55 protein-coding genes, 1 tRNA gene and 1 pseudogene (1 of these 57 cut by a window edge) are annotated in these 56,791 nt (G+C 64.3%); 20 read left to right on the top strand and 37 right to left on the bottom strand.

The window, feature by feature from the left end:
* The 4 genes from HGO92_RS20270 to HGO92_RS20255 all read right to left on the bottom strand — a co-directional run.
* Positions 1–72, bottom strand: partial view of a biotin/lipoyl-containing protein gene (locus HGO92_RS20270; RefSeq protein ID WP_074701752.1) — the start only. Its footprint begins 258 nt before the window's first position; only the first 72 of its 330 coding nucleotides appear in the window; its start codon is at positions 70–72; its stop codon lies beyond the left edge, outside the window.
* A complete protein-coding gene (locus HGO92_RS20265; protein WP_240974817.1) occupies positions 65–1,045 on the bottom strand; it encodes an alpha-ketoacid dehydrogenase subunit beta in 981 nt (326 codons plus the stop codon). Before HGO92_RS20265 ends, HGO92_RS20270 begins: the two co-directional genes overlap by 8 nt.
* 115 nt (positions 1,046–1,160) lie before the next feature.
* Complete coding sequence (locus HGO92_RS20260) at positions 1,161–2,207, bottom strand: thiamine pyrophosphate-dependent enzyme (RefSeq protein ID WP_169998070.1); 1,047 nt, start codon at positions 2,205–2,207, stop codon at positions 1,161–1,163.
* A 207-nt stretch (positions 2,208–2,414) separates the two neighbouring features.
* Positions 2,415–3,740, bottom strand: a complete 1,326-nt coding sequence (locus tag HGO92_RS20255) for an amino acid permease (protein ID WP_277351935.1) — start codon at positions 3,738–3,740, stop codon at positions 2,415–2,417.
* 244 nt (positions 3,741–3,984) lie between these two features.
* On the opposite strand from HGO92_RS20255, the gene HGO92_RS20250 reads away from it, so the two are divergent.
* From HGO92_RS20250 to HGO92_RS20215, 8 genes are all read left to right on the top strand, one after another.
* Positions 3,985–4,476, top strand: coding sequence for an Lrp/AsnC ligand binding domain-containing protein (locus HGO92_RS20250; protein ID WP_169998066.1), 492 nt, complete (start codon positions 3,985–3,987; stop codon positions 4,474–4,476).
* Between the two features lie 136 nt (positions 4,477–4,612).
* Positions 4,613–5,314 carry an NrtR DNA-binding winged helix domain-containing protein gene (locus HGO92_RS20245; RefSeq protein WP_169998064.1) on the top strand — a complete coding sequence of 234 codons (702 nt, stop codon included), beginning with the start codon at positions 4,613–4,615 and terminating at the stop codon, positions 5,312–5,314.
* Between the two features lie 42 nt (positions 5,315–5,356).
* The gene (gene nadA, locus HGO92_RS20240; RefSeq protein ID WP_169998062.1) at positions 5,357–6,649 is read left to right on the top strand and encodes a quinolinate synthase NadA; all 1,293 of its coding nucleotides are present in this window, start codon (positions 5,357–5,359) and stop codon (positions 6,647–6,649) included.
* Positions 6,646–8,274, top strand: a complete 1,629-nt coding sequence (gene nadB, locus HGO92_RS20235; RefSeq protein WP_346769037.1) for an L-aspartate oxidase — start codon at positions 6,646–6,648, stop codon at positions 8,272–8,274. Before nadA ends, nadB begins: the two co-directional genes overlap by 4 nt.
* Positions 8,271–9,143, top strand: coding sequence for a carboxylating nicotinate-nucleotide diphosphorylase (nadC, locus tag HGO92_RS20230; protein ID WP_169998060.1), 873 nt, complete (start codon positions 8,271–8,273; stop codon positions 9,141–9,143). Before nadB ends, nadC begins: the two co-directional genes overlap by 4 nt.
* A 32-nt stretch (positions 9,144–9,175) precedes the next feature.
* On the top strand, positions 9,176–10,318 hold the full coding sequence (locus tag HGO92_RS20225) for a cysteine desulfurase family protein (RefSeq protein WP_169998058.1): 1,143 nt from the start codon (positions 9,176–9,178) through the stop codon (positions 10,316–10,318).
* A gap of 107 nt (positions 10,319–10,425) precedes the next feature.
* A complete protein-coding gene (locus HGO92_RS20220) occupies positions 10,426–11,232 on the top strand; it encodes a hypothetical protein (RefSeq protein ID WP_169998056.1) in 807 nt (268 codons plus the stop codon).
* A complete protein-coding gene (locus HGO92_RS20215; RefSeq protein ID WP_169998054.1) occupies positions 11,229–12,035 on the top strand; it encodes a transglutaminase-like domain-containing protein in 807 nt (268 codons plus the stop codon). Before HGO92_RS20220 ends, HGO92_RS20215 begins: the two co-directional genes overlap by 4 nt.
* A 23-nt stretch (positions 12,036–12,058) precedes the next feature.
* Here the strand turns inward: HGO92_RS20215 and HGO92_RS20210 are convergent, their stop codons facing one another.
* From HGO92_RS20210 to HGO92_RS20190, 5 genes are all read right to left on the bottom strand, one after another.
* Positions 12,059–12,520 (bottom strand): MarR family winged helix-turn-helix transcriptional regulator, encoded by a 462-nt coding sequence (locus tag HGO92_RS20210; RefSeq protein ID WP_169998052.1) that lies wholly within the window; start codon positions 12,518–12,520, stop codon positions 12,059–12,061.
* Positions 12,513–13,619 carry an LLM class flavin-dependent oxidoreductase gene (locus HGO92_RS20205; protein ID WP_169998050.1) on the bottom strand — a complete coding sequence of 369 codons (1,107 nt, stop codon included), beginning with the start codon at positions 13,617–13,619 and terminating at the stop codon, positions 12,513–12,515. Before HGO92_RS20205 ends, HGO92_RS20210 begins: the two co-directional genes overlap by 8 nt.
* Positions 13,620–13,754: 135 nt before the next feature.
* Positions 13,755–17,066 carry an efflux RND transporter permease subunit gene (locus HGO92_RS20200; RefSeq protein ID WP_240974807.1) on the bottom strand — a complete coding sequence of 1,104 codons (3,312 nt, stop codon included), beginning with the start codon at positions 17,064–17,066 and terminating at the stop codon, positions 13,755–13,757.
* Between the two features lie 9 nt (positions 17,067–17,075).
* Positions 17,076–18,569 (bottom strand): malate:quinone oxidoreductase, encoded by a 1,494-nt coding sequence (locus HGO92_RS20195; RefSeq protein ID WP_169998048.1) that lies wholly within the window; start codon positions 18,567–18,569, stop codon positions 17,076–17,078.
* 149 nt (positions 18,570–18,718) lie between these two features.
* Positions 18,719–20,398, bottom strand: a complete 1,680-nt coding sequence (locus HGO92_RS20190) for an ABC transporter substrate-binding protein (protein WP_169998046.1) — start codon at positions 20,396–20,398, stop codon at positions 18,719–18,721.
* Positions 20,399–20,523: 125 nt separating this feature from the next.
* Between HGO92_RS20190 and HGO92_RS20185 the strand changes: the two genes are divergently transcribed.
* Positions 20,524–22,245: an ABC transporter ATP-binding protein gene (locus tag HGO92_RS20185; protein WP_169998044.1), complete on the top strand. Its 1,722-nt coding sequence runs from the start codon at positions 20,524–20,526 to the stop codon at positions 22,243–22,245.
* On the top strand, positions 22,220–22,492 hold the full coding sequence (locus HGO92_RS20180; protein ID WP_169998043.1) for a hypothetical protein: 273 nt from the start codon (positions 22,220–22,222) through the stop codon (positions 22,490–22,492). The genes HGO92_RS20185 and HGO92_RS20180 overlap by 26 nt, the downstream gene beginning before the upstream one ends.
* Before the next feature lie 8 nt (positions 22,493–22,500).
* Here the strand turns inward: HGO92_RS20180 and HGO92_RS20175 are convergent, their stop codons facing one another.
* The 5 genes from HGO92_RS20175 to bcp form a co-directional block, all read right to left on the bottom strand.
* Positions 22,501–23,445: an ABC transporter permease gene (locus HGO92_RS20175; RefSeq protein ID WP_169998041.1), complete on the bottom strand. Its 945-nt coding sequence runs from the start codon at positions 23,443–23,445 to the stop codon at positions 22,501–22,503.
* Entirely contained in the window at positions 23,442–24,446 is a 1,005-nt protein-coding gene (locus HGO92_RS20170; RefSeq protein WP_169998039.1) for an ABC transporter permease, read from the bottom strand. The genes HGO92_RS20175 and HGO92_RS20170 overlap by 4 nt, the downstream gene beginning before the upstream one ends.
* A 124-nt stretch (positions 24,447–24,570) precedes the next feature.
* Positions 24,571–26,268 carry an ABC transporter substrate-binding protein gene (locus tag HGO92_RS20165; RefSeq protein WP_169998037.1) on the bottom strand — a complete coding sequence of 566 codons (1,698 nt, stop codon included), beginning with the start codon at positions 26,266–26,268 and terminating at the stop codon, positions 24,571–24,573.
* 282 nt (positions 26,269–26,550) lie between these two features.
* Positions 26,551–26,635: transfer RNA gene (locus HGO92_RS20160), tRNA-Leu, on the bottom strand.
* A 114-nt stretch (positions 26,636–26,749) separates the two neighbouring features.
* Positions 26,750–27,220 carry a thioredoxin-dependent thiol peroxidase gene (gene bcp, locus HGO92_RS20155; protein ID WP_169998035.1) on the bottom strand — a complete coding sequence of 157 codons (471 nt, stop codon included), beginning with the start codon at positions 27,218–27,220 and terminating at the stop codon, positions 26,750–26,752.
* Positions 27,221–27,316: 96 nt separating this feature from the next.
* On the opposite strand from bcp, the gene HGO92_RS20150 reads away from it, so the two are divergent.
* Entirely contained in the window at positions 27,317–27,799 is a 483-nt protein-coding gene (locus HGO92_RS20150; protein WP_169998033.1) for a MarR family winged helix-turn-helix transcriptional regulator, read from the top strand.
* A gap of 156 nt (positions 27,800–27,955) precedes the next feature.
* On the opposite strand, the gene HGO92_RS20145 is transcribed toward HGO92_RS20150, so the two are convergent.
* The 3 genes from HGO92_RS20145 to HGO92_RS20135 form a co-directional block, all read right to left on the bottom strand.
* Positions 27,956–28,687 (bottom strand): DUF72 domain-containing protein, encoded by a 732-nt coding sequence (locus HGO92_RS20145; RefSeq protein ID WP_169998031.1) that lies wholly within the window; start codon positions 28,685–28,687, stop codon positions 27,956–27,958.
* 171 nt (positions 28,688–28,858) lie between these two features.
* Entirely contained in the window at positions 28,859–29,569 is a 711-nt protein-coding gene (locus tag HGO92_RS20140) for an RES domain-containing protein (RefSeq protein WP_169998029.1), read from the bottom strand.
* Entirely contained in the window at positions 29,566–30,120 is a 555-nt protein-coding gene (locus HGO92_RS20135; RefSeq protein ID WP_169998027.1) for a hypothetical protein, read from the bottom strand. Before HGO92_RS20135 ends, HGO92_RS20140 begins: the two co-directional genes overlap by 4 nt.
* Positions 30,121–30,795: 675 nt before the next feature.
* Here HGO92_RS20135 and HGO92_RS20130 point away from each other — a divergent pair.
* Positions 30,796–31,719, top strand: coding sequence for an EcsC family protein (locus tag HGO92_RS20130; protein ID WP_346769036.1), 924 nt, complete (start codon positions 30,796–30,798; stop codon positions 31,717–31,719).
* A 52-nt stretch (positions 31,720–31,771) separates the two neighbouring features.
* Here the strand turns inward: HGO92_RS20130 and HGO92_RS20125 are convergent, their stop codons facing one another.
* On the bottom strand, positions 31,772–32,494 hold the full coding sequence (locus HGO92_RS20125; protein ID WP_169998025.1) for a hypothetical protein: 723 nt from the start codon (positions 32,492–32,494) through the stop codon (positions 31,772–31,774).
* A 1,022-nt stretch (positions 32,495–33,516) separates the two neighbouring features.
* Between HGO92_RS20125 and HGO92_RS20120 the strand changes: the two genes are divergently transcribed.
* Positions 33,517–34,155, top strand: a complete 639-nt coding sequence (locus HGO92_RS20120; protein ID WP_169998086.1) for a TM0106 family RecB-like putative nuclease — start codon at positions 33,517–33,519, stop codon at positions 34,153–34,155.
* A 194-nt stretch (positions 34,156–34,349) separates the two neighbouring features.
* Positions 34,350–34,523 (top strand): hypothetical protein, encoded by a 174-nt coding sequence (locus tag HGO92_RS20115; protein WP_169998023.1) that lies wholly within the window; start codon positions 34,350–34,352, stop codon positions 34,521–34,523.
* A gap of 128 nt (positions 34,524–34,651) precedes the next feature.
* Here HGO92_RS20115 and HGO92_RS20110 read toward each other — a convergent pair whose 3' ends face one another.
* Positions 34,652–35,518, bottom strand: coding sequence for a hypothetical protein (locus HGO92_RS20110; protein WP_169998021.1), 867 nt, complete (start codon positions 35,516–35,518; stop codon positions 34,652–34,654).
* Positions 35,515–36,264: a lipase family protein gene (locus tag HGO92_RS20105; RefSeq protein ID WP_169998019.1), complete on the bottom strand. Its 750-nt coding sequence runs from the start codon at positions 36,262–36,264 to the stop codon at positions 35,515–35,517. The genes HGO92_RS20110 and HGO92_RS20105 overlap by 4 nt, the downstream gene beginning before the upstream one ends.
* A 164-nt stretch (positions 36,265–36,428) precedes the next feature.
* Here HGO92_RS20105 and HGO92_RS20100 point away from each other — a divergent pair, with 164 nt between their 5' ends.
* The 3 genes from HGO92_RS20100 to HGO92_RS20095 all read left to right on the top strand — a co-directional run bounded on the left by HGO92_RS20100 (position 36,429) and on the right by HGO92_RS20095 (position 37,694).
* On the top strand, positions 36,429–36,692 hold the full coding sequence (locus tag HGO92_RS20100; RefSeq protein WP_169998017.1) for a hypothetical protein: 264 nt from the start codon (positions 36,429–36,431) through the stop codon (positions 36,690–36,692).
* Positions 36,693–36,773: 81 nt separating this feature from the next.
* Positions 36,774–36,905 carry a hypothetical protein gene (locus HGO92_RS24355; protein WP_277351933.1) on the top strand — a complete coding sequence of 44 codons (132 nt, stop codon included), beginning with the start codon at positions 36,774–36,776 and terminating at the stop codon, positions 36,903–36,905.
* Positions 36,906–37,016: 111 nt separating this feature from the next.
* Positions 37,017–37,694: a CPBP family intramembrane glutamic endopeptidase gene (locus HGO92_RS20095; protein ID WP_169998015.1), complete on the top strand. Its 678-nt coding sequence runs from the start codon at positions 37,017–37,019 to the stop codon at positions 37,692–37,694.
* Positions 37,695–37,745: 51 nt separating this feature from the next.
* Here the strand turns inward: HGO92_RS20095 and HGO92_RS20090 are convergent, their stop codons facing one another.
* The 10 genes from HGO92_RS20090 to HGO92_RS20045 all read right to left on the bottom strand — a co-directional run bounded on the left by HGO92_RS20090 (position 37,746) and on the right by HGO92_RS20045 (position 48,037).
* Positions 37,746–43,694 carry an FtsK/SpoIIIE domain-containing protein gene (locus HGO92_RS20090; protein WP_169998013.1) on the bottom strand — a complete coding sequence of 1,983 codons (5,949 nt, stop codon included), beginning with the start codon at positions 43,692–43,694 and terminating at the stop codon, positions 37,746–37,748.
* A gap of 42 nt (positions 43,695–43,736) precedes the next feature.
* A complete protein-coding gene (locus tag HGO92_RS20085) occupies positions 43,737–44,489 on the bottom strand; it encodes a nuclease-related domain-containing protein (protein ID WP_169998011.1) in 753 nt (250 codons plus the stop codon).
* 10 nt (positions 44,490–44,499) lie between these two features.
* Positions 44,500–44,649, bottom strand: a complete 150-nt coding sequence (locus HGO92_RS20080) for a hypothetical protein (protein ID WP_169998009.1) — start codon at positions 44,647–44,649, stop codon at positions 44,500–44,502.
* 39 nt (positions 44,650–44,688) lie between these two features.
* Positions 44,689–44,865 carry a hypothetical protein gene (locus tag HGO92_RS20075; RefSeq protein ID WP_169998007.1) on the bottom strand — a complete coding sequence of 59 codons (177 nt, stop codon included), beginning with the start codon at positions 44,863–44,865 and terminating at the stop codon, positions 44,689–44,691.
* A 40-nt stretch (positions 44,866–44,905) separates the two neighbouring features.
* Positions 44,906–45,076: a hypothetical protein gene (locus HGO92_RS20070; protein ID WP_169998005.1), complete on the bottom strand. Its 171-nt coding sequence runs from the start codon at positions 45,074–45,076 to the stop codon at positions 44,906–44,908.
* A 54-nt stretch (positions 45,077–45,130) separates the two neighbouring features.
* Complete coding sequence (locus tag HGO92_RS20065; protein ID WP_169998003.1) at positions 45,131–45,301, bottom strand: hypothetical protein; 171 nt, start codon at positions 45,299–45,301, stop codon at positions 45,131–45,133.
* Between the two features lie 271 nt (positions 45,302–45,572).
* A complete protein-coding gene (locus tag HGO92_RS20060) occupies positions 45,573–45,869 on the bottom strand; it encodes a hypothetical protein (RefSeq protein ID WP_169998001.1) in 297 nt (98 codons plus the stop codon).
* Positions 45,870–45,998: 129 nt separating this feature from the next.
* Positions 45,999–46,286, bottom strand: coding sequence for a hypothetical protein (locus HGO92_RS20055; RefSeq protein WP_169997999.1), 288 nt, complete (start codon positions 46,284–46,286; stop codon positions 45,999–46,001).
* 68 nt (positions 46,287–46,354) lie between these two features.
* On the bottom strand, positions 46,355–47,341 hold the full coding sequence (locus tag HGO92_RS20050) for a GIY-YIG nuclease family protein (protein ID WP_169997997.1): 987 nt from the start codon (positions 47,339–47,341) through the stop codon (positions 46,355–46,357).
* Positions 47,342–47,410: 69 nt separating this feature from the next.
* A complete protein-coding gene (locus HGO92_RS20045) occupies positions 47,411–48,037 on the bottom strand; it encodes a hypothetical protein (RefSeq protein WP_205834810.1) in 627 nt (208 codons plus the stop codon).
* Positions 48,038–48,496: 459 nt separating this feature from the next.
* On the opposite strand from HGO92_RS20045, the gene HGO92_RS20040 reads away from it, so the two are divergent.
* Both HGO92_RS20040 and HGO92_RS20035 read left to right on the top strand, forming a co-directional pair.
* Complete coding sequence (locus HGO92_RS20040; RefSeq protein WP_169997995.1) at positions 48,497–48,823, top strand: response regulator transcription factor; 327 nt, start codon at positions 48,497–48,499, stop codon at positions 48,821–48,823.
* Positions 48,824–48,939: 116 nt separating this feature from the next.
* A complete protein-coding gene (locus tag HGO92_RS20035) occupies positions 48,940–49,131 on the top strand; it encodes a LuxR C-terminal-related transcriptional regulator (RefSeq protein ID WP_169997993.1) in 192 nt (63 codons plus the stop codon).
* Positions 49,132–49,170: 39 nt separating this feature from the next.
* Here HGO92_RS20035 and HGO92_RS20030 read toward each other — a convergent pair whose 3' ends face one another.
* From HGO92_RS20030 to HGO92_RS20010, 6 genes and pseudogenes are all read right to left on the bottom strand, one after another.
* Positions 49,171–49,587: a hypothetical protein gene (locus tag HGO92_RS20030; RefSeq protein ID WP_169997991.1), complete on the bottom strand. Its 417-nt coding sequence runs from the start codon at positions 49,585–49,587 to the stop codon at positions 49,171–49,173.
* A gap of 339 nt (positions 49,588–49,926) precedes the next feature.
* Positions 49,927–50,961, bottom strand: coding sequence for a hypothetical protein (locus tag HGO92_RS20025; RefSeq protein ID WP_346769035.1), 1,035 nt, complete (start codon positions 50,959–50,961; stop codon positions 49,927–49,929).
* A 62-nt stretch (positions 50,962–51,023) separates the two neighbouring features.
* Entirely contained in the window at positions 51,024–51,149 is a 126-nt protein-coding gene (locus HGO92_RS24350; RefSeq protein ID WP_277351936.1) for a hypothetical protein, read from the bottom strand.
* A gap of 52 nt (positions 51,150–51,201) precedes the next feature.
* A pseudogene (locus tag HGO92_RS24580) lies at positions 51,202–51,369 on the bottom strand (P-type ATPase actuator domain-containing protein); the annotation flags it as partial.
* Between the two features lie 181 nt (positions 51,370–51,550).
* Positions 51,551–52,129, bottom strand: coding sequence for a class I SAM-dependent methyltransferase (locus tag HGO92_RS20015; protein WP_169997989.1), 579 nt, complete (start codon positions 52,127–52,129; stop codon positions 51,551–51,553).
* A 555-nt stretch (positions 52,130–52,684) separates the two neighbouring features.
* Positions 52,685–53,152: a universal stress protein gene (locus HGO92_RS20010; RefSeq protein ID WP_169997987.1), complete on the bottom strand. Its 468-nt coding sequence runs from the start codon at positions 53,150–53,152 to the stop codon at positions 52,685–52,687.
* A gap of 473 nt (positions 53,153–53,625) precedes the next feature.
* Between HGO92_RS20010 and HGO92_RS20005 the strand changes: the two genes are divergently transcribed.
* Entirely contained in the window at positions 53,626–55,284 is a 1,659-nt protein-coding gene (locus HGO92_RS20005) for an AarF/UbiB family protein (protein ID WP_169997985.1), read from the top strand.
* A 264-nt stretch (positions 55,285–55,548) separates the two neighbouring features.
* Here HGO92_RS20005 and HGO92_RS20000 read toward each other — a convergent pair whose 3' ends face one another.
* Positions 55,549–56,604: a zinc-binding dehydrogenase gene (locus HGO92_RS20000; RefSeq protein WP_169997982.1), complete on the bottom strand. Its 1,056-nt coding sequence runs from the start codon at positions 56,602–56,604 to the stop codon at positions 55,549–55,551.
* Positions 56,605–56,791: the final 187 nt, after the last annotated feature.

Genomic DNA, 56,791 nt, shown 5'->3' with positions numbered 1-56,791 from the left:
CAGCCATTCAAGCACGGTGGCCTCGATCAGGCCCTCGCCCAGATCCGGGAGGGGGAAGGAAATTTCAGCCACGGCGATACTCCAATACTCGCTGGATCCCGTACAGGATGCGGTCAATGTTGGGGATGTACTCGTCCTCGAGGTCTCCTGAGGGATACGGTACGTCGAAACCGGTCACCCGCTCAACGGGTGCCTTCAGCGTGCCGAAGCAGCGCTCGGTGATGATCGAGGCGACTTCGGCGCCCAGCCCGGAGGTCCGGGGCGCTTCATGAACGACGACGGCGCGGCGCGTCTTGGCCACGGAAGCCGCCAGGCCTTCGGCGTCGATGGGCTTGAGCCAGCGCAGGTCCAGGACCTCGATCTCGATGCCGTCCTCGGCCGCCAGCTCGGCAACCTGCAGGCAGCGGGCCACCATAGCACCCCAGGCCACGAGGGTCAGGTGCTTGCCTTCGCGGACCACCCGGGAACCGTTCGGGTTGTAGCCGGCTGCGTCGGCGCCGGTGTTGACCGGCCCCTTCTGCCAGTACCGGGACTTCGGCTCCATGAAGATGACCGGATCCTGGCGCGTGGCCGCGTACTTGAGCAGATGGTATGCCTCGTTCGGCCCCGACGGGGAAACGACCTTGAGGCCGGGCACATGGGCGAACATGGCTTCCAGGGATTCGCCGTGGTGCTCCGGCGCCCGGATGCCGCCGAAGCTGGGCACGCGCAGCGTGATCGGCATCGGCAGCGTCCCGCGGCTGCGGTAGTTCATCCGGCCAACCTGGCAGATGATCTGGTTGACCGCAGGGTAGGCAAAACCGTCGAACTGCACTTCCGGGATGGGGTGGTAGCCAGCCATGGCCAGCCCCACGGACATGCCCAGGATGCCGGATTCGGCCAAAGGGGTGTCGAATACCCGTGCCTCGCCGAACTTCTTCTGCAGGCCGTCGGTGATGCGGAAGACGCCGCCCAGCTGGCCAACGTCCTCGCCCAGGATGAGCGCGCGCGGATTCTCCGTCATGACTTCAGCCAGGGCGCGGTTCAGTGCCTGCTGCATGGACATGGTTTCGGTGGCCCCGACGTCTGCGGGCTCCGGAAAGTTCTGCACGGATTCCTGCTGTACGTCGGCAGCAGTTGTGTTGTCCTGGGCGGCTTCGAGGTCGCTCAGGGTGGTGTGCTCAGACATGTTCCGATTCCTCCCGCCAGGCGCTGGCCTGTGCCTTTAGTGCTTGTGTGGGTTCCTGGTAGACAAAGTCGAACATTTCCGTGCCGGGCCGCGGGCCCAGTGCATTGATGCCTGCACGGATCTGTTCTTCCTCGGCCTTGGCCGCTGCCAGGGCTTCTTCGAAGAAGGCTTCATCAGCGATCCCGTCGGCCAGCAGCCGGGCGCGCATCCGCGCCAAGGGGTCCTCGCCGCCGTCGGCACGTTCTTCTTCGAGGGTGCGGTAGCGACCCGGATCGTCGCTGGTGGAGTGCGGTCCGCGCCGGTAGGTCATGGCCTCGACTACCGCCGGTCCCTTGCCTGCACGGGCGTGGGCCAAAGCGGCTGCAGTCGCCTGGGCGACGGCAACGACGTCGTTCCCGTCCACCTGGATGGAAGGCATGCCGTATCCCGCCGCCCGGGCGGCCACCGAGCCGCCGGCTACCTGGCGCTCGGTCGGGACCGAGATGGCCCAGCCGTTGTTCTGGATGAAGAACACAACCGGCGCCTTCATGACGGCGGCGAAGTTCATAGCCTCATGGACGTCGCCCTGCGAGCTGGCGCCGTCACCAAAGTAGGTGATCGCCACTCCCAGTTCTCCTGCCGGCGTCCCGTCAAGCGTCTGGCCGTGCGCCCAGCCGACCGCGTGCAGCACGGAGCCGCCCACAACGGCCTGGATCGGGGCGAAACGCGAGGCTTTTGGGTCGTAGAGACCCCCGTGCCAGGTGGCCTTGTGGGTGGACATGTATTCCACCATGTCCACGCCGACCGCGCGGGCAACGCCCATTTCACGGTAGGTGGGAAAGACAAAGTCGCGGCTCATGTCCAGTGCGTAGCCGCTGCCGACCTGCGCCGCTTCCTGGCCGAGCTGCGGAGCGTACCCGGGGATCAGACCCTGGCGCTGCCAGCGGATCGCCGATTCGTCCAGGTAACGGACCGCGACCATCAGCCGGTAGAGCTCCCTGAGCTCCTCACCGGCCAGCTCGGCCCGGCCTGTCCCATCCAGAGCAAGAACATCAGCCATGCTGTTTCCTCCATATCGTCTGCGTGGCCGCGGTGCCATGCCTGCGGCCGAGAACCGCAGGCGGCCCGGCGGCCGTCCTCTAAGTGACCATAGTCACGGGCAGGTGGAGTGTGCAATATGGAGGAAAAGCACCGTGCAGCGTGCACAGTTTATGCCGCGAAGCCGGACTGTGGGGTGGCAATTTGCTAGGTGGCTGCTGGGCGGTGGTTAGCGGACTGTCGACCGCCGGCGGGCAAAGAGCTTGTTCAGAACGGCGATGCCAGCGATGAGCACAGCCGTTGAAGCCAGTTGCGCGCTGGTGCCGGGCGACAAGAACCCGACGGCCAGGATCGCAGCCAGCAGGCCCAGACCCAGGTAGGTGATGGCCGGAAAGCCCCGCATTCTCATCGGCAGGTCCTGGCCCTCGCGGTCCGCACGGCGGCGGAGGATCAGCTGCGATGTCAGGACCATGCCCCAGACAACCAGGCAGGTCGATCCGACAAAGCTCAGCAGCACGGGCAGGACCTTCTCCGGGAACAGGAGCTCCATGACCGTCGCCACGAAGCCGAAGGCCACCGAGGACAGGACCGCCGCGATGGGAACGCGGCGCAGGCCTATCCGCTGGAGCAGGGCCGGTGCCTCGCCGCGCTGGGAAAGCGAGAAGATCATCCGGGAAGCGCCGTACAGGTTGGCATTCAGGGCCGAGAGCAGGGCAAAGGCTGCGATGATCGTGATGGCTACGTCCGCGCCCGGAATGGCTGCTACGGACAGCACCGCGGCGAAAGGGGAGGCGAGGGCTTCCGAATCCCACGGGACCACGGTGGCGATGACCAGTACCGAGCCGAAGTAGAAGACCAGAATCCGCCACACCACCGTCTTGATGGCCCGGGAAACGCTGTGCTGCGGATCCTTTGTTTCCGCCGCGGCCACGGCGACGATCTCGGTGCCGCCAAAGGCAAAAATCACTACCAGCAGGCCTGCGGCAATGCCCGCCAGGCCGGCGGGAGCGAAACCGTCGCCGCCAAACAGGTTGGACAGTCCGGGCGAGGGGGCATGGGGGAGCCAGCCGAAGATCAGGGCCGCGCCGAGGGCCAGGAACGCCACGATGGCGGCGACCTTGATGATGGCAAACCAGAACTCGAACTCACCGTAGTTCTTGACGCCCATCAGGTTGATGGCGGTGAAAACGACCATGAAAACCAGGGCCAGCAGCCATGACGGCAGTATGGGCCAGACCGAGGCGAGCAGGGCCGCGGCGCCGACCGCCTCGGCCGCAATGACGGTCACTAGCTGGAGCCACCACAGCCAGCCGATCGTTGCCCCGGCCGTGCGGCCCATGGCTTTTTCGGCGTAGGTGGAGAATGCGCCGCTGCTGGGATGTGCGGCGGCCATTTCGCCCAGCGCCCACATCACGATGATGACCAGCGTCCCGGCGAGCAGGTAGGAGATCAGTACTGCCGGTCCCGCCGCCTGGATGCCTGCGCCGGAGCCGAGGAAGAGTCCGGCACCGATGGCGCTGCCCAGCCCCATCATGGTGAGCTGGCGCGATGTCATGGACTGGCCAAGGCCCGGCTGGGGTGTGCCGGCTTCATCGGTGCTGGATTGCACCTGTCCGCCGTCGGAGGTGGAGGGGTGGGGGCTCGTTCGAGTCATGCGGATTCCTGTCATCGGCTGTGGCCTTATAACTGTAGATCTGAGGGCCAGCGGCGGAAGCATTTGGTGAATGCGCCGCCCCGGCTGACAATTTGTATACTCCTGCAGCCGTGGGTGCCTCAGATTGGAAGGGTTAAGCAGCACCGTGAACATTGACTCACTGGATTCCCGGATCGTCACGCTCTTCACGGAGGACCCCCGGATGTCCGTGCTGGAAGCATCGCGGGTACTAAAAGTGGCCCGTGCCACAATACAGGCGCGGCTGGATAAAATGCAACGCCACGGGGTTATCGCTGGCTGGGGCCCGCGGCTTTCACCGGCCGAGCTGGGCTACGTGGTCAAGGCATATTGTTCGCTGGTCATCCGCCAGGAATCCGGGCACGACGCCGTGGCAGAAGCGTTGTCCAGGATTCCCGAAGTGCTGGAACTGCACACCGTGTCCGGAGAGAGCGACCTGCTCGCGTGCGTAGTAGCGAGGTCCAACGCCGACCTGCAACGCGTGCTTGACGAAATGACGGGCACCAATACTGTGCTGCGGTCGTCGTCGGTCATTGTCCTGAACAGTCATTTCGAAGGCCGCACTTTACCGTTGGTGCAGGCAGCAGGTGCTGCCGCGGAGCCGCCTGTTTCCGAGTAGTCCGCCACTGCCGGCCTGCGGGCCAGCTTCATAAAACCCCAGACCACCAAAAGTGATTGTGTCACTTCGACTTTAACAGGCTAGAATGTGTTCTGGTCATGATGACTATTACTGATGAGGGCAAGGAGGTGCGGAAGTGGTCTACTCGGCGAACGTTTCGGAGCGCAGGCAGCAGCCGCCCGAGCTTGCCATTTCCACCGTCATCTTCGCGCTGCGTCCGGATGCGGATTCGGCGCGCCCCACCCTCTGGCTCCCGCTGGTCCGGCGGACGCGGCAGCCCTACCGCGATCTCTGGGCTCTGCCCGGCGGACCGCTCAGTCCGGAGGAGTCGTTGCCGGACGCTGCCCGGAGGAATCTGCAGGACACCACGTCGCTGCAGCCGAGCTACCTGGAACAGCTGTACGCCTTCGGCGGCCTGGACAGGTCGCCGGTCCAGCGCGTCGTCTCCATTGTCTACTGGGCGCTGGTGAAGCCCGACGTCGCGGCCCTTGCCCGCGAAACAGAAAACGTGAGGTGGTTCCGTGCCGATCACCTTGGCCAGCTCGCCTTCGACCACAACCAGATAGTCGACTACGCCCTGTGGCGGCTGCGGAACAAGGTTGAGTACAGCTCCATCGCCTACGCCTTCCTGGGCGAAAAGTTCACGCTTGCCCAGGTCCGCGAGGTTTACGAGGCCGTCCTGGGCAAGGAGCTGGACCCGGCCAACTTCCGCCGCCAGCTGCGCGCCGCCACGGACATCGCGGCCACCGAAGAATACCTGCAGGGCGGCCGGCACCGGCCGCCCCGGCTTTACCGCTATACCGGGAGCACCAGCCCCGGGAACGGACCTCTCGGCTAAGCAGCCGGAACTTTTGCCAACCGCCAGAAATCGGAGAAGACCATGGCATCAATCAACAGCACCATCGAGCTCATCACCCGCGAGGAAGCCGAGGCGCGCCCGGCGGCCGCCGGCAGCTGCAGCCCGGACCTGGTCAAGGCGCCGTGGAATTTCGACGGCGGCGCTACGCCTGCCTACGGCCCAGGTGCCTCCATGGCCGATATCGCCCCGGCTGCAACCCCGCGGCAGGGCCAAATCCCCGAGGAATACCGGCTAAGCAGCGATGACGAGCTGCACGCCAGGATCATGGCGGCCAAGGAAAAGCTGGGCGAGAAGCTGGTGGTGCTGGGCCACTTCTACCAGCGGGACGAAGTCGTCAGGTATGCGGATTTCGTAGGGGATTCGTTCCAGCTGGCCCGGGCCGCCAAAGAAAAGCCGGAAGCGGAAATCATCGTCTTCTGCGGCGTGCACTTCATGGCCGAAACCGCGGACCTGCTTTCGGGTGCGGACCAGTCCGTCATCCTGCCTAACCTGGCCGCCGGCTGCTCCATGGCCGACATGGCTGACATCGACTCCGTGCAGGCGTGCTGGGAGCAGCTCACGGACGTGCTCGGCTCGGAGCCGGATGAAGACGGCAGGCTGCCGGTCATCCCGGTGACCTACATGAACTCCTCCGCCGCGCTGAAGGGCTTCTGCGGTGAGAACGGCGGCATCGTCTGCACGTCGTCGAACGCGGCCACCGTACTGGCGTGGGCGTTTGAACGGGGCCAGCGGGTGCTGTTCTTCCCGGACCAGCACCTGGGCCGCAACACCGCCAAGGCCATGGGCGTTCCGCTGGAGCAGATGCCCATGTGGAACCCGCGCAAGCCGCTGGGCGGCAACGACGAGCAGAGCCTGCAGGATTCCCGCGTCATCCTCTGGCACGGCTTCTGCTCGGTGCACAAGCGCTTCACCGTGGACCAGATCGCGAAGGCACGCTCGGACTACCCCGGCGTGCGGGTTATTGTGCACCCCGAATGCCCGATGCCCGTGGTGGACGCAGCGGACGAGGCCGGATCGACCGACTACATCCGCAAGGCGATCGCCGCCGCTACCGAGCCCACGGTTTTCGCCATCGGCACCGAGATCAACATGGTGAACCGGCTGGCCGCGGAGTATCCGCAGCACACCATTTTCTGCCTCGACCCAGTGGTCTGCCCGTGCTCCACCATGTACCGGATCCACCCCGGCTACCTGGCCTGGGTCCTGGAGGCCTACGCCGAGCGCGGCGAAGTCCTCAACCAGATCACCGTTGAGGACAATGTGGCGGTGCCGGCGCGCGTGGCCCTCGAGCGGATGCTGGCAGCCAAGCCGTGAACACGCGGCGTCGGACGGGGAACCGGCGGATCGTCGTCGTCGGTTCCGGCATAGCCGGACTGTATGCGGCGGCGCTCGCCGCCGAGGAACCGTACGGGCACCACGTGACGTTGGTGACCAAGGGGACGCTCGCGCAGAGCAACACCTGGTTCGCGCAAGGCGGGATCACCGCCGTGACCCGGCAGGGCGAGGCCGCGGGCGATTCCGTCGCTGCGCACGTGGCGGATACGCTCGGCGCGGGAGCTGGAATGAACGACGACGCCGCGGTGCGGCTTCTGTGTGAAGCCGCCGGCGCCGAGATCGACACCTTGCTTCGATGGGGAGTCCCGTTCGACCGAAAGGGAACACAGCTGGCACTGGGACTCGAGGGCGCCCATTCTGCAGCGCGGATCCTGCATGCCGGCGGCGACCGCACCGGTGCCGCCATTGCGGAGGTGCTGATCAGCCGGGTTATGTCCCTGGCCGGCGCCGGACGGTTGGAGCTCCGCGAGCACGGCTTCGTGACCCGCCTGCTGGATACCGCCGGCCGGGTCACCGGCGTCGAACTCTTCGGCGCGCCCGAAGGCGAGGTGCGCACGCAACTGCCGGCCGACGTCGTTGTTCTCGCCACGGGCGGGGCCGGGCAGCTGTATGAAGCAACCACTAATCCGGACACCGCCACCGGTGACGGTGTCGCGCTCGCCTGGGCGGCCGGGGCGGTCCTGACGGACCTGGAATTCATCCAGTTTCATCCCACGTTGCTGGATCCGGCCGCCGCGAACGGAACGGCCTTCATGATTTCGGAGGCGGTCCGCGGGGAGGGCGCCCTGCTGGTGGATTCCACCGGGCACCGCTTTATGCCGGATTACCACCCGGATGCCGAGCTCGCGCCCCGGGACGTTGTCTCGCGCGCGATCTGCCGGCAACGGCTGCTGCTGGAGTCCCGCGGCGACGCGCCCCAGGTCTATCTGGACGCCACCGGCATCAGCCAGGCCAAGGGGCCGGACTTTTTGGCGCGGCGTTTCCCCACCATCCACAACACGGTGACCGCGCTGGGCCTGGACTGGAACACCCAGCCGCTGCCGGTGGTGCCCGCCTCGCATTACTGGATGGGCGGGATCCGTACGGACCTCGACGGGCGGACCTCGGTGCCGGGCCTGTTTACCGTGGGGGAGGCCGCCTGCACCGGAGTGCACGGAGCCAACCGGCTGGCGTCGAACTCGCTGCTGGAAGGGCTGGTCTTCGCCCGCCGGGCTGTCCGGGCCCTCGCCGCCGGGGAGTCGACCCCGGTGTTCGAGGCGCTCCCGCTGGAGCTGTCGGAAGGCACCGGGCCCTGCACCCGGGCCGACCTCCAGCGCCTGATGTCCTCGGCAGCGGGTGTGGCACGGGACGGCGCTACCTTGGAACTCGCCGCCAAGCAGCTCGGAGAGTGGGCCGTGGAGCCGGCGGACCAGGCGGGGGCCGAAGACGCGAACCTGCTCGCCACCGCCCGTCTGGTGGTTGCCGCGGCCCGCGCGCGCGAGAACTCTGTCGGAGCCCATTACCGCACAGATTTCGAAGACCGCCCGGCGGGCAGCGGGCGCCTCAGTTTTGTCAATTCCCGTGCCGGTGTCCCCGGCAGCAGTGCCAGCCAGGAGCAGCCATGAACCAGATTCTTCCGCCCGACCAGCCGACGCTTGAGCGCATTGTCGCCGCCGCGCTAGCCGAAGACGCGCCGTGGGGCGACATCACCTCTAACGCCCTGATCCCGGCGGACGCGACGGCGACAGCGGAACTGGCCGCGCGCGAGCCAGGCGTGTTCGCCGGCGTCCCCGTACTGGAAACCGTCTTGCGCCAGGCCGACGCGTCCATCTCCGTACAGTTCAAGGTCAAGGACGGGGACACGTTCGACGCCGGCCAGGTACTCGCGGTGATCAGCGGCAATGCCCGCTCCATCCTGCTGGCCGAACGCGTGGGACTGAACCTGCTGCAGCGTCTGAGCGGCATTGCCACCCAGACGGCTGCCTTCGTCGCAGCGGTGGCCGGAACGGCGGCCCGGGTGGTCGATACCCGCAAGACGACTCCCGGGCTGCGCGCGCTGGAGCGCTACGCCGTGAGGTGCGGCGGCGGGCACAACCACCGCTATTCGCTCTCCGATGCCGTGATGGCCAAAGACAACCATCTCGCCGTGATTACCGACGGCGGCCGCAAGGACCTGTCCGAGGCCCTGCGGGCGGCGAAGTCCCGGCTGCCGCACACGGTCCATTTTGAAGTCGAAGTGGACCGGGCAGAGCAGATCGAACCCGTACTGGCGGCCGGGGTGGACACGATCATGCTGGATAACTTCACTCTGGAGGGGCTCCGCGCCGGCGTGGCCCAGGTGGCGGGCCGCGCCCTGGTGGAAGCCAGCGGCAATGTCCGGCTGGAAACCGTGGGGGAGATCGCCCGCACCGGAGTGGACGTAATCTCTTCCGGTGCGCTCACCCACAGCGCCAGGTCTCTGGACCTGGGGCTGGACATCCACATCTCCCACTGACATTCCCACTGACGAAAGCAGCACCTGATCCCATGATTTACCTGGATGCCGCCGCCACTGCTCCCGTGCGCCAGGAGGTGCTGGAAGCGATGTGGCCGGCCTTGACGCAGGACTTCGGCAATCCCTCCAGCCACCACACGGTCGGCGAAGCGGCCGGGCGGGCTCTGGATTATGCCCGCAGGACAGCGGCGCAGGTCCTCGGCTGCCGGCCCGGGGAGATCATCTTCACCTCCGGGGGCACCGAAGCCAACAACCTCGCCATCAAGGGGCTGGCCCTGGCCTCGCCCCGCGGCAAGCGCATTGTGGCCAGTGCCGTGGAGCATCCCTCTGTGCTTGAGGCCGTGGAGTACCTGCAACGGTTGCACGGCTTTACGCTCGTCCGCGTCCCCGTGGACCAAGACGGCGTCGTGGATCTTGAAACCCTGGCTGCAGAACTCACGCCGGAGACCACATTGTGCACGGTGATGTACGCCAATAATGAGGTGGGCACCATTCAGCCGGTCGAAGAGATTGCCGGACTGTGCCGGGAGGCGAAGGTCCCCTTCCATACGGATGCGGTGCAGGCCGCCGGCTGGCTGGACCTGGACGTTGGCCGTCTTGGTGTCGACGCGCTGAGTATTTCGGGGCACAAACTCGGTGCGCCCAAGGGCTGCGGGCTGCTGTACGTCTCGGGCCGGCGTCCGCTGGAGCCGCTGGTCCATGGCGGCGGCCAGGAAAACGGACGGCGGTCCGGCACGGAAAACGTGGCCGGTGCCGTCGCCGTCGCGACCGCCTTGTCCTTGGCGGAGAAGGAGCGGGCCGAGACGGTGCCGAGGGTCACCGGGTACCGAGACTACCTGATCGAGCAGGTGCTGAAGGCGCTGCCGGAGGCCCAGCTGACCGGGCACCGGACGGGGCGGCTGCCGGCCAGTGCCTCCTTTTGTTTTCCGGGCACCTCGGGAGAAGCGGTCCTCCTCGAGCTCGAGCGGCGGGGCGTGGTGTGTTCCAGCGGCTCGGCTTGCGCAGCCGGTTCGGATGAACCTTCCGCGGTGCTGCTGGCCATGGGAATTGATCCGGCGGTGGCGCAGACGGCCGTGCGGCTGACCTTCACCGCATCCGTCAAGGAGGCCGAGATTGCCCTCGCCGCGCGGGCGGTGGTCGGCGCGGTGAAAGACGTCCGGAAGCTGGTACCCTAGCTCTCCTGCCGGACTTCGCAGACACGTCCCGCGGTACGGCAGTTTGGCGGCGGGGGATCGGTACCGTGGAAGGAAACCCCTTGCCGCGACCGAAGGAACGTGATCCCTTGCCTGCAGCGCGACCCACCCGGCGCCTGCGGTCAGTTGCCGCCCTGGCCGTCGCCGGCATAACGCTCTCCGGCTGCGGCCTGCTGGATCTTGCCCCGGACGCAGGAGCCGCGGGTAGAGCCGCAGCTCCGCCGGCGCAGGCCGCGCCGCCGTCGTCAATGACCATGCCGCGTCCTTCGGCTGAACCTTCCGGGACAGCCAGGGCAGGCTGGAAAACCTACGCGGACCCGTCCGGCACCCTCAGCTTCGACCTGCCCGAAGACTGGACAGTGCAGCAGCAGCCCGAACCGACGCAGCCATCAAACGGCGGCGTCCATCTGGACATCAGCGACGGCGGGGGCAGGGTAGTGGCCCAGCTGCACACCCGGTTGATCCTGGAGGAAATCCAGTGCACCCCCGGTAACGTGACCGACTATGTGGTGCTGGCCAGCGAGCCCCTCGATGTGGCAGCGGTGGACGGAGCCGGCAACATTGAACCGCGGTTCGTGTTCCGCATGCTGCGCGGCTATAAGTTCTTTGCCTCGATGGGCATCACGAATAAGGTTGGCGGTGTGGACAACAAGGCCTGCGCCATCCAGAACGCGGTCGCGGGACCGGATAGTGTGGGCCTTTACTCGTTTTCGGATACCCCGGTGCACGGTGTGCCGTCAGCGGACGAGCCGGCCGAGGAGCTGAAGAGCTACAACAGCGTGCAGGAAGCACTGGAGTATCTGGAGACGGACCGCTTTGCGAAGCTGCGGGAGATGATTACCTCCCTGCGGATCGCCGAACACGCCGCCGGATCCGGCCAAAGGGAGCGTTCATGAAACGAGCCGCGTCGGCCCGTCTCGTCGCCAGGACCACTGCCAACACCTCCATGGTGTTTGCCATTGCCGCCGCCCGGAACTCCGGCTACACCGCCTTCGACGAGACCTTTACCGTGACGGTGGACGGCGCTCCGGCACAGCTGGAGGAACTGGCAGACAACCATTCCGGCCGGCTGCATACCCTGCATGTGGATGAACCGTCCACGGTTGAAGTGGACTATGCGGTCACGGTGGAAGGCGTGGCGGGGCCGGAACGCATCGACCGGACCGAACTGATCCGGTATGTGCGCCCCAGCCGGTACTGCGAGTCCGACAAGCTGCTGCCGACGTCGTACGCCGAATTCGGGTCGCTGCACGGGATGGAACTGCTCAACGCCGTGCGCACCTGGGTGGGGCGGGAGCTGCGCTACGTCAGCGGATCGTCCCGGCCCACGGACGGAGCAGTGGAAACCCTGCTGGAACGCCGCGGGGTCTGCCGCGACTTCGCCCACCTGGTGGTATCGCTGTTGCGGGCCAAGGACGTGCCGGCGCGGCTCGCCGCGGTGTACGCCCCGGGACTGGACCCGATGGACTTCCACGCCGTTGCCGAGGCCTATATCGACGGCGCCTGGCACGTGGTGGACGCCACCGGCATGGCCCCGCGGCAGACCCTGCTGCGCATCGCCACCGGACGGGATGCCTCGGATACGGCCTTCCTGTCCACCGTGGGCGGCAGCCTTTCCCTGAAGGAGCTGAAAGTTACCGCCGTGGTGGATGACTTCGTGCCCGAAACGGACCCTGCGGCGGCCGTGCAGCTGCGCTGAGACAAGCCGGCCGCCGCCAGGGGTCAGCGGTCTTTGATCCCCGTGCGGAGCTTGTCCGTGAGGAACTGGAGCTGCCTGAACTCCTCCTCGCTGAGCGCCGGCGCCAGCATCTCGTGCAGATGGCGCACGTGCACGCGGCCGATCTCCTGCTGCAGGGCGCGGCCTTCCTCGGTCAGGGCGATCTCGATGCCACGCTGGTCCCGCTCGGCTGTTCGGCGCTGCACCAAGCCTTTGGCTTCCAGCCGCTCGACCATCCGGCTCAGGCTCGGCTGGCTGATCAGCAAGGCCTCGTTGAGCTCATTGAGCCTGGTCCACCCGGTGGGGCAGTGGCTGAGGTTGAACAGCACGTCGTATTCACGCATGGCCAGCTTCTTGAACTCCGGCAGCTGCTGCATCCGGCGCATCACCGCCACCTGGGTGCGAAAGAGCGACTCCCAGGCTTCCGACGTCGTCCTGATCTGCGGCTGGGATTCCTCGTCAGCCATTGGATACCGTCTCCCCGGCCAGGGCTGCATCCCGTGCTGCCTTGCGGCTGGCGTGCGTCGGTGCGTCGGGTACATGGGCGGGCCTGCGGGCGGCGAATTCCCGCTTGAGCACCGGCAGCACCTCCTCGCCGAAGAGGTCCAGCTGCTCGAGCACGGTCTTCAGCGGCAGGCCGGCGTGGTCGATCAGGAACAGCTGGCGCTGGTAGTCGCCGAAGGCGTCGGCGAAGCTGAGGGTTTTCTCGATGACCTCCTGCGGGCTGCCCACGGTCAGCGGGGTCTGGGCGGTGAAGTCCTCCATCGACGGGCCGTGGCCGTAGACCGGGGCGTTGTCGAAGTACGGGCGGAACTCGTTCACGGCGTCCTGCGAGTTCTTGCGCATGAAGAACTGTCCGCCGAGGCCCACGATCGCCTGGTCTGCCGTGCCGTGGCCGTAGTGCGCATAGCGCTCACGGTAAAGGCCGATGAGCTGCATGTAGTGTTCCTTGGGCCAGAAAATGTTGTTGGCGAAGAAACCGTCACCGTAGTAAGCGGCCAGTTCGGCAATCTGCGGGGTGCGGATCGAGCCGTGCCAGACGAAGGGAGCGACGCCGTCCAGCGGGCGGGGCGTGGCGGTAAAGTTCTGCAACGGGGTGCGGTGCTTGCCCTGCCAGTTCACCACGTCTTCGTCCCAGAGCTTGCGCAGCAGCGCATAGTTCTCGACCGTCAGCTCCAGCGAATCCTGGATGTTGCGTCCGAACCACGGGTAGACCGGAGCGGTGTTGCCGCGGCCCAGTACCAGGTCCACGCGTCCGTCCGACAGTTGCTGGAGCATCGCAAAGTCTTCGGCGATCTTGACCGGATCGTTCGTGGTGATCAGCGTGGTCGTCGTGGAAAGGGTGATCCGCTCCGTCTGGGCTGCGATGTAGCCGAGCAGGGTGGTCGGCGAACTGGCGTAGAACGGCGGGTTGTGGTGCTCGCCGGTGGCGTAGACATCCATGCCGATCTCTTCGACCTTCTTGGCAATGCTGACCGCTGCCTTGATGCGTTCGCGTTCGGTCGGGGTCCGGCCGGTGGTCGGATCCTGGGTGATATCGGAAACGCTGAATACGCCGATTTCCATGCTGTGCCTCTTTCTCTACCGCAAAGTCTTACATCAGTTTACATGCTTTTGCATCTACTGACACAACTGGCGGTGTGCGGAAATCATTCCGCGGCAGCGTCGTGGGGCTCAACACATCAAGGCGGGACCGGGACGTCAGCTCCCCACGGCGGCCGGCTCGCGGACCTGCAGCTGCTCGGCTCTGGCCAGGGCGCGGCGTTCACGGCGGCCCTCGACCAGCCGGTACAGCACAGGTACCAGGACCAGCGTCAGCGCAGTTGAAGAAATCAAACCCCCAACAACGACGACGGCGAGCGGCTGCGAGATGAAGCCGCCTTCACCGGTGAGCCCGAGGGCCATCGGCGTCAGCGCGAAGACAGTCGCCAGGGCTGTCATGAGGATGGGCCGGAGCCGCTGGCGGGCGCCGTGCCGGATGGCGTCCGCAACATTCATGCCGGGGCGGTCGCCGAGGGGCCGCCGGTACTGGTTGATCAGGTCGATCAGGACAATCGCATTGGTGACAACTATCCCCACCAGCATCAGCATGCCGATCAGGGAAGGCAACCCCAGCGGAATCCCGGTGATGACCAGCAACGCGATGGCACCGGTGGCGGCGAAGGGGATGGACACCAGCAGAATCAGCGGCTGGACGAGGCTCTTGAAGGTCGCCACCATGATGACGTACACGATCGCCACCGCGGCGAGCAGCGCCAGACCGAGCTGCTCGAAGGACTCGGCCTGCTGGGTCGCTGCCCCGCCCAGGGATGCCGTGACGCCGGCCGGCAGCTGGACGGAGTCCACCACCGTCTGGACCTCGCTGCTCAGCGCGCCGAGGTTCTCGCCGGCAGGAGTGATGGAGACGACGGCGGTCCGCTCGCCGCCGGAACTGGTGATCGACGTCGGGATCTCGGTTTCCTCCACCGTGGCCACCTCGGTCAGCGGCACCGGGCCGGAAGGCGTGGGCACTTCGACGTCGCGCAGTTCATCGACGCTGGCGAAGTCCGTTCCTTCGCCGATCAACACCGGATAGTCCGTGGTGTCAATCCGGACCGTGCCGCCGGGGAGCGGACTGATGGTGGAGGCCAGCAGGCCGGCAATTTCTTCTTCGTTCAGCCCGGCCGCCACAGCCTTGGCCCGGTCGATGGAAACCTGGACCACCGGTTCGGCGGCAGCAAGATTGCTGGACACCTCGGCGGCCCCCGGCAGATCCTGCAACTCCTCCACCAGCGTGTCGGAGGCCGATCGCAGTTCTCCGGCGTTGCTGGCGGAGATGTCGATGTCCACCGAACTGGAGGTGCCGAATCCGCCGCCCTGGGTGCTGAGGGTGATAGTGCCGGCATCCGGCAGCTTCTCGACGTCGTTGCGTACCCGTTCGCGCAAGGCAACCTGGTCGGCGCCCTCTTCGGTGATGACCGTGAACTGGGCGACGGACGCACCGGCGGAAAGGAATGTACCCAGTCCCGATGTGGAATTGCCCATGGTGACCTGGACGTCGTCGATGCCTTCGGTGCCGGCCAGCAGCTCCTCGACCTGAGACGCTGCCTCGTCGGTGACTTCCAGGCTGGTGCCCGCGGGCAGTTCCTGCCGCAGGCTGAAGCTGTTCTGCCCGGTATCACCGAGCAGGTTGGTCTGCATCAGCGGCACCATGGCCACCGTGCCCAGCAAGACCAGGGCCGCCGCACCCAGCGTGATGACAGGGTGCCGCTGTGTGGAGGAGAGCACCGGCAGGTACCCGCGTTGGAGCCGCGAGGCGCGTTCCTTGGCATCCGCCGCGGACCGCACCTCGGCCGGATCCTGCCGTTGGGACGCGGACTTGACGAACCAGTAGGCGAGCACCGGGACAATGGTCAGGGACACCGCAAGGGACGCCAGCAGGGCCAGGGCGGTGGTGATGGCAAAGGGGCGGAACAGCTCGCCGGCCAGGTCCGCGACAAACGCGATCGGCAGGAATACGGCCACGGTAGTCAAGGTCGAGGCGGTCACGGCGCCGGCCACTTCACGCACGGCCGTCACGATGGCGGTGCGCTTGTCCTCGCCGTAGCCCAGATGCCGCTTGATGTTTTCGACGACGACGATCGAGTCGTCGACGACCCGGCCAATGGCGATGGTCAGTGCGCCCAGCGTCAGGATGTTCAGCGAATAGCCGAGGGCGCTGAGGCCGATGAACGTGACCAGCAGCGACAGCGGGATGGAGATGGCCGTGATCAGCGTGGACCGGGCCGAGAGCAGGAAGACCAGGATGACCAGCACTGCGAAGCCGAGTCCGAGCAGACCCTCGGTTGTCAGGTCCTTGATGGATTCCTCGATGAAGGGCGCCTGGTCGAAAATGGTGGTGAAAGCGGCTCCGTTGCCCAGTTGTGCTTCGAGCTCGGGGAGCAGGTCGTTGATGGCATTGGAAATGGCCACCGTATCCCCGTCCGGCGTCTTCGTCACGGCCAGGGCGAGGGTCTCTTCGCCGTTCGTGCGCGTTATCGACGTCCGCTCGTCGTCGACAATCCGGACCGTGGCGACCTCGCCAATGGTCACCGGATCTCCGGTTGCAGCCGCGCGTACAGGCCCCCGGACGCCGGAACCTTCAGCGCCGGAACCTTCAGCGCCGGTATCCACCGGAGCGGGATTCACCGGCGATGGCGGTGCGGGCTGGGATTCGCCGGGGAACTGGCCGGGAACCCGTCCTGGTATTTCGGAAGCCGACGACGGCGGCGCGGGCTCCGTCGTCGTTGTTTGATTGGGCGCCAGCGGCAGGTTCTCGATGGTCTCCAGGCTGTCCAGCGGGCTGCCGATCTGGACGGAAAGGGTCTTCTCCTCCTGTTCGACCGTGCCGGCGGGCACGAGGCCGCCGCTGTTCTGCAGGCTATCGACAATGGATGACACGCTGACGTTGCGGGCGGCCAAGGCGTCATCATCGGGAAGGATGGCGATGTGCTGGCCGGAACCGCCGGTGACTTCGGCGCTGCGGACACCCTCCAGCTTCTGCAGTCTGGGGACCGTGAGCCGCTGCAGTTCCGTATTGAGTTCGCTCAACGGCAGGTCGGAGGAGACCGCCATGAAGACGATCGGGAAGTCATTGATGCTGCCTGCCACCGACTGCGGGGAGACGTCCTCGGGCAGCAGCTGCTGCGCGTTGGAGATGGCGCGGTCCACCTGGCTGCGCGCCCGGTCCAGGTTGGTGCCGTAGACGAACGTCAGGTTGACGGTGGAGAGTCCGGTCCGCGACGTTGCGGTCGAGGATTCAAGCCCCTCGACCGCGTTCAGCGCGTTTTCCAGCGGTTCGCTGACCTGCTTGTCCACTACCTCCGGAGACGCCCCGGGCATGGCGGTGACTACCGTGACCCGGGGGAACTCCAGCGACGGGATCAGCTCCTGTTTGAGCGAACCCATGGTGATGACACCGAAGACGGCCACAAATACCGTGATCAGAGCGATCAGGGCCCTGTTGGCCAAGGATAGTGTGGCCAGCTTATGCATGGCTGAAGCTTAACCGAGTTCGAGGACCCGGTTGGTATCCGCGGTGATGTCCGCCAGCAGGGACGGGTTCTCGTTCAGCTTGGCGCCGTAGCCCGGAATCATTTCCTTGAGCTTCGGCTCCCAGCCCTTGAACTCGCTGGGGAAGCAGCGCTGGAGGACCTGGATCATGATGGGCGCTGCCGTGGAGGCACCCGGCGAAGCGCCGAGCAGGCCGCTGATGCTGCCGTCGGCGGAGGTAATAACCTCCGTGCCGAACTGCAGGACACCGCCCTTCTTGGGATCCTTCTTGATGACCTGGACGCGCTGGCCGGCCGTGATGAGCTCCCACGAATCCCCGTTGGCTTCCGGGTAGAAATCGCGCAGTGCGGCGACCTTCTTCGGCCGGCTTTTGAGGACCTCGGTGATCAGGTACTTGACCAAGCCCAGGTTGTCCTTGCCGACGGCCAGCATGGGGATCAGGTTGTGGGTCCGCACGGACAGCGGCAGGTCCAGGAACGAGCCGGACTTCAGGAAGTTCGGGGAGAAGCCGCCGTACGGGCCGAACAACAGGGAGCGCTTGCCATTGACGAAACGGGTGTCCAGGTGCGGCACGGACATGGGTGGGGCACCCACGGACGCCTGGCCGTAGACCTTGGCGTTGTGCTGGGCGATGACCGCGTCATCGGTGGAGCGCAGGAACTGCCCGGAAACCGGGAAGCCGCCGAAGCCCTTGGACTCCGGAATGCCCGAGCGCTGCAGCAGGTGCAGCGCGCCGCCGCCGGCGCCGACGAACACGAAACGGGCGGAGACCTTGGAGACCTCGCCGGTGGAGTTGTTCTTGACCTTCACATCCCAGCGGCCGTCGCTGGCGCGGGAGACGTCGAGTACCTTGTGTCCGTAGTGCATTTCAACGCCCTGGGCACCCATGTAGCCGGCCAGTTCGCGGGTCAGCGCGCCGAAGTCGACGTCGGTGCCGCCGGCTACGCGGGAGCCGGCCACACGCTGCTGCGGGTCGCGGCCCTGCATGACCAGCGGCACCCACTTTTCCAGCTCGGCATGGTCTTCGGAGAACTCAATCTCCTGGAACAACGGCTCGGCGCGGAGCGCTTCGTAGCGGCGCTTGAGGTAGTCCGCGTGGTCGTTACCCCAAACAAAGCTCATGTGCGGCAGGGGGTTGATGAATCCCTTCGGGGACCCGATGTGTCCCTGGGAAACCATATGCGACCAGAACTGGCGCGAAACGTGGAACTGCTCGTTGATGCCCACCGCTTTGGCCGTAGCCACGGAGCCGTCCGCAGCAGCCGGGGTGTAGTTCAGCTCGCAGAGCGCGGCGTGTCCTGTTCCCGCGTTGTTCCACGGGTCGGAGCTCTCCAGTCCGGCCTGCGCCAGGTTCTCGTAGAGATTGATGCTCCACTCGGGCTGCAGCTGCTTGATAAAGGAGCCGAGCGTCGTGCTCATAATGCCGCCGCCGATCAGGGCAACGTCGATGTTCTTGGATGATCCCGAAGGGGTATTAGCAGTCAACTTCCATCTCCCATAGCAGCTTTGCCAGCGCTTAGAAGACTACCGCGCCCCTGTCGTGAGACTAAAATTGCCCGAGCGCATTGTGACCCAATAGACAGACGTTTCGGCGCTGTGGCGTTAATATGTGCCTGATACACGCCGCACCGGTCTTAGGCGTCCGGCCGCAGCCTGACCAGATTGTAGACCTCGTCCAGCATCGGACTGGCCGGATAGCTGACCACCCTGGGCCCCATGGCAAGGGCGGAAACAGGGAACGCCAGCGGTACGGCCGGTACCAGCCGGGCCACCTGGTTATTGATCGTCAGGTACGCCTGGTTGCGTTCCTCACCGGCGGGCAGGGTCCGGGCACGGGCAATCCGGTTGAACAGCTGCACATTCTTGAAACCGAATTCGGGGCTGGGTGCGCCGAAGAGCGGGCCCAGGAAGTTGTCCGGATCCCGGTAACTGCCGCTCCACCCACCGAGATGGAGGGCGTGGTCCGAGGACGTCTGCACCCGGTCCAGATAGCCGTCCTCCCAGGCCAGGGGCTGGGGCTGGATATTCATGCCGACGGCTGTCAGCTGGCGGCTGAGCTCGGCATAGATTTTCTCCGGCGTCGGCAGATAGGCCCGCGTGACGTTCAGCGGGTAGTAGAAAGGAATCTCTTCGCCGTCGTAACCTGTTTCTTCCAACAGTTCACGGGCGCGCTCCGGGTTGTACTCGAAGTAAGGGATGTCTTCGCTGGTCACACCCAGGCTGCGAGGCACAAACTGCTTTGCCTCGGTGGTCCCCTGCAGGAAGAAGTCCTCGATCAGCACGGAGCGGTCGATGGCATGGGCGATCGCCTGGCGCATCCGCAGATCCGCCAGCAGGCCGAATTCCTGGTTCATGCCCAGATAGGAGACGGAGAAGGGATCCCGCTGCAGAATCTGCATCCCACTGCGGGCCAGCCCCGCATATGTTTCCGGGGTGACAAGGTCATAGCCGTCAATCCTGCCGGACTGCAGCGCCCGCAACCGCGCAGCCGGATGGGGCAATGTCTGGAAGACAACCGTGCTTACCTGCGCCGCCGGGCCCCAGTAGTTTTCGAAGGTGGTGAGGTTGACCTGCTCGTCGGACCAGGCCTTGAAGCGGAACGGACCGGTCCCAACGGGGTGCTGCGCAAACGCGGAGAGCTTGGTCCCTCCACGCTCCTGGTTCAGCTCATCGGCAGTTCCCTCTGCGAGAGCAGCCGGTGACGCGATGGCGAAGGCCGGCGCGGACAAGGCTGCAATCAGCCCGGAGAACCTGCGGTTGAGGTTCAGCCGCAGTTCGTTCGGTGCCAGGACCTCGCAGTCCTTGTACAGAGAGGTCTCATCTTCATCGGCGAAGGCCTCGAACACCGAAGCGAAGGACAAGACACCTTCCGCCGGACGGGCAGTCCTAGGCAGCCTGTACCAGCGTTCAAAATTCGCCTTCACAGCTTCGGCGTCGAACGGCGTGCCGTCGTGGAACTCGACGCCTTCACGCAGTGTGAAGCGGTAGGCCCGGCCGTCGTCGAGCTCTTCCCACTCGGTAGCGAGCAGTGGCTTGGGGACTCCCGTGTCGGGATCGACGCCGATCAGCGTCTCCATGATCTGCCGGGTGACCCGGAACGACTCCGAGTCCATCAGCAGCGCGGGATCGAGGCCGGCGGGATTGGCAGCCGTGCCCATGGTGAAGGTCAGGTCCGTGGCCGGTACGGATGTCCCCGAGGGCGTGGCCGTGCCCGTCGATGGCGAACCAGGCTCGCCCGTACAGCCGGTGAGCAGGACCACAGCTGCCGCCGCGCCAGCCTTCAGAAAGCTGCGGCGCGCGGGCAGGTATGACACTCGTGAGCTCCTCGTGGCCGAATTTGCGGAATTCTCAGTCTAATTGATATGCGGTGAGATAAAGAAGCCGGAAAACCTTAGCGAGATGCAGGCCACATCCAGTGTAGATGGGGCACGATAGAGCAATGAGCGAATCTGCCGAGGCCCCGCCGCTGCTTGAGGTCAGCAATCTGGCCGTCAATTTCCGGACCACCTACGGTGACGTCTCCGCCGTCCAGGATGCGAGTCTTCGCCTGCACGCGGGCAGGACGTTGGCTATCGTCGGCGAGTCCGGTTCCGGCAAATCGACCACGGCCATGGCGATCATCGGGCTGTTGCCGAAAAACGGACGCATTACGGCGGGCAGCATCGTCTTCGACGGCCGGGAACTTGTGGGCCTGCCCGAGGATAAAATGCGCAGGATCCGGGGCCGCCAAATTGGATTGGTGCCGCAGGATCCGATGTCCAACCTTAACCCGGTCACGAAAATCGGCACCCAGGTGGCCGAAACTTTGCTGGTTCACGGAATGGCAACGGGCAGGAATGTCAACGCGCGGGTGGTGGAAGTACTGCAGGCCGCCGGATTGCCGGACGCGGCCGAACGGGCCAAACAGTACCCGCACGAATTCTCCGGCGGAATGCGGCAGCGGGCCTTGATCGCCATCGGCATGGCCTGCCGGCCGCGGCTGCTGATTGCCGACGAGCCGACCTCGGCACTGGACGTGACCGTGCAGCGGACCATCCTGGACCAGATCGACCGGATGACCGAGGAACTAGGTACCTCCGTCCTGCTGATCACCCATGACTTGGGCCTGGCTGCGGAACGCGCCTCAGATCTGGTGGTGATGCACCGCGGCAAGGTTGTGGAGACCGGGCCGGCCGAACAACTGCTCAACGACCCGCAGCACCCGTACACCCAGTCCCTGGTGAAGGCCGCACCGAGTGTGGCCGCCGTGCGGCTGCAGCCTGGCGCCTACACGGCAAGTACCGACGAACGGATCCGGCACGCGGAAGAAACGTTCTCCGAGCACGCGGCAACCGCCGCCGAGCCGCAGCGGACCGACAACATCGTGCAGCTGCGCGACTTGACCAAGATCTACAAGATCCGCGGCAAGTCGGAGGACTTCTACGCGGCCAGAAACGTCACGCTGGATGTGCCGCGGGGACGGACTGTGGCGATCGTGGGGGAGTCGGGGTCCGGTAAGACGACCACGGCTCGGATGCTGCTGAAGCTGATCGAGCCCTCCAGCGGGACCATGACATTTGACGGGATGGACGTGGCCAGGCTGACCAAGGTTCAGCTGCGTGATTTCCGGCAGCGCGTCCAACCGGTGTTCCAGGATCCGTATTCTTCGCTGAATCCGATGTTCACCGTCGGGCGCATCGTCGAGGAACCGTTGAGTACCTATAAAAGAGGCAACGCCCAACAGCGTGCGGCGCGTGTGCGTGAGCTGATGGACCAGGTGGCCCTGCCGCACAGCATGCTTCGCCGCTACCCTTCCGAACTCTCCGGCGGCCAACGCCAGCGCGTGGCCATCGCACGTGCCTTGGCGTTGAAGCCGGAACTGTTGATTTGCGATGAACCCGTCTCGGCCCTGGACGTCTTGGTCCAGGCCCAGATCCTGAAGCTGCTGGGCGACCTGCAAGCCGAAATGGGTCTGAGCTACCTCTTCATTTCACACGATCTGGCCGTGGTCCGGCTGATTTCGGACTACGTCTGCGTGATGAAGGACGGCGAAATCGTCGAGTCCGACACCTCGGAGGAGGTCTTTACGAATCCCCGCCACCCTTACACCCGGCAGCTGCTTGCCTCCATCCCGGGCAATGAGTTGGAGATCTACGGTGACGACGCCGGCATCGCCTCCTGACGACGAACACCGTCCGGAGGGTTTTGGTTTCAGGACAGGAGTCCGCAGCGAGGCCGTTGCTGTCGGGTGTGCTGTGTTTGTCCTCGTCCTCGGCACGATCCTGCTGATCATCGGCGCCGTGATTTTCGCCGGGGAGGGGCAGTGGGGCTTTGTGCTCGGACTAGCGATCCTGGAGCTGTTGTTCATTGCCGGATTCGTTGCGATGCTGCACATGGCCAGGCAGCGCCACCGGCCGCGCCCGGACTGATCGATCGCCTATTTCTGGCGTGACTTGGGGTCCAGTGCTTCCCGCAAAGACTCGCCCAGGAGAGTGAAGCCCAAGGCCGTGATGGCTATGCAGAGACCCGGCAGGAAGGCCAGCTGAGGCGCAATGCCGAGCTCGTCCTGGGCATAGGTCAGCATGCGTCCCCACTCGGCTGTCTGTGGCCGCCCGCCGCCCAACCCGAGAAAGGACAGCGCAGCTGCGTCAATGACAGCGGTGGCCAAGGTCAGGGTGGCCTGGACAATGACAGGGCCCACGCTGTTGGGCAGCAGATGGCTCATGGTGATGGTGCCGCGGCTCAAGCCAAGCGTCTGTGCGGCCAGGATGTAGTCCGCGCCGCGCTGGGAAATCATGGAAGATCGCAGCAATCTGGCGAAAATCGGAACCTGGGACACGCCGATGGCGATCATGATCGCATAGGCTCCCTGTCCGAGGGCAGCGGCAATGGACACGGCCAGCAGCAGGTTCGGGACCGAAAGCAGGATATCCACCAGCCGCATGATCACGTTGTCTACCCAGCCGCCGAAGCCGCCCGCGAGCACTCCAAGCAGCATGCCCCCGGCTAGGCCCAGGGCCGTGGAAACGACACCGATCAGCAGCGACGACTGCGCACCCCAGATGAGCTTGCTGAGCAGATCTCCGCCGAAGCGGTCCAACCCGAGCACAAAGCCGGGAACTTCCCCCGGCCCCGGGATATGGGTCGGTGTGATGTGGGTACGTCCCGGTAAGTCCTCACCGCCGTAGGGAGCCAGCACCGGTGCCAGCGCAGCAACGAGCAGGAACGCCATGACGATGATGGCTCCGGCAATGGCTTGCGGATTGCGGCGCAACCGGTAGAACGCGTCTTTCCAGAGGCTGGTCCCGCCGGAGTCAGGTAACGCCGGATCTTTGCTGGCGGAGTCGTTCCCGCCTGGAGCGGGCGGAAGAGTTGTGCTCATTGGACACGCACCCTCGGGTCAATGATGCTGTAGGAAATATCGACAATGAGGTTGATGAGTGAATAGAGGATGGCGATAAAGATGATGAACCCTTGGAGAACCGGATAATCGAGGTTAAAGATGGCATCTCGTAGGAAACGGCCGATGCCACTGAATGCAAAGACTGTTTCGGTCAGAACGGCACCGGATATCAGCAGACCCAACTGCAGGCCGATGGTGGTGGTCACCGGCAGCATCGCGTTGCGCAGGATGAATCGGTTGCGGATGGTTCTTTCGAGCAATCCTTTGGCCTTTGCGGTCCTCACGTAGTCGGCGTTCTGGACCTCCAGGACCGAGGCGCGGGTAATGCGCACGATGATAGCCAGCGGGATGGTTCCCAAGGCAATGCCGGGCAGGATCAGGTGCATGAAGGCGTCCCAGGAGGCATCCCATTCCCGGGTCAGGAGGCCGTCGAGTACATAGAAGTCCGTCACATGGGTGGCGTTAATCCGGGCGTTCTGCCGGCCATCTGTGGGGAAGATGGGGATCTTGATGGCGAAGAGCCATTTCAGGATGAAGGCCAGAAAGAACACCGGAATCGTGATGCCGATCAGGCTCAGGACAACGGAGCCGTGGTCCGGCCAGCGGCCGTAATGCTTCGCGGCAAGGTAGCCGAGCGGAATGCCGATTCCAATAGCGAAGATGAGCGCCACGATCGTCAGTTCCAAAGTCGCGGGAAAACGCGTGGCGAATTCTTCCAGCACCGGACGGCCGGTCAGCAGCGACGTGCCGAAGTCTCCCTGGAGCAGCTTGCCCATGTAGATGAAGTACTGCTCGATGAGCGGGCGGTTGAAGCCGTACAGTTCATTGATTCTTTCGACGGCTTCCGGTGTTGCCCGGTCACCGAGCAGGGCAGTGGCGGGTCCGCCGGGGAGGCTCCGCACCCAGAGGAACAACAGGATCGATAACCCCAGCAGGGTCGGTACGAGCAACGCCAGGCGTTTGCCGATGACTCTTAACACTGTGTCCTTTCGCCCGGCTGTTTACGGTGTGGATTTTGAACAGACCCGCTCGTCCGGCCCGGGCACATTCAGGCCCGGGCCGGACGGATGCGGCGCAGCACGACTCCGGCTGGCAGCGCCGGCGCTATTCGCTGAGCGTGATCATGTTGAAGACCTCGTCGTTGACGGGGCTGGCCGGGTAGGACTCGACCCGCGGAGCGAAGCCCAGGGACGGGGCAGGGTGTGCCAGCGGGATCGCCGGGACATACTCCGCGATGTCCGCATTGATTTCTTCGTACAGCGGAGTCTGCTCTTCCAGCTTGCTGACCTGACGCGCTTCGTCCAAGGCATTGAAGAGGTCCGGATTGTTGAAACCGAACTCCGGCTTCTCCCGTCCGAAGAACACACCCACAAAGTTGTCCGTGTCGTTGTAGTCCCCGGTCCAGCCCAGCAGATGGATGCCATGGTCGGAACTGCCCTGGACACGATCGAGATAATCGGGAGACCACTTGTCCGGAGCCGCCTCGATGGTGATTCCCACTTCTTCAAGCTGGGCACTGAGGTTGGTGAAGACCTGTTCCGGAGTAGGCATGTACGGCCGGGAGACACCCGTGGGGTAGTTGAATTCCAAGGTCAAGCCGTCTGCATAACCTGCTTCTGCCAACAGCTCCTTGGCCCGTTCCGGGTCGTATTCGTAAGTCGGCACGTCTTCGTTGTAACCGTTGACGATCGGGGGGATGAACTGGCTGGCAACCTGGGTCCCTTCGGGCAGGGTCTGCCGCACCAGGGCTTCCTTGTCGATCGCGTGCGACAGTGCCTGGCGGACCAGAGGATCCGCCAGCGCCTTTACTTCCTGATTGATGCCAAGGTAGAGGATGGTGAAGGGGTCGCGGTTGATGATCTTGAAACCGGCATCTGCCAGCGCCTTTGTGTCGGCAGGAGCCACGAGGTCATAGCCGTCAATGGTCCCGGCTTCGAGGGACTGGCGGCGGGCCTGCGGATCGTCGAGGACTCGGAAGATGACCTTCTGGACCTGGCCCTGTTCTCCCCAGTAGCCGTCGAACGCGGAGACCTCGACCTGCTGGCCGACGTCCCAGCTGTCGAACTTGAACGGCCCTGTGCCCACGGGGTGGGACTTTGCATACTCGCTGAGGACCGGGGCTTCGGCTGACCCGCCGATGTCATCGGCGTTGAATTCCTCGAGGGCCGTCGGACTCTGCATCGCGAAGGCCGGGAGGGACAGGGCTGCGATGAAGCCGGCGAATGGCTGTGCCAGATTGACGGTCACTTCCGTTTCGCTCACCGCTTCACAGGAACCATAAACTGCGGTGTCAGGGCTGTCCGCAAAGCCTCGGAACAGCGAGTTGTAGTAGTAGCTGACCGATTCGGACTGCTGCAGCCCCTCGAAGTTGTACCAACGGTCAAAGTTGAAGCAGACAGCTTCGGCATTGAATGCGGTGTCGTCGTGGAACTTTACGCCTTCCTTGAGTTGGAAGGTGTAGGACAAGCCGTCTTCGGAACTGTCCCAAGATTCGGCCAGCAAGGGAGCCGGATCTGCCGTGCCTGGTTCCACTCCCACGAGGCCTTCAAAGATTTGGCGGCTGACGCGGAAGGACTCGCCGTCACTGGCGAAGGCCGGGTCGAGGGACTTCGGGTCGGATGAGGCAGCAAAGATGAAAGTGGAATTGACGCCCGTGTCCTCTCCGGTTCCTCCCGTAGCGCCGCGCTCGCTTTCGGCGCAGCCGGTCAATATGAGGGCGCTGGCGGCAAGCCCTGCTGTGATCGCGGCCGTACGCCTGCGTGCGCGTCGCCATCTGCCCGGTGTTGTGCCCCTGAACGACATGAATTTCTCCTCGTCAACGAGTGATGTCTGGACAGCGCGGATGTCTGCGCGCCCGGGCCTCCCGTGTTGTACGCGGGTCTGCTTGTTGAGAGCCTAGTCACAAGTTCAAAGGAAAGCATCGCTTTCACACTTTGGCGTGGTCCAAATATCATCACAATTTGGTCACGTGGCTCGGGGTGACCGCCGACCGCAAGCAGCGGTACCGGTAAGGCGAAACGACGACGCCGGGTGGCGGCTTAACCACGAAACGGTTCCCGTCAGGACGGGAACCGTTTCTTCACCTGGTGCGCAAGGCGGGACTTGAACCCGCACGTCCGAAGACACTGGAACCTAAATCCAGCGCGTCTGCCAATTTCGCCACTCGCGCAGTGCTGTACGGCCTAGCCGCAAGCCAGCATCAATTATACCTGCTCCCGGCCTCCGGCTTGCGCAGGCTCGTCCCGGACCACTGTGGCCGGACGCCGGGATCATATGAACCGGGTTAGTCGAGCCCAAGGTCCCGGCGCAGTTTGGCTACGTGTCCGGTAGCCCGAACGTTGTACTGCGCCAACGAGACCTTGCCCTCGGGGTCCACCACAATAGTGGAGCGGATCAGGCCCTCATACGTCTTGCCATAGTTCTTCTTTTCACCCCAGGCGCCATAAGATTCGGCAACCGAATGGTCTTCGTCGGAGAGCAGCGGGAAGTTTAGTTCTTCCTTTTCTGCGAACTTCACGAGTTTCGGAAGCGGATCGGGCGAGATGCCGACCACGTCGTAGCCGGCTCCCTGCAGGGACGCGATGTTGTCGCGGAAATCGCAGGCTTCCTTGGTGCAGCCTGGCGTGGACGCCGCAGGGTAAAAATAGACGACGACGTTGCGGCCGCGGAAATCAGCCAGCGAGACAGTGCTCCCGGTGGAATCCTGCAGTGCAAAAGCGGGGGCGTCTTCGCCTGATGTCAATCGTTCGGCCATTCCGGCAGCTCCTTTGTAGGTTGGTGCGTCGCACCCAGCTTAGCCAATTGTGCACATGGGCCCTCAAGAGAGAAGCAGGCTGGCTATAATCGGATAATGCCGGATTTAAACAACTGGCCGACGCCACGGTTGCTGTCAACTGCCGCGCGATTGGTCGAGCACGCTTGGAATGAAAAGCTCGCCTCCCTGGGCCTGACCCATGCGGGGGTCATCGCGCTGGAAGTCCTCGACGGTGAAGGCCCTATGGCGCAGGCCCAACTAGCCGCCAAAGTCCGGGTTCAGGCGCAAACAATGGGGAAGACTCTATCCAGGCTGGAAGCGCACGGGCACATTACCCGCGTCCGTAACCAAGCTGACAGGCGCTCGCAGCAGGTAGCTGTTTCGGACCTGGGCCAGACGGCGCTTGAACAAGCTCGGGAGCTTGAACGGAACCTGACTCCCGGCGGTGAGGTCGGGGTGGAGGAACTGCGCGACCGGCTGGCGGCCGTCATCCGACGGCTGGGTTCTACCCGCTGGGGTGTGGATATGCCGGACACCATGCGGATGGCGGCTAACGAGAGTCTGCCCGACCAGAGCTGAAGCGCCGCAGTAGTTGCAGCTGTGGAGTTTTTTCGAGGCGGGGACGCACCGAGCCGGACCAGGTTTCCGGCCGCGGCGCGTTCCCGTTTTCTTTGTCGCAATGAACCCGACGCGGGCCTTCGTGTCGTGAGGCTCTGTCGGAAATGCCCGCCCGTCTCAGCCTTGGCCGAGGAAGTGGCGCAGCGTACCGGCGTTGCGGACGGCGTGCCCGTGGCCGTCGTTGTTGAAGTACACGAAGACGTCTTTCCCATCGGCCTCCCATTCGCGAATCCTGTGCGCCCACCAGCCAAGGTCTTGATCAGAGTAGGACCCGGCATAGAGGTGATTGTGGTCGGGACCGTGCAGGCGCACGTAGACGAAAGGTGCAGTGGCTTCCAGGATGCACGGCAGGTTGGCACCGCTCATGATGCAGTACGCGGCGCCGTGGTGTGCCAAGAGCGCATATACGTCCGGGTGGTGCCAGCTGGAGTGCCGGAATTCAAGGGTGACCCGGATCCATTCCGGTAGCAGGTCCAGAAAGTAACCGAGCCGGGCATCGTCGCGTTCCATGCCCGGCGGAAGCTGCACCAGCAGGACCGCGCGCTTGCCGGCCAGCTCGTGCCAGGAAGACGTGATTCGCTCAATCCAAAGCTCCGGTGCGTATAGCTTCCTGGCGTGGGTGAGTCCACGGGGTGCCTTGACCGAGAGGGCGAAGCCGTCGGGCAGCCGCCGGCGCCAACCGGCGAACGTACCATCGCGCGGCCAACGGTAGAAGCTGGCGTTCAGCTCAACGGTGTCGAACCGGCGCACGTAATGGCCCAGACGGTCCCGGGAGGGTGTACCGCCGGGATAGAGGACATGGTCCCAGTGGGCATAGCTCCAACCAGAGGTGCCGATCCGGATGCTCAACAGTACTCACCTCCGCCGCGCGTCACGTTTTTCAGAGTCTTCATGCACTTCGCATGGCGAGCATACTGTGCCACCCGTTCTACCTTGTGCCCCCTTCGTCTCTCTGCGGGCCGGAGGTCCTGGTGACGGGCTGGATTGAGGTGAAGGCCCCTGCTGCCCGATCCGGGCCGGCTAGCGTCGTACGTCCACGTTCAGGGGAGCGCAGAACCGGTGCAGCCACCCGTAGTCGGCCGGCAGGGCGAACACTCTGGCGAACCCGGTGTCGACGGCCAGATCGTCTTCGCTCACCCGGTCCCCGAAGAACATGTACGCCCTGTCCGTGTTGCATTGCCGGCTCATCCAGACCAAGCCGTCGAATCCTTCCGGGTGGGCATGGGCGGCTGCTGCCCACAGCGCGGTTTCCAGGTAGCGGTCGGCCTCGGTCCTGGTGAGGTCTCTGGCCTCGACACCCAGGGTGCGCAGCCCGGTTCCCATGAAGGAAGCCAGCCGTAACTCCCGGCGCGGCAGCAGGCGGCCCATCACTTTGTCCTCGTAGTCGCCGGGCCGCAGCGCGCCACCGGAAATCGGGACGTCGTGCAACAGCGTTTCGCACACCGCAGCCTCGTCTGTCTGGGCGGCATAGAGCGTTGGGACGGGCGGATCCCCGAAGAAGGCAAAACGGGTGGGCCTGCCCCTTCCCGGGTTGAACGTGTTGGCGTGACGCTTGGGCCGGTTGGCGAACAACCGGTACAAGTGCGATCCAGGGGGCAGGATCCACTGCTGGGCTTCTACTTCCCCTCGCCGAAACTTCTCAAGCCGCTCCCCGCGCTGCTGCTCCGAGAGCTGGTCATAGGACGTATCTGCCTGCTCCTCGAGCCGGCTCCATGCATCCTCAGAGGTCACCACTCAACCCCGTAGTGGCCTTCGGCTGCGGCCAGCACCCGCTCGGGTTCGTGCAGATGGTCGACGGGGCGGTCACCGTCCAAGTAGCCGCTGGGGTCGCACAGCCACTGGGCTAGGTCTTCGTCGGTGCGCCCGTGTTCCCGGATGACCGCGATCAGCCCGGGGACGACTTCCCGGATCCGGCCAGTCTCCTGGTCGAACTGGAAGCCCGGGTAGACCAGGGCATTGCGGCGCCGGACGCCGATGAGCTGGCCGGCCTTCCGCTTGTCTGATGCGTAGGAGCTGCGGCCCGATGCCCTGGAACCGAGCAGTTCGCCGACCTGGCTTCCGGTGAGCATGCCGAACTCGGCCTCAATGGCTCGCCACGCGTTTTCCGTCGACTGCATGCCCGCGACAACTTCGGGGCTAACCGGCAGTGGGAGTGAGGCGAGGGCCGGGCGGATCGCTTCCATGCTGCGGTGCAGGTTCACGAGCGCGCCGTCCAGTACATCTCGTAGCGCGGCTGAGTCGGCCCGCAGCTGGTCTTCCCGGTGGTGGATTTCCGTGTTCACAGCCACTCCTTCCTGTGCTTCCTGCATCTCAGTCTAGTTCAGGAAGCGGCAGAAAAATAGCCGGCACCTGCTCCGATAGGGCTGTCCGAACCTATGCACAGGCATGAAAATGCCCGAGCGGAGTGACTGCTGCCAGCTGCGCCCGGGCATACCGTCGTGAGCGCCCGCGGAGAATAAATATCCCGTACATAGCCCTTGAGCCGATTTTGGGCAATAAGAAACCCCGCCTGTCCAAGTAGTTTGCTTGGTCAGGCGGGGTTTCTTGTCCTGTGCACCCCCCGGGACTCGAACCCGGAACCCATTGTTCTGGAGTCGGCCCTCAGGGCCTTCCGCGTGTTTTCGGGAATTTCCCGCCGATACTGGGGCAAATAGCCTTTCAGAACTCCTTTATGGGTGGTCCGAGCGCTAGTGAGCGCTAGTGAGATACAGAATAAATAGCCCGTAAATAGCCCGGCGGACTCTTGTGGGGCTACTTACCCCCTTGCCCAAAGATGTCATCGAAGACAGCTCGGTTGTCCACCATCACCAGCTCCTCCTCGACGTAGTATTCACGTGTCACGGCACTACTTGAGTGTCTTAGCTGTTCGGCCGCAGCTTCCAGTCCCGATGAGCGTTTAATCATCGTGGCCGTGGACTTCGAGAGCTCAAGCGGTTGTAGCCAAGGGGCAGAATTTTGTGGCGAAGGGCGCACAAGCTGTCGGAAAAGGGGCCCGCAAGGCTGCCGACGCCCTCCCTGACTGGAGCGACACTGCGCTTGGGTCCATGCGCCGGGGCGTCGGCAGGGTGTCACGGGCGGGGCTCTCGCCCAGCAAGGTGGTGGCCAGCCACCAACGGCGTGGCCACGAGGTGACCCGGCTGCTCGACCTGCGCAGCCTTGACCTTGAGCAGATCGACGCTGTCCGCGGGTGGGGCGCGAGCTGGTCCTACCCGACTGCCGCTGCACTGTCGGGAGCGACTGCAGGTCTGGTCATCTCCGGGGGCCAGCTGGCCGTCCCCATTACGGCTGGAACATCGGCGGCCCCGTCGGGAATGGCGATCGCCGGCGCCCTTGTCGGTGATACTGCCTTCGTTCTCGGTCTGGCATCACGCGCCGTCGGCCATATTTCGCTGCTCTACGGGTACGATCCCGAGGAGCCTGCCGAGAAGCTCTTTGTGATGTCTGTCGTGAATGCCGGGACGGCAGTGTCCGCCGGCGCAAAGACCGCCGCGATGGCCGACATCTCGCGGCTTACCCAGGCGCTCGTCCGTCGCAAGAGCTGGGAGCTCCTCCTGGACACGTCGGTGGTCGCTCAGGTTTCCACAAAGCTGGCGGAGAGATTCGCCGTCCGTCTCACCAAGCAGGGGCTCGGCAAGGTCGTGCCCGCCGCCGGAATCGTCCTGGGCAGCGCCTTCAACTGGGCCACGCTGGAATCGATCGTTGACGTCGCCAACATCGAGTATCGGAAGCGGTTCCTTTTGGAGAAGTACCCGCACCTCGCCGACGATGAGGCAACGGCACCGCTGCAGGATGTCGGCGAGGTGGCCCCCGACGACGAGGCCGACGAGACGATCAGCGTCATCGATGAGCTTGTCGACGCCGGCGGACCCGACCTGCCTTAGTACAAAGGAAGCCCCCGCTGGGAACCCAGGCGGGAGCTTCTTCATGCTGCGGCTAGAGCGAGTAGATCTCCTCGACCTTGGCGGCGACGGCCTGGATGTCGCGCCAGCCGCGGTTCGCCATCCGCTCCGTGACCGGATCGATCTCTGTGCCCTTGTCCTGCAGGATGCGCACCAGTGTCGCGTCGACGACGTCCAGGTACAGATCTTCGGCCAGATACCGGTTGAGCTTGAACCGCTCCGGGTAGCGGGCCTTCGCCATCATGCTGCCGACGAAGCGGGCACCGACGAAAAAGTACAGCGCCAGGACCGGCAGTGTGAGGGAAAGCTCGTAGCCCGCCAGCGGCAGGCCTATCGCCAGTGCCGGAATCCCGAGCAGGAACAGTACGGCAGCCACCGCAGGAATCAGGAAGCGCGATACCCCTGCGGGGGAGTCCATGAGGGAGTCGGTGACCTGCTCCGTGAACCGGTACAGGGAGGCCCGGGCCCACTTCCGCGGAGTCCCAAGGTGGTCCACGGCCGCCTTCAGGGCCTCGACGTGTTCCGCGGGATGCTCGGAGCGCAGCTTGGCGACCAGCTCCTCTGCGTCCTCGGAGCGGAACCGGACGGTGCGCAGGGCCGCGGCCATGGCCAGCTGCTGGCGGTGCAGGCCCGCAGCAGCCTCGGCCGGCAACTTTCCGGTCACCGGTTTTGAGACGGCAGGTGCCGGGGCGTCATCGGTACGGATGCCGTAACGGGGCGATCCGTCGGCGAGCAGATATTCGGTCTGGCGGGACAAGGAGTTCCTTTCCGTGGAGGTTCTTTGCGCCCATGTGTGCGGAACCGGGCAGCGGTCTGCGCATGTTCCAGGGCAGATGGTTCTGATCCGGCACTGCCCAGGAGGTCCTGCCCCGTGTTTTTCCTTCCACCCGACTCCGACAACCCGACCGGACTGATCGTCTCCGCCTCCGACCTGGCGGCCGGCTCCGCCTGCCTGTTCGCCTTGAAACGCCGCCTGGACGTGCGCGCCGGCCTGGCGCTGCCGCCGGAACGCAAGGACCAGGAGATGCTGGATCTGCTGCGCGACCGCGGCCGCGCCCACGAATACCGGGTGCTGGAGACCTTCGCCGCTGACCGCGAGGTAGCCGCCGTGACCACGACGGAAGGCGCCTTCTCCCGGGAGCTGCTCAAGCAGGGGCACAACGACACCCTGGCCGCCCTGTCCTCCGGTGCCGACGTCGTTTACCAGGGCTCCTTCTTCGACGGGTCCTTCCACGGCAAGGCGGACTTCCTGGTCCGCGAGGACACCGGGGCCTGGTCGGTCAACGACACCAAGCTGGCCTCCAAGATCAAGCCCGAGTACCTGATCCAGCTGGCTGCCTACGCCGACCAGCTGCTGGCCGCCGGCGTCCCCGTGCACCCGTACGCGCGGGTCATCCTGCGCGACGGCACCCCGGCGAAGGCCGAGCTGGAGAAGATCCTGCCGAAGTTCCGGGCGGTCCGCGACCGGATCACAGGAGCCCTGGCCGAGCATCTGGTCACTCGCGCACCCGCGGCCTGGGACCCGGAAGGCGACGGCGCCTGCCGGCTCTCCACCTGCCCGGAATGCCAGGAGGCCGCCGCGGCCGCCGATGACCTGCTGCTCGTGGCCGGCATGCCCGGCGCGAAGAAGTACCGGACGCTGCTGCGCAGCCAGGGCATCACGACCGTGACCGGGCTGGCCACCGCCGCCCTGGACGAACCCGATGCGAAGCTGGCCGGCCTGCAGGACCAGGCCCGGCTGCAGGCCGGCACCGGCGGCTTCGACGGCGAGACCGGGTCATCGACCGCACTGCCCTGGAGGAGCTGCCCGCACCGGACCCGGGGGACATTTTCTTCGACTTCGAGGGCGACCCGAACCGGCTCGAACCCTCGGACGGCACCTGGGGACTGGAGTACCTTTTCGGCCTGCTGGCCCGCCCGCTGGCCAACCCGGACGCAGCCCCGGTGTTCCACCCGCTGACCGCGCATGACCGGGAACAGGAGCGCAAGGCGTTCACGGACTTCATCGAGCTGGTCGCCGCCCGCCGGAAAACCCGGCCGGAGATGCACATCTACCACTACGCCCATTACGAGAAGAACGCCTTGACCCAGCTGGCGGCCCGGCACGGGATTTTCGCCGACGAGGTGGAGGAGCTGAACGCCGAGGTGCTCGTGGATCTGCGCCCGGTCGTCTCGCGCGCCATCCGGATCTCGGAGAAGTCGCTGAGCATCAAGAAGCTCGAACCGCTCTACCGGCCCGCCGCGCGTGAAGGCGTCGCCACCGCAGTGGACTCGATCACCGCGTACTCGGCCTACGCTGACGCGGCCGCCGCAGGCGACACCGCTGCAGCGGAGGAGGTCCTCGGCTCGATTCTGGCCTACAACCTCGACGACTGCGAATCCACGCTCCAGCTGCGGGACTGGCTGCTGTCCTTGTGAGGTTTGTCACGGGTTTCCGGGGTCTGTAAAAGAGCCAGGAAACTCGCTGATAGCATCGTTTCAAGATCCCCAAGGATCCGGCAGGCCCTCCAATCCGACCCCCCAACAGCATTGGAGGGTTTGCTGTCTTAACCGTTCTGTCCTACCCCGTAGCTAGACTCGCCCCGACAGGGTTGGGGCGGGAGGGGGACGGCATGGCGAGGGAGTTGCCCGACCGGAATGAACTGGTCAGAATGCGGTCGCAGGGCTGGCGGCTCGAAGACCTGGGCCGGCACTTCATGATCCCCGGCTACATGGTCTGGACCATCCTCACGTCAGAGGTCACCGATGACGAAATCGAGGCGTTTTTCCGGGAAAACACTCCTTGAACCCGCAGGCCGGATCGTTTTACCTCCTGCCCGGGCCGCTACGGCCGCTTCTGCGGCCCTAAAAGCCTCCGAAGCCCTCCGGGGGCCTGAACTCCTTACAGGCGCTCTGAGCGGCTTCTACAGCTTCACTACTCATTGCCGATGCCGTCTTCCTGATCCCAGTAGAGGATGTCTGCGTCGACAGCTGCGGCCTCTGAGTAACCTACTGTCTCTGCGGCGGCATTGACGTCCCGGTTCTGCAGCTCCCCAGCTCTTCTCTCATCCAACGCAACTTGAGCGATTGCTGCCTCAAACTGCTGCCGGCACCTCTTTACCCTGTCCCGTAGATTTTGCGCGTTCTCCGCCCATTGGCGTTCATGCCATGACTGTTCACGGCGCCATCGGGAAGGCCATTCCATCAGAGATGGATCGTCTTCTTCATAGATTTCATCGTCGGGACCATGGAGCACCCAGGAGATCTCATCCATGGCGTCGGTGGGCATCGTTATGTCGGGCCGCCGTACAAAAAGAGCAGCCACCTGCTCTGCCTGTTCGATGCGCTTTCGCTGTTCGTCGTTCTCGGCGAAAATCAGCAGCCGCAGGTACTCTAGCCGACTTGGCGTCAGCCCCTCCGCCTCCAACGCCAGCTGAGTAGCCAGCCTATTGGGGTCGGCGGAAGAAAAAGCTTCTTGCAGCGGCCCGGTGTAGTAGCCAAGCCGCGCCGCCAGTTTATCGAGGGGTACCTCGCCAATCACGATTTCCGGCGTTCCGGCCGCGTAAGGGAAGTAGCCCGCGCGGCGACCTGCCTCTAGCCAGGCTTCAGACTCAACCAGCAGGCACATGCGCAGTAAGCCGTGTGAGGCACCCCGCACGAATTGGTCCCCTGCCATCAGATGCAGGGCTAGCAGCTCCAGGGCGTCATCCCGTGCTTGGGGATACTCCTCTAGAAACAGCATGTGCGGCTCAATGAACGACGCTTCAAAAGCGCGCAGGCGGTAGAGCGGGATGTCGGTCACGGCCTTCTCCCGGTGGCGCCGAAGTGCAGTGGAAGGCCGTACTGAGGGTTGGGTTTGCACACCGTGCTGTGGCTTTGCTGGTCTACGGTCTCAGCCACGAAATCGGTGTTGTAGCGCTCAGTGTTGACAACGTCGTCCGGGTTGGCCCAAAGAATGCGGGCGCGAAGCTGACTGAATTGTGGGGCCAGTTGCTCTGTCCTGTTACGGGTCGTCACGAGAAGTTCCGATCCGGGCTGTAGGTCGGTGTAGGCGGAGGAGCGGCGTAGGTACATTTCGACGACGGTCCCGAGCCCTGAGGCTTTTACGAGGCCAAGCATGCCGGCGGGCCGGAACCCTGCACTGGCCGGGCTGAACAGCCTCAGCTTTGCGTTCAGGATTTCCTGGTGTTGCGGCTTTTCTCCGGCCGTTTCGCTGTCCAGCCTGTCCTGGGCGGCATCGGCCATGGCCCGACGCAGGACCAGCCCGCCCAGTGAATGCCCAAGCGCTACGAGTTCCCCGTACGGCGTGGACGTGTCATCCCTTGGGGTGGTGCCGCCTAGATTCATCGCCGGCGTATGTGGTTTCGGGTAGAACTTCCTGAGGTTGGTGCGGACTCGGTCTGCGACCGCAGTGATGTTGTCGTGCGCGGAGTCGTAACCGACAAAGAGCATATCCGTGTCGCGCCACCATAGGTCTGTGTGGCCGCTGGAGGAGAACTCATCCCAGGTCGCGACAGCCTTCCCGCGAAAGCCGTGGACGAATACCACGAGCCGAACCGCACGGCTGTGGGAAACATATAGGACCCAACCAGGGAGATCCCCAACTTCGTATCGTGTGTGCGATGGTCCTGCCGACATGTCCGCATCCTAGTCCGGACACATGTGTCCCGGAAGCTTTGGTGGCCGTCGAATGTATCGTCACCCTCCGACACATGAAAGCCATGATTACCCGAGAAAACCTCGACATGACCCCGATCATGAAGCAGGCCGCCACCGCCTACCTTGCACGAATCGAAGACTCCGAGCCGTTCGACGAGATGCCCAAGGTGGTCCAGGAACGACTCCTGGCCCAGCTGACTCCGATCGTCTGGTCCGCACTGCCCGAGATCCTCGCCCAGGTGGAGAAGGCCCGGGGGAATCAGACCGAGGCCTTGGGCGAATTCGTCGTCCCCGACAGTCTGGAAGGACTGCTCTGATGGCCCGCATGATCCTCAGCCGCTTTGACCTCGACACCGATGAATACGAGCTGCGTATCAAAGCCTTTGGCCCTTCCGACCGTGAGGGGCGGGCCGCACGAGAACGGTCTCCAGATCTATCTGGACGGCGAGGCCGGCCGGATCGTCATCGATCTGGATCAGGCCGCCGCTCGGCAGCTGGCACACACGGTCGGGATCGCCACAGGCGACTGACCGAATTTCATAACGCAGATGGCACGCCCTCCCGGCAAATGAGGGGGTGCCATAGCTGTCTCGCCGGAGCCGTTAACGAGGGGTTCGGATTCGAGAGCTACGCTCCAAGGCATGACCCTGCTGAATTCTCCGCCCGTAACTGCGACCTCGCGGCGTACCTTGATCCTGCTCTCGCCGCTGGCGGTCATCGCTGTCGTGCATTTCCTGGCTAGATGGGCGGACGATGTAACCGGCGACGGCGCGTGGCTGGTAGTAGCAGGAGCTTACTGGCTTCTGGCGGTCGCGGCAGTATTCGGCTTCAGCACTCCTGCACAGCGCCGGACCTGGCTCCGGCCTGGAGATCGGGTCAAATGGTGGGTCTACGCGGGTGCGGTGCTGTTGGGTCTTTTCCCGGTGGCCGGCATCCTGTTGATGAATCTAGACCTGCTGGCCCTTCATCCGGGACTGATTCTGCCCTGGCTGGTTTTCGCGCTGGTGAACCCAGTGGTCGAGGAGACCTACTGGCGCGGCCTGCTGCTGGACGCGCGGGGACGATGGCCGTTCTGGCTCATGGCCCTGTACTCGACTGCACTGTTCGTACTCAGCCACCCGCTGATGTGGGGCGTATTCTCGGCAGGCAACCGCTCGGCAGCGCTTTTCGGCTCCCTTGCAATCATGGGACTGGCCTGGGCATTTATCCGCCGGGCAACAGGGAGCCTGCGGGTTCCTCTCTGGTCACATGCACTCGTCGACGTCGGCAACATGTCCGTCTTCGTCTTCCTGAACCTCTATGTGCCTCCGGGCATGTGAATCTTTCTGCCGACCAGGTCCGGCGTTCCTATGCCGAGCGTTGGCCCGCGATCAGGCGAACGGATCGTCGTCCGGGACGATGATCCTGCGGCGACCCGGACGCGGTGTCTCCTCTGCAAACGGGTCGTCGTCGATTGGCTGTTGGAAGCGCGGTACCGGCACTTCCGCTGCGAACGGGTCATCTCCCTCGGGTTCCACGGGACCCGGTCCGGGCTCCGGGGCGGCCACCACCTCCGGCTCCGGCTCAATCGCAGCCGTGCCTCCGGTAAAGGCAGCGATCCTGGCCAGCTCCGCGTCACTCAGGCCGGTCTTGCCATCGGGGACCACGAGCACTGCCTCGACACCGTGATCGGCGAACATGTCCTCAGCCAGTTCCCGGAAGGTCAGGCCGAGCGCAATGTCCTCGCGGACCAGCTGATCATCCGCCCAGACGACACGGCCGATCTGCGGGTTCGATTCCAGCCAAGCTGCCGCGGCGTCGATCTTCCACGAGCCGTACTCCTGGGAGCCACGGGGCAAATACTCGACGGCACCCGGGAACATCGGGCCCAGATGCTTGGGCGCGTCCGCGGCCCAGTCGGTCAGCCATACCTGACGCACCGGCAGTGCTGAGAGGGTGCGGACCACGGCCGGCCGGTACGCGACCGCACCGAAGCCCGGAACGTTCATCCGGATCATGCCCTCTCCCGTGATCGACGGGAGAAGAGTGCCGTCGACGTCCAGGAAAAGAGCGGTGTCTTGGTCAGCCGTCACGGCTTCAGGGTACTCGGCTACCTCAAGCGCCTCCGTTGCTTCCGTCTCCGAGGCTTCCACCAGAGCGGGTCCGACCCGGCTGCTTTCTTCTCCGCCTCGTACATCTCGTACAGATGGACCAGCCAGATGGGATACAGGATCCGCCCCCACCAGGTCGTCGGTGATTCCTTGATGCGCTGCATCCGCAGCTGATTCCGGTACGACATCGTCGTCTCCTTCGGTTGTGTCCAGGTCGGAGTCGGACCAGTCCAGCTCGAGATCCTCCAGGTCCAGTTCCATCTCGCCCAGGTCGATCACGGCCGGCTCTTCAAACTGGGTCGGGTCGTCCTGCCGCGGCCGATTGCGCATGTAGGCGTTCAGGTCGAGCTTCTCGTCTTCGGCCAGCGGGTTCCGATGCAGGCCAACGTACCCGGCCAGCGCCTCCTGCTCGCGCTTGTCGTACCAGCACTGAATGAGCACCGGGCCGGAAGTTACAGGCTCGAAGATAGCGCGTCCCGGCGGGATGGAATCACCCAGCGCCGGAGCGTTCATCGCGTCCTTCAGGGCGGACATGCGCTCACCCGGGGTGGACTTGCCGGCGATCAGGCGGGACAGGTTGGTGTTGTGGGTCGGAATGAAGCCTTCGACCAGAAACAGATGGGAAGGATGCTCAACGGCGATGCACCTCGTCTGCACAGGGGCAACCCGGCGCACATCGGCGACGTAACGAAGCTGGCGTGTTGCGCTCAACTTCTGCTTCGCGATCTTCCGTGGCAGCCGGAATACTGGCACCCCGGCATGAAAGGAGACGTTGGTGACGTTCCCTCTGGGAACCCGGTCTCCATTGTCGTCCTTGTACCAGGACTCGTAGCGACTCTCCGTTGCCTTGAACCCCAGCGACCGGGCAAGCTCCAAGACTTGGAGCGCCAGCCCCCGGTTCTTTTGTGTGATGGTCGGTTTGCCGTTGGACACAGATCCGTCAGTATCCATGAGTCCCTGCAGCAGCGCGATGCGCTGTGCAACCGAGCCCCGCATGTACTTCACCGGAATGTGCTTGCGGCTGAGGACGCCGATGCCGCGCAGGGCGACCTTGAGCCCACGGGTTCCGATCAAACGATCTGAGCACTTCAATGCATGCCCATCGAACCCTGCGCCGCAAAGTTGCCTGATCATGAAATCCTGATCCGTAGTCCCGTCGGAGTCCGTGCACGCCCCGGTCATGCCCGCGGCTATGATTCCTGTCCCTGTTGAACCGTCCCCGAGCCAAACGCCCAAGACATAAGGGTCTACCGGCAAGTCAGCGTCGGGAAGTTCGGCTGCCTTGGGGAGGCGGACTGCCCAGTTGGACCCACCCCTGTGGCACTTCAGGTTCTCGGCCATCTCTTCAGTTGTTACGACCTTCTCCAAAGCGGGGGCGTCGCCGTCGGCACCTATGAGAGCCAAACGGGCTGCATGGTCCGCCATTGCCGTGAAGAACTCACCAACGTCAATCACCAGGCGGTCATGTGCACCTGGCTGACACGGGACGCCCGCTTCCCCCAACCGCGTCACAAGATTGCCAGCCTGCATTGCCGTGGGCTTTTCGCCCAGGGTGGCCTGAAGCATCTGACGGGCCGTCATCTGGGCACCGATGAAGGATTCCAGGCTGCCTGTTTCGGTGACCATGCGGTCGCGCGCCACAGCGGTCAGGCACCGGGAGTCCACAATGTACTGCCGGCCGGGGAGACCTCTTCGAACGGCGGAGTCCACATCCTGGAGCCCCAGCACGGTGTCGGTCATGACCGGTGTTCCGAACTTCCTTGACAGCATGCGAACGTATTTTTCGTCCAGCCCTGCCATTTCGGCAACCTGCCCGTAGTCTGCCCAGGTGCCGACGGAAAGAGTCTCTGACAGGTATCGTGCCGTAGCGGCACGCTGCTGCCACATCGGGTTTCCGTCGTGGTCACGCGCGACCCGTCCCCACCATTTCCTGCTGTTTTCGTTTGACGCCGTCCACTGGTGGCCGGCACCAGTCCGCACCACCTGACCATCATCGAATTCCACCTCCCACGTCGACTCCTGGTCGATAATCGGGGAGAAACCGGCGATATGCGTGGTGCTGCCATCGACGGCGAACAGGAGGTCACCGACCTGCAGATCGCGGTTCCTCGCCCAGCCGTCAGGGAAGCGCTCTGACACCGGTACCGGAATAAGGGTGTCGAGATCCAGATCCTTCAACGTTGCGCCGCCTGGCATCTGGTCAAGATCTTTCTGCACCAGCTTCTGGGTAGCGAGAAGCAGGGTGACACCGGCGGAGCGGGCCTCGCGAGCGATCTTCGCGGTGAAAGCGCCGACCTCGGCCTTGGAGGCATTGATGGCCAGAGCCATCTCCCGCTCGGCCTCGACATCCGGGTCATCAGAGGGCTTGGCCACCGCGTCCGGAGCGATCAGCGAGGTGAACTCGTCCAGGACAATAACGATGTGGGCCGGGCGTACGTCCTCGGGCAGGTCACGGTACGAGCCGACACCGTAAGCGCTGTTCAGCTTCACGCGGCGCTTGACCTCGGCATAGACACCTTTCATCATGGCGCCCGTCTCCAGCAGGTCTTTACAGAACGCCTTCGCGTACGGTTCGGCAAAAGTGAAGTCGGCTGCGCCCTTGGTCGGGTCAGCGATGTACAGGTCGCAGCCGCGGCGCAGCGCCCCCGTTATGTAGGCCTGAAGGATCACGGACTTACCGGATCCCGAACCGCCCACAACCATCTGGTGAATGTGCGATTTGATGTCAAATTCAACCGGCTCGCCTTCGACACCGGTGGCGAACGGGATGCCCTTCGAGCCGTCGATCGCCTCGTAGTCGTAGGGAGCGTGCTCGGGCATTGGGTTCACCTCAGAGGCGAGAATCTGGATTTTCTGCGCATCGTTCTTCACCCGTCGGATGTCCACGAACGAGTTGCCGGACGTGGACTCCAGCCGGGCACGGGCCTCCTTCATGGCAGCGTAGTCCAAGCCGGTGCCGGCCAGGTCGAAGGTCAGGATCCTCACCTGCGGGTTCATCGGCATGTGGTCGACCTTCACCAGTTTGGGCATGAGCCCGCCGATGCCGGAGATCTTCGCGTCGATAAACGCCTGCTCCCAGTCGAGGGCGTGAAGGTCCTTCTCGTAGCGCGGATTGGCCAGCTTCACCTTGGACGGGCTCGCTCCAACGTAGATGGTGCAGCCGTCGGCGGCCTCGGTGACCCGCAGCCATTCGGAAGCCCAGTGCTGCTTGATCTTCTGGGCCGCGCCGCGGACCTCGGCGAGGGTGACGCCGCCGTAGAGGCGCAGGTCGATCTTCCAGATGTGCTTCCGGGAGTCTTCCTTGGTCAAGCAGAGGGCACGCGCGATTTCCGGGCGCGGCAGCCGGGCAGCGGTGAACGCCTGGTTGACCCGGCCCGAAAGCACCCACTTGGCTGCTTCTGAACCGCGGGCCCCGGACAGGGTGTCCGGGTTGGCCGGGACGGATTCGTCGGACCAGTACACGGCGAGGGCCTGGCTGTGCCGTTCGCCGGGCCGCTGGCCGGTTCCGGGCCAGCCGGTCAGGGTGACGAACGGTGCCGCGTTCAGCACGGTCGGCATCTTGTTCTCATACTTCATGAACTCCATCGGGTCCATGCCCTGCCGGGTCACGAACGCCATCCGGTGGACGGCGACCCCGTTGCGCAGGGTCTCGGTCGCGCCGGTGGGGATCTGGGCGATCGGCGGGTTCACCATGGAGCCGACGACTTCGCCCCGGTGGCGGTTCCACTTGTCTTCCTCAGCGATGGCGTGCAGGGCGTCCTCGGTGACGCCGCTGTTCGGGTCGAACCGGACGGCCGGGTCGCCGATGGCGCCGAAGTAGGCGACACCGGAACCGCCGCGGGCACGGTGGTCGACGAGGACCTGGGCCTGGATGATGCCGGCCATGGCGCCCGAGGCGTTGGTGCGGAACGAGACCGCCCCGGCGGTGTCGTGGTTGTGCCAGGTCAAGGCCCAGATGGCGGGAGAGCCCTCGCTGCCCTGCTGGCCGTCGGGAATGCCGTCCCCGTCCAGGTCTTCCCCGTAGGCCACGACCTGGCCCTCGATGGACTTCTTCACCGGTTCCGCGGCGGGGGCGGCCGGTTCGGTGAGCAGGTGGATGTCGTCGAAGATGTAGCGCGGGGCCATTGCTCCGGCGTCGCAGGCCTTGGCCAGGGCGCAGCGGACGTACAGGGCTACCTGCTCTTTCGGGACGGTCGGGTCGGTGACGGAGGGGATCTGGTCGGCCGGCCAGACGGCGATGTCGAACTTCAACGGGCTGCGGGAGCCGGCTACGGGCTGGCCGTTTGCATCCGAGTCGGGGACGTCGAGGACGTAGACCTGGCTGTTACCGCCGACGGTCGGGGTGATCTTGGCGTCCATGGTCCAGAACTGGCCGGCGCCCATGGAGGCCGGGGCTTCGAAGGTGTCCACGGTGGCTGGTCCAACCTGCTGCCGGTCAATCAGACGAGGGGCCGGATCAATCTTCAGCTGCGGCCACCGGTTCTCCCATTCGGCGCGGGCTTCGACCACGACCTTCCAGTGCTCGAGTGCTGCGTCGATCCAGGTGCGGGAGATGACCAGGAGGATGCCGCCAACGGGTAGCAGCAACCACAGTGCCCAGACCGGGATCGGCACGATGCTGCTGTAGAGGGGCTCGAAGATGGTCGCAGCAACGGCCAGGAAGATGCCCAGGGCTACACCGCCGCCGGCCATCCCGGCGATGGCAGCGGTGCGCTCCTTGAAGAGCCGGATGAGGGTGTCGGTACGGGCGCCGGGGCTCTCGTCGCCGTACACACTGGTCCGCCGGCGGGATGCGGCCAGCTGGGCAACGACGACATAGGCGGCGACCGCGTTCACCCACTGGCCCCAGCCGGCCGTGTACTCATCGGTCACAGGGATCAGGGAAGCGGCGGCTCCCGCCCAGAGAGCGGCGAGCCAGGAGAGGCGGACCGGCCAGCCCGGCAGCCAGTCCGCGTTGGGCAGCATCAGCTTGTATTTGACGTCTTCCCAGAACCGGTAGCGGTTCATCGCCGGCAGCTCGGACGCGTCGGCCGGAGTGGCGTAGCCCCGCTTGTCCTTTTTGCCCGTGAACTGTGCCGGCGGGTAGGTGATGCCGGCGGCGATCAGTCCGGCCCACACGAGGGCGAGACCCGGGTAGCCGTACCAGACAGCGGCCCCGGCCGCGGCGATGGTGAGGGCAATCAGCGGCAGGGTGACCGGTTTCTGCGGTGCCTGGGCACGTGCAGCCATGGCGGTGGTCCTTCCTTGGAAAAGGGGTGCGTCGGGGGAGGGTCAGGCGGCGAACGGGTCGTCGTCGTTGCGCATGCGTTCCAGCCTGGCCCGGACCTTCTCGTCCATTCCCCTACGGGAATACATGGGGTGGTCCACAAGTGGTCCACCGGACCGGTCCACCCGCTGGTCCGGACCGGTCCGCTGGGTGGTCCACGAAGTGGTCCGGGGGTGGTCCATAGTGGTCCGCGTGGACCGGACCAACAGCGAAGAGAGGTGGTCCACAATCTGTTGGTCCGCAGGCTGCCTGCCGATGAAAGATCCCAGTGTCCGCGCGAGTTTTTCGCCCTTGAGGACGTCTGCCCCAGGCACCTGGAAGAGGATGGTCCGGACCGGCTGGGTGGTCCGGCTGGACCACACAACGACCTTCGGGTGGACCACTTCGGACCGCGTGCGGTCCAGGAAACGGACCAGGCTGGACCAGGCCATTTCCATGGTCTTTTTCTGCGTGTGGACCACCCGCTGCATACCGCGCCGATTGACCCCGCCGAGCGTCCAATAGATGCCCGGCGCCCACACCTTCGAGTCGAGGATCAGGACCCGGCGGCCGCTGATGACGACGTGGTCGATGTTGGCGCTGATGCCCTTGATCGGGATGCGCAGGTCGTGCAGGATCGCGGCCCGGTCCGCGAACGAATCGAGGATCTCCGCGGTGCGCAGTTCACCCTTGGCGCCGATCGCTGCGACGTCCCGGTTCTTCGCCCAGTGTGCGTTGTCGAGTCCGGCCGCGGCGGTGCCGAAGGTTCCGTTCGCCATGCCCGCGCCCCTAGAGGAAGATCCGCAGGACGAAGTACAGTCCCAGGACAACGAGGATCGCCCCGAGCACTTTGCCGCCGGATCCGTACATCCAGTCCTGGATGTTCTTGCTCTTCTCTTCAAGGTCGCCGCCGAAGCGGTCCTTCCAGTTCTCAGCCATGCCTGCCCTATGCGCCGGCGCACGTGTACGGGCAGGCAGTCAGCCGCGGTAGAGCTCGAAGAAGTAGGTGGCCTGCTCGTCCATCCCGAGGTAGTGGAAGGCGGTGCCCATGAGGCCGTGGAAGAAGTTGGGTTCGATGGCTCCGGAGCTTTCGAAGACGTTGATGGCCGTCATGACGACGAGCAGCCAGATGGCGCCGAGGAGGCCGAGCTTCATGCTCTCCATACGTGTTTCGCCGCCGTCCGGCTAGTGGGCTTCACTGCGAGGTCTCGTGCAGGGTAGCCGGAGCGGGTTGGTTTTTGGTTGCGGCTCTCCTGCGCAGCACCAGGCACACGGTTGCGACGAGGCCGGTGCTGAGGAATGGGATCAGGGTGCCGAGGCCCGGCAGTGCGGCGTCCAGTGTCTGGAGCAAGGTCAGGGCTGTCATGGCCTTGCCTATGCGGCGGGCACACAGGCCGGGCGCCAGGTCCCCCGCCGGGTGCTACTGGACATGGCCGAGGACTGACACCACCGCCTCAAAGGCCGGGAGGACATGGCTATGGACGAACTGGCTCGCCCAGACAATGGCACCGGCTGCGGCAGCGGTGATGGCGGAGTAGGTGACGGCGTTTCCCATGACCACCATGTGTACGGCGGCGGCGTAGAGGGTCACCGGCATGCCTAGCTGGGCGGTCGATACTTCCGTTCTTCGCGCCGGAGCGTCCGCTGCTCCTCGTAGCCTTCCATAATCCGGCGCTGCCGCGCGTTGAGTTGGGCCCGCTCCGCGGCTCGCCGCTGTTTCCCCCGCCGCCGGTGCTCTTGGCGGAGTCGGAGGTGCTCCTGATTGACCGGCTGACGCCGTCTGAGGGCCGCCACAACCACCGCGGTGAAGATCGCGAGGCCAGCAACCACGGCTACGAAAAGTTCCATGTCCCTACTCCCGACTAGAAGCTGCAGCCGGCGTCCCCGCCGGAGAACGAGCCAGAGTCGGAGAAAATTGAAGTGGAAGGGGGACAGTCGTCGGTGCCCGAGATGAATCCGGAGGCGGCGACGCCACCGGCAAGGAGCGCGATGGAATCACTGCTGCTTGAAGTCTGGCGGGGCCGGTTTGTTCGATGGTCTGCGAAGACTGCTGCCAGCTCTTCCGCGGCCGAGGGCCTTGGACGTCTTCCTACGAAGATCGCCCAGACGATCAGTCCGGTAACCGGGATGGCGATCCCGGTGAGTACGAAAGCTTCCACGGTGACTCCTGTAGTCGGTCCTACGGTTGCCGTCATGTGTGCGGCAATCACCCGCTCGGTTTCCGGAAACCTGACCCTTGTCTGCCTATGCCAGAATCGCGGCATGGATAAGGACGAGCGGCAAGCATCCTAGTCACAGCCTCCGCCGCCACCGCCGTCCGAGCCGGAGGGAGAAGATCCGGAATCCGAGTACGAGCCGTTCGTCGTGCCGTCCGGCTTGCCGACATCCGTGGCAGCTGCCAGGAATGTTGGTGCCACTGCACCGGAAGAGGCTCCGCCGCGCGGGACGGGGCCGTTGTCCAGGCGCCGGTCGGTCGCTGCCTTCTTTCGCCTGGCAGCGATAAGTACGGTGACGACGGCGGCTACGAACACGCCGCCCAGGGAAACTGTGAGGATCGCGGTGACGGATGGTTCCATGGCTGCCACTATGCCGTAAAGGTGCAGGTCAGATGTACTTTTTTACATCCAGCCTTGGGGAGGCGGGTTCAGTTTTTGGGCCAGATAACTTTCTCCCCCATCATTCCCAGGAACGATGTGAACTCCTCCACGCTCAACTCGCCTCGGGTAACCGCACCGGCGATGCCATCCCGCCTTGACCACATGAACGGCGCACCGGTCTCTGGTGTCACTGAATAGATCGTCATGTCCATGCCGGCAAGTTCCGCTATCAACGTTGATCGGTGTGAGGGCGGTGTCTGGGCAATTGTGTTTGCCAAGCCGTCCCGCTCCCGTTGATATTCCTCAAAGGACAGAGGCGCCGAGGCCACTCCGTGCGTCCGACTGTGCGTAAGCATCAGTGTCAGTGGAGTGGCTTCGCCTCCCGTCATCCTGTTCAGGCAAAAGCGCTGGTCGGCCGCCTTCTCGGCGCGCTCTTCAGGGGCATACGGGTTGGTGCTTCGGGCAGCGTAGATCCGCGTGGTGTCCAAGGCACGCAGCTCGTCCACGGGGAAGATCGAGTTGTACACGTCGCCATTGATCAGCCGGTCGAACGGTTTGCTGCCGACCCAGTGCTGCTTTATCCGCTTGCGGACGTTGTTCGACTGACCTATGTAGAACTGCTTGTAGTCGTCGAAGACCATCACATACGCGCCCTCAACATCGTCCCAAGCAGGCAGCGACTCGACGGGCTTGAACGTCCGCCCCTTGGCCAGGACGTGCTCCAACGCAGACTCGAATTCCGCCTGGTCCAAGGACTCGAAGTACCGCATGGACAGGTCGAAGTTCCTCAGTGCCTTGTCGCGCTGCACGAGCAGATATGCGTCCGAGTGCTGGGCGTGGTCGTCGTCCCGATACCTCCAGGCTTGGTCCTCCCATGCCCGGTCGCTGAAGTCCGCTCGATTAGGCTTTTGCTTTTGTGAACGGCGGGGGAACGCGTACAGGTCTCGGATCATTTTATGGCCGATCTGCGGTCCGCGAAGCTGCTCACCGATGTGTTCGCAGCCTAGGCGATAGGGACGTGCCGGATCTCGCATAGCTGGACTCCTCATGGGTAGCGTCGACGTTGCCCAGCCTAGGCGCACAGACCGATTGGCGAAAACGCTTCAAGAAGGCAGTACCTCATCGGAAAGCTCGCGGGGTCCGGTGAAATAGACCATGTAGTGACCGGACTCGCCATCCAGCACCGGGATGAACCCGAAGGACTCCCAGTAGGAGCGCAGGGCTGCCTTGGCGGCGTCATGCTCCGGGGTTCCCTCCTGTGGTCCGTCATCCTTGATCCGGGGCGCAGCGCGCAGGACGACGAGGGCGACGCTGCGGCCTATGGTGTCCAGGACCGCCCACAGCACGTGGTGGCCGAGCCATTGTCCCCGGTACTCCGGTTTGATCAGCAGGCCGGCCAGGATCATCAGGTCCCCGCCGAACTCCCGCATGCCGGCCTCGTCCAAAAGATCGGGGCGCAAGACCCCGAGGACCTCTCCGAACGATGCCAGCCTACGATGTGCTTTGAGAGTTTTGAACAGATCGATGAGCCCGGCGTCAAGGACCGTGTAGGCGAGGGCGGAACCGACGCTGTGCTCTTCCCCGTCTTCCCCTTCATCCGGAAAGACCGTGGCTCGAATGTCGATATGCCACGCCAGCGGGTAAGTCTCAGGGGACTCGTGAGGATCGGGCACGCCCAGGTATGTCAACCGGTAGGACAGGATCAGGTACTCAGGATCAATGTCGATCATTGCTGTCCCATCCTGTGGAGTGCCGGCTGGTGCGACCAGTCTATGAAGCTGTGGACGGCAGGCAACTGATAAGTACCTTCTGGCCCTGAGCACGCCCATTGGTCCAGAGCTTGTCCTTAGTCTTGGCCCATGCAGCTGGCGATAGTGCTTATTGTGCTCGGTGTGGTCTTAGGTATTCCGACAGTCATGTACCGGTACTCGCGGCCGCGCCGGCCGGCCAACCTTTGGGACCTGTGCGGGCGGTTCTGCTGAGCCTGAGCTTGATCGGGTTGCTGCTCGCCATTGTCGGCGCGGCGCTTCTATTCGGCGCCTAGGAAGACATTATTCTTGAGCAAATCTTGAGGAAAAGCAGGCAAAGGCCCAGCACCGGGGGAGCAATACTGATGCTCTGCTGCAGAAGGAGCAGGGTCACGTAAGTGCGCACGTACACGGGCTCGTTGCCGGGACAGGACAGTACGAATGAGCACTCAGGGGAATGCAGCTTCAAATGTCGTAGTGGTCAGCAGCCAAACAATGTTCGCGGAGCTGCTCTGCGAGGCGGTCGACAGCCAGGAGGATTTGAACCCGGCAGGGTTCGCAGTCACCATCGAAAGCGCTGTTGCGCTGTGTGCCGGGGCTGCTCCAGACGCCGTTGTTGTGGACGGCACGCTTCCTGACGGAGATGGACTTGATGCAGCTGAGCGGATCCTCACTGTTGTTCCGTCAGCGAGAATCATTCTGCTGACAACGGGCCCTGCGCATGACGTCCTGTCGCGGACGCAGGAGTCAGCGGGCTGCTCCCGATGAACGGCCCGCTAGGCGGATTGCTGGACGCGATCCGCAGTGCCCGTCCGGGAGCAATGACAGTTCATCCTTCCCTGCTCATGCCCGTGGTCCGATCGGTCAACTCAGAGGAAATCCCCGTGCTTACCCGACGGGAGAGGCAGGTGCTGACTTTCCTGGCTGAAGGCAGCGACGTGCCGGCCACGGACAGAAAACTCAACATCACCCAAAACACCTGCCGGGGCTACGTGAAATCAATCCTGGCCAAGCTCGGCGCGCACTCCCAGCTGCAGGCAGTAGCCTCTGCCCGGCGGCTGCATCTGCTTGCCTGATGGCCACCACAAGGCTGGCCAATCTATAAGGGCGCTGTGTTACGGCTTAGGTGCCTCCGCCGGCGCAACGGCGATCGCCCATTGGCCTTGCACTTCCGTGCCCTCGACGGCAATGGTGATCTGACTAGCGGGAAGTTCCATGGTGGTTGCCACCGAGGAGCCACAGTCCGTGTTTCCGGTTCCCAGTTCACCGTCCGCAGATGTTACCGTCACGGTGATGGAGCTGGTTCCCTCGCAGGCGATCCCGATGTCGTACCAGCCTGCGTTCCCGGGCGTGAAGTCCATTCCCGCGCCGGGCCCAATGCCGCCGGCTGCACTGTGAACACCGGGCGCTCCCCAGCGCTTTTCGCTGAACTGCTGCTTCGCCCACTCACCCGGGTCGGGACTCGGCCCGCAGGCCGTCATAGACAGAAGCAGTGCAGCGGCCAGGGCGCCGAGGGCCGGTCGAAGAGTCATGGCAGCAGCCTAGCCGACGCCGCGATCCGGACAGCTGTCAGTGCGGCAGACTGTTCCCATGCGGAAGATGGCAGTTCCCCTGATCGTGGTGGTGGCATGCAGCCCTCACGGGGTGCATGCCCGGCGATCGGCTGGTCCAACAGCCTCACGGTTGAACTGACCGGAGACACTTCAGGCGTGGACCTGATAGAGCTGTGCTCCGAGGATGTCTGTTCGGATCAGGTGAGGGGCGCTCCAGGCGGCGGGTTCCGGACTGAGGCTGCCGGGTACCCCTCCGGAGGCCAGAGCGGGCCACCATCGCAACCCGTTCCAAAATCAGTGAATGAATTCAGCAGGCGTCTACAATTCCGGTACCGCACTCGAGGGTGCAGCTAAACCGGCAGCGACACCGGCGCTCAGCGCCACCACACCGGCCCAAAGCGATACCGGCCAGCCAAGTCCTTCTGCTATGGCAAGACCTGCCAGCTGACCCGCCCATATGAACACGGCGATTCCCGCTGCAGCAACGGGGAGCCACCGCCGCGTCAGCTCGACGGGCACGCGGGCTAAGGCAAGATCCGTCAGCACTGCTGCCACGGTCGCACCGAGGGCGCCGGCCACCGCGGCGGAAGGCAGGCTGGCGATTCCCACGGACAGCCACGCAACCGTCGAAACCACCGCGGTGACCGTAAGGCGGGGAATCCGGCTGCCGGAGGCGAGCACATAGAGTATCGGAACGATTAACAACATGGTGGTGACGATGTATCCGCCCAGCGCCGCAATCACCGGCAGCTCTGCCTCCTCGTGCCCCGGGGCACCTTCGGGGACAGGAACAAACTCCATGAGAGGAGCAGAAAACATGAAAGCTGACGTATAGACCAGAAAGAACGCCGCCAGACCGGTCACGAGCAGCAAAGACAACATCGCCGGGGCAGCCCACGGCCGGGACGGTCTCACCGCGCGCTGGCTACGAACACCCGTGCCGAGGATCAGCATTCCGCCGGCTCCCAACAACAAATGTGTCGGGCTGACTAATGCGTCCAGTGCCACCTCGATGCCAAACAGCTCGTGCCAAGCCAGATCGAGTAACCCGCCCAAGGCAAACAGGCCGATTCCCAGCAGCGTCCCCCGATACCCCTTGGGCAGAGAGTGGCGGAGCGGCAGCCCTTGCCGGCGGCCACGCCGCATCAACAGAGCCATCCAGATACCAATCATCCCCAGACCTGCATACAGGGCCGTATGCCACGGCGTGAAAAACGTCTCCGTGCCGACATCATTCAAGTGCGCCCAGCCGTCGAGATATACGGCGAGGAGCAGCCACGTGCCGATCACACCGGTGACCAAGTCACGAACCGGTGCCGGGTAAGTTTTCGCAACCACTTGTGCTGGAGTCACGGGAATCGTCCCCCTAATGCAGCCGTCCCAGCCATTGTGAACCTTGCCGGGCGTCTAGGAAGCTATATGTGCAGCATAAAATGAGTACCCAGCAGTTTGCTGACCCCCGCGATTTCCTTCTGAAGCGGAGTCGATTCGGACTCGGTCCGTTCGAGCATGCCCGCGATGGCGCTCACTTCGGTTTCCATGGCCCGTCCCGGTGCCAACCGCTAGGCCGCGCCCCTGTACGACAGCCGTGCCCCTAAAGACCATGTCCAGGCGGTCCCCCAGCTGCACGTCCCCGCCCAAGGTAAGGGGATCCTTGAAGACCGCTTCGCTCTCACCGGTCAGCGAGGCTTCCGATACGCGCAACGCGGTGGCCGTGATCAGCCGGGCATCAGCCCTGACCGCGTCACCCTCGCCCAGCACCAGGATGTCACCGAGGACCAGTTCCGCGGCGGGAACCGTCTTGAGCCTCCGGGGTACACGTGCTGCATGTACGGGTGCAGCGAGATCGGCCCCGCCCAGATATGCCGTTGTGCCGTGGCCTTGGTGGCCATGCCGGAGCTCTAGCTTTGGCCGCGGATTACCAGCAGCGGCGCACAACGATTTAGCCTTTCCGAGCACGGAACCGCATTACCTGGCGCATAAGGCCGGTGCGTACCGATATATCGAGACCTGCCAGACGCGCTGTGGCTGTCAGGTCTGCAGGCTGCACGAGCCGGTGCGGCGATCGGTCGACGAGGTGAATCAGCTTTGCTGCCTGCGAGGCAGTCAGGTCATAACCGATCAGCATACCTCCCGGTCTTAGGACCCGGGCTGCTTCCGCTACGGCAGCCTGCCAGTTCAGGACGTGATGCAGCATCAAGAAACTAAGAACAAAATCGAACGAACCACTTTGAAAGGGAAGCGCCGTTGCATCTGCTTGTTGCACTTTGGGGCCAGGGCGCGGAAAGCGACCGCGAGCGTTGGCGAGCATGCCCTCATCGAGGTCCGTGACGGTCAGGCGAATTCCAGGTGCCCGCTGCAACAGCGCTGCAGCCATCGCGCCGCTGCCAGCACCTAGTTCCAGTACATCGCCACTAATATCGTTGCCTTGAAGTGCCCAAGGCAGGACGACAGATCCTGTGAAGCGCCGCCAGGACGTGCTACAGCAAAACGCCGTTTCAATTCGGGACATCTTCGGCATAAAGATTTCCAATCAAGAGGTTTGCAGCATGGTTCTGGGAGAGCGAGCGAGGGGCGATACCACCTCACAGGCTGCAGGGGCTGTTGAAGCGGCCCGCCTATCGACGCTGGGGCCCTGATCAGTTGCGACCGAGCCTCCCTCGGTTCCCAGACAGTTTAAGCAGCGGGACAATTTAGGACCAAGACAAGGGACGAGGGCATCCGGTGCTCCTGGGATCACGGACCAGTGCATGAACCGGTTGGAAGGAGGAGACATAGATTCTTTCATCGGACATCCTCGGCACGCGCAGTTCGGTGCATCATCTCCACGCCCAAAAACCGCGACCGGCAAGACGCCGCAGATCAAGGAGGTACCGTGCATAGAGCTGGGTTCTACGCGGCCCGAAGCCTGGGCTTACCACTCTGGCCCGCGTGATGCTCGTGTCCATCCGCACGGGAGCTACACATCGAATCCCACTCCGCCGTGATGACCGTACGGACGGGACGGTTGTCTGACGCCTCTATGCCATCACCTGAGGCCCTGTTAGCGGCCTCCTCATCCGTTTCCTGATCCGCTCTAGGATATTGGCCGCAGTTTCTGGGGCTGCGGATCCTCGCCGGGCCTGACGACCAATACGGGGCAGGCCGCGTGATGGATGAGGTGTGTGGACACGGAGCCGAGCAGCAGGCCGCTGAACCCGCCGAGCCCGCGGGAGCCGACCACCAGCAGGTCCGCGTCCTTGGAAGCGTCGAGGAGGACGGCCGCCGGTGATCCATGGACCAGCAGCTTGCTAATAGGGATGTCCCCGGCCGGTACGCGTTTCAGAACCCGTGTTTGTTCGTTCTTTGCTGCCGCCTCAAACGATGCCGGGTCCCATATCAGGCCCTCCATCCCCGCCGTTACCGCAGGAGGCTGCCAGACGGTCACGGCGTGGACCGTGCCGCTGCGCAGACGCGCCTCGGATACTGCCCAGCCGAGGGCGGTCTGTGACCCGTCCGACCCGTCCAACCCGACTACGACCTTAAAACTCACATCATTGTCCACCGACCTGCCTCCTTCAGCGCCCGCACATGCCTACCCAGTGTGGCAGATACGGGACAGGCCTGCCATGGTTGTTCAACCAAACAAGTGGACTACAACTAAGCAACAGGGCGCGATCGCGGGCTGCAGGGACCGGCAGCGTGTGTGTTGCGGGCGTTCTGGTTTTGGCAGAATGGATGCCGGTCAGGCTTCAGCAGGTGAATGCGGACGTTGACCGCCCACCGCCCGGCCCAGGAAGCAGACCCATGCTCGTCCTCGTACTCAACTCCGGCTCCTCATCGCTGAAGTACTGAGCCGCCCGTGCTGCCGTCGCGCTGATCATGGACCTGTTCCTTCCGCATTGGGGGGGCTCATGTACCGGTACTATTCTACAAGGCGTAGCAGCGGGCCTCTGGTCAACGCGACCATTCGGGACCGGCGTCCGCCGCACGCAGTGACCCTAATAGCCGATCCTGCCCTTCCAACAAGGAGAACCTGTGGTCCCGAGCAACCAATCCGCACGGTACAGGGAGATCGCCGAGGTTTTGGCGCGTCATGGACTTGGCTTTCTCGCCGGAATCACCGGCCTTGAACGCTGGGTCCGATTTCACCACGGGGTGCTGGGCCATCAGCCCCGTGAGCAACCCTACACAAACCCCGAACACCTTCGGCTGGCCCTGGAACAGCTTGGGCCGACATTCATCAAGCTCGGCCAACTGCTCTCCACGCGCTCGGATCTACTGCCCCCGGACTATCTACAGGAGCTGGCCAAACTTCAGGACGGGGCACCGCCTGTCCCCGGCGACACCGTCCGAGAATTGATCCGGCAGGAACTCGGAACCGGCCCTGAGGAGCTCTTCGCCGAGTTCGATGAAGAGCCGCTGGCCAGCGCCTCGATCGGGCAGGCCCACGCCGCCACACTGGAAGACGGAACGCCCGTCGTCGTCAAGGTCCGGCGACCCGGCGTTGTCGCACGCATTCAGGAGGATCTGGAGATCCTGCAGAATCTCGCCGCCCAGGCGACCCGCCGGTGGGACGCTGCTGCCGATTACAACTTGACAGGTATCGCCGGGGAATTCGCCCGGACCCTCCGGGCCGAACTCGACTATCTGCAGGAAGGGCGCAACGCGGAACGGTTCGCAGAGAATTTTGCCCGGGATCCAGGCCTCCATATTCCCCGGGTTTTCTGGCACACCACCACCTCCCGCGTGCTGACGTTGGAACGGGTCAGCGGGCTGAAGGTCGATGACCTCGATGGCCTGGACCGCGCGGGCATCGACCGCCGGGCGCTGGCCAACCGTGCGGTCGGCGCGATTGCGAAAATGATCTTCGAGGACGGCTTCTTCCACGCTGACCCCCACCCCGGGAATCTTTTCATCGAAACGGGCGGCCGCATAGGCCTGATCGACTTCGGCATGGTTGGTGAAGTGGACGAGAAGCTGCGGCAACAACTCGCCGTCCTGCTGGTCGCGCTGGCCCGGGCCGACCCGGAACGGGCAGGCCCGGCCCTGCTGGACCTGTCCGTGGCAAAACGTCCCGTCGACCGTGCGCAGCTGCGCGCGGATCTCGCCGCGGTGATGGCCCTTTACCAGGACCGCAGGCTGGCCGAGATCGAAATCGCGCCGCTCATCGGCAAACTGCTCGCACTGTTGCGCGACCACCACCTGCAGCTGCCCCGGGAAATCGTGTTGATCCTGAAGATGGTTCTCATGGCAGAGGGCATGGGGGTCCGGTTGGATCCGGAATTCAACGTCGCGGAAACGCTCAACCCCTACGCGCAGCGGCTGGCACTTCAAAGCCTCTCACCGTTCGCCTACGCCAAGCGGCTGGGACGGGCCGGCGTGGATGCTGCGGAACTGGGCGCCGAGCTGCCCGGAAAACTCCGCCGGATCCTGGATGCCATAGATACGGACGGCTTTGAACTGCACCTGCGCGCGGCCGAAATCGAGCCCCTCCTGGGACGCGCCGAACGCATCGGCAACCGCGTGGTGGCGGGCCTGATTGCCGCCGCGTTCATCAGGGGCTTGGGGGAGCTGGTGGTCGCGGACAAGGACGAGTTCCGCCGCTGGGCACGACCTCTCATGGGGGCAGGACTCGGAGCAGCCGGTACGCTGGGTTCATACCTGGCCTGGACCGGTCGACGGAAAAAGCGCTGACCCGCCCGCCCGTCACAGTGACTGCCTGGGGAACAGTCCATCAAACCGCGGCACATTTTCGCATGGGCGTGTCCGGATTCGTGTACGGGTCGGTCCAAGACGCGTGACCCGGCGGTGTCCGGCAATGCCAGCGAAAGCGAAGCCCGCGACAGGCAGGGACTCTGATGGTGCACGTCTCCGGGAGAGCGATACAAGGAACTGACGCTGAATCCGTCCGTTCTTCCGTAGTTTCCTCCGTCTGTTCCCCGGCCCTTCGGGAGCCGGCTACCGGGTGATCACAACTTTCAACGCATTGGTTTCGGATGCCCGGGAGAAGGTGTCATAGGCGTCGAGGATGTTGTCCAGCGTGAACCGGTGGGTTACGAATTTCTCCGCGGGGATCTTCTGCTGGGCCACCAGCTTCAGAAGCATGGGCGTGGTGTTGGCGTTGACGAGCCCCATGCTGATGTTGATGTTCTGGATCCAGAGATCTTCGAGGTGCAGTTCGACGGGCTTTCCGTGAACGCCTACGTTGGCGACGTTGCCGCCGGGCCGGACCACCTGGGTGGCCATCTCGAACGTTTGTGGGATGCCCACGGCCTCGATGGCAACATCTACGCCCTGGCCATCGGTCAGGGCGTGGACCTGTTCTTTCCACCCGGACGATCCGGAGATGACGGTCTCAGTGGCGCCGAAGGTCTTGGCCTGCTCCAACCGGTTCTCATCGAGGTCGATGGCAATGATGGTCGCTGCCCCGTAAAGTCCTGCTGTGGCGATTGCTGCCAGTCCGACCGGTCCGGCGCCGATCACCGCGACCGTGTCCCCGGGCTTGACCCGGCCGTACTGGATGCCGATTTCAAACCCTGTGGGCAGGATGTCCGAGAGCATGACGGCCTGCTCGTCGCTGACCTCTTCGGGGAGCCTGTGCAGGGAGTTATCCGCATAAGGCACGCGCACGTATTCGGCCTGGGTGCCGTCTATGAGGTGGCCGAAAATCCAGCCGATGCCGGACTGTCCTTCATCACCCAGGCAGTGCGAGTACAGTCCTGTCCGGCAGTTGGTGCAGTGCCCGCACGATTTGATGCAGGAGATGATGACCCGGTCTCCAACTTTGAGATTGCCGACAGATGCGCCGACGTCCGTGATTGTGCCGACTCCTTCATGGCCGAGGATCCGTCCTGCCTGAACGGCGGGGACATCACCTTTGAGGATGTGCAGGTCCGTACCGCAGATGGTAGTCGTGTCGATCCGCACGATGGCATCAGTGGGCTTGACGATTCTTGGGTCAGGTACATCCTGCCAGGATTTCTGTCCCGGTCCGCCGTAAACAAGTGCCTTCACTGTGCCTCCTCGACGTTGCCACGCCTCAAGCGTTCCGGCAACTAAGCATTTCGACCGCTTCGACAGGTGTGAGCCTACCAAGGCACAGGGCACCCGGGCCAGTGGATGTTATGCCGCCTACGGGTCCGGGAGTTATCGGGGCGCTTGGACGCTGCGTTTCCCCGGCGCTGTCAGGAAGACCATGGAC

Origin of the sequence: Crystallibacter degradans (assembly GCF_012952295.1) — a bacterium.
GTDB lineage: Bacteria > Actinomycetota > Actinomycetes > Actinomycetales > Micrococcaceae > Crystallibacter > Crystallibacter degradans.
Note: the sequence above shows the minus strand (reverse complement) of the source record. Positions and strands in the feature narration are given on the sequence as shown.

Excerpts from the sequence above, each read along its gene's own strand:
- HGO92_RS20055 (WP_169997999.1), bottom strand. The coding sequence starts at position 46,286 with ATGGAACCATCCGTCACCGCGATCCTCACAGTTTCCCTGGGCGGCGTG.
- HGO92_RS20165 (WP_169998037.1), bottom strand. The coding sequence starts at position 26,268 with ATGTCGTTCAGGGGCACAACACCGGGCAGATGGCGACGCGCACGCAGG.
- HGO92_RS20200 (WP_240974807.1), bottom strand. The coding sequence starts at position 17,066 with ATGCATAAGCTGGCCACACTATCCTTGGCCAACAGGGCCCTGATCGCT.
- HGO92_RS20080 (WP_169998009.1), bottom strand. The coding sequence starts at position 44,649 with ATGGCTGAGAACTGGAAGGACCGCTTCGGCGGCGACCTTGAAGAGAAG.
- HGO92_RS20015 (WP_169997989.1), bottom strand. The coding sequence starts at position 52,129 with ATGCCGAAGATGTCCCGAATTGAAACGGCGTTTTGCTGTAGCACGTCC.
- HGO92_RS20260 (WP_169998070.1), bottom strand. The coding sequence starts at position 2,207 with ATGGCTGATGTTCTTGCTCTGGATGGGACAGGCCGGGCCGAGCTGGCC.
- nadA (WP_169998062.1), top strand. The coding sequence starts at position 5,357 with ATGGCATCAATCAACAGCACCATCGAGCTCATCACCCGCGAGGAAGCC.
- HGO92_RS20095 (WP_169998015.1), top strand. The coding sequence starts at position 37,017 with ATGACCCTGCTGAATTCTCCGCCCGTAACTGCGACCTCGCGGCGTACC.
- HGO92_RS20030 (WP_169997991.1), bottom strand. The coding sequence starts at position 49,587 with ATGACTCTTCGACCGGCCCTCGGCGCCCTGGCCGCTGCACTGCTTCTG.
- nadC (WP_169998060.1), top strand. The coding sequence starts at position 8,271 with ATGAACCAGATTCTTCCGCCCGACCAGCCGACGCTTGAGCGCATTGTC.
- HGO92_RS20150 (WP_169998033.1), top strand. The coding sequence starts at position 27,317 with ATGCCGGATTTAAACAACTGGCCGACGCCACGGTTGCTGTCAACTGCC.
- HGO92_RS20050 (WP_169997997.1), bottom strand. The coding sequence starts at position 47,341 with ATGCGAGATCCGGCACGTCCCTATCGCCTAGGCTGCGAACACATCGGT.
- HGO92_RS20045 (WP_205834810.1), bottom strand. The coding sequence starts at position 48,037 with ATGATCGACATTGATCCTGAGTACCTGATCCTGTCCTACCGGTTGACA.
- HGO92_RS20185 (WP_169998044.1), top strand. The coding sequence starts at position 20,524 with ATGAGCGAATCTGCCGAGGCCCCGCCGCTGCTTGAGGTCAGCAATCTG.
- HGO92_RS20100 (WP_169998017.1), top strand. The coding sequence starts at position 36,429 with ATGAAAGCCATGATTACCCGAGAAAACCTCGACATGACCCCGATCATG.
- HGO92_RS20175 (WP_169998041.1), bottom strand. The coding sequence starts at position 23,445 with ATGAGCACAACTCTTCCGCCCGCTCCAGGCGGGAACGACTCCGCCAGC.
- HGO92_RS24350 (WP_277351936.1), bottom strand. The coding sequence starts at position 51,149 with ATGGAAACCGAAGTGAGCGCCATCGCGGGCATGCTCGAACGGACCGAG.
- HGO92_RS20075 (WP_169998007.1), bottom strand. The coding sequence starts at position 44,865 with ATGAAGCTCGGCCTCCTCGGCGCCATCTGGCTGCTCGTCGTCATGACG.
- HGO92_RS20255 (WP_277351935.1), bottom strand. The coding sequence starts at position 3,740 with ATGACATCGCGCCAGCTCACCATGATGGGGCTGGGCAGCGCCATCGGT.
- HGO92_RS20210 (WP_169998052.1), bottom strand. The coding sequence starts at position 12,520 with ATGGCTGACGAGGAATCCCAGCCGCAGATCAGGACGACGTCGGAAGCC.
- HGO92_RS20265 (WP_240974817.1), bottom strand. The coding sequence starts at position 1,045 with ATGTCCATGCAGCAGGCACTGAACCGCGCCCTGGCTGAAGTCATGACG.
- HGO92_RS20115 (WP_169998023.1), top strand. The coding sequence starts at position 34,350 with ATGGCGAGGGAGTTGCCCGACCGGAATGAACTGGTCAGAATGCGGTCG.
- HGO92_RS20070 (WP_169998005.1), bottom strand. The coding sequence starts at position 45,076 with ATGACAGCCCTGACCTTGCTCCAGACACTGGACGCCGCACTGCCGGGC.
- HGO92_RS20205 (WP_169998050.1), bottom strand. The coding sequence starts at position 13,619 with ATGGAAATCGGCGTATTCAGCGTTTCCGATATCACCCAGGATCCGACC.
- HGO92_RS20085 (WP_169998011.1), bottom strand. The coding sequence starts at position 44,489 with ATGGCGAACGGAACCTTCGGCACCGCCGCGGCCGGACTCGACAACGCA.
- HGO92_RS20215 (WP_169998054.1), top strand. The coding sequence starts at position 11,229 with ATGAAACGAGCCGCGTCGGCCCGTCTCGTCGCCAGGACCACTGCCAAC.
- bcp (WP_169998035.1), bottom strand. The coding sequence starts at position 27,220 with ATGGCCGAACGATTGACATCAGGCGAAGACGCCCCCGCTTTTGCACTG.
- HGO92_RS20090 (WP_169998013.1), bottom strand. The coding sequence starts at position 43,694 with ATGGCTGCACGTGCCCAGGCACCGCAGAAACCGGTCACCCTGCCGCTG.
- HGO92_RS20040 (WP_169997995.1), top strand. The coding sequence starts at position 48,497 with ATGAGCACTCAGGGGAATGCAGCTTCAAATGTCGTAGTGGTCAGCAGC.
- HGO92_RS20225 (WP_169998058.1), top strand. The coding sequence starts at position 9,176 with ATGATTTACCTGGATGCCGCCGCCACTGCTCCCGTGCGCCAGGAGGTG.